At 70.0% G+C, this 54,424-nt stretch carries 55 protein-coding genes and 1 pseudogene; 40 read left to right on the forward strand and 16 right to left on the reverse strand.

Annotation, left to right across the window (positions count from 1 at the left end; genetic code table 11):
- From WH07_RS05500 to WH07_RS05615, 24 genes are all read left to right on the forward strand, one after another.
- Positions 1-246: DALR anticodon-binding domain-containing protein (locus tag WH07_RS05500; protein ID WP_046496017.1), on the forward strand; the 246-nt coding region annotated here is incomplete at its 5' end.
- Positions 247-276: 30 nt separating this feature from the next.
- Positions 277-1,671, forward strand: coding sequence for a diaminopimelate decarboxylase (lysA, locus tag WH07_RS05505; protein WP_046496019.1), 1,395 nt, complete (start codon positions 277-279; stop codon positions 1,669-1,671).
- A 108-nt stretch (positions 1,672-1,779) separates the two neighbouring features.
- Positions 1,780-3,081: a homoserine dehydrogenase gene (locus tag WH07_RS05510; protein ID WP_198533729.1), complete on the forward strand. Its 1,302-nt coding sequence runs from the start codon at positions 1,780-1,782 to the stop codon at positions 3,079-3,081.
- Positions 3,082-3,088: 7 nt separating this feature from the next.
- A complete protein-coding gene (thrC, locus tag WH07_RS05515) occupies positions 3,089-4,183 on the forward strand; it encodes a threonine synthase (RefSeq protein ID WP_046496021.1) in 1,095 nt (364 codons plus the stop codon).
- 356 nt (positions 4,184-4,539) lie between these two features.
- Positions 4,540-5,457: a homoserine kinase gene (gene thrB, locus WH07_RS05520; RefSeq protein WP_046496023.1), complete on the forward strand. Its 918-nt coding sequence runs from the start codon at positions 4,540-4,542 to the stop codon at positions 5,455-5,457.
- Between the two features lie 390 nt (positions 5,458-5,847).
- Complete coding sequence (gene rho / locus WH07_RS05525) at positions 5,848-7,878, forward strand: transcription termination factor Rho (protein ID WP_046496106.1); 2,031 nt, start codon at positions 5,848-5,850, stop codon at positions 7,876-7,878.
- Positions 7,879-8,205: 327 nt separating this feature from the next.
- On the forward strand, positions 8,206-9,318 hold the full coding sequence (locus WH07_RS05530) for an LCP family protein (RefSeq protein WP_046496025.1): 1,113 nt from the start codon (positions 8,206-8,208) through the stop codon (positions 9,316-9,318).
- Between the two features lie 213 nt (positions 9,319-9,531).
- The gene (rpmE, locus tag WH07_RS05535; protein WP_046496027.1) at positions 9,532-9,756 is read left to right on the forward strand and encodes a 50S ribosomal protein L31; all 225 of its coding nucleotides are present in this window, start codon (positions 9,532-9,534) and stop codon (positions 9,754-9,756) included.
- A 97-nt stretch (positions 9,757-9,853) separates the two neighbouring features.
- The gene (gene prfA / locus WH07_RS05540) at positions 9,854-10,933 is read left to right on the forward strand and encodes a peptide chain release factor 1 (protein ID WP_046496029.1); all 1,080 of its coding nucleotides are present in this window, start codon (positions 9,854-9,856) and stop codon (positions 10,931-10,933) included.
- A 105-nt stretch (positions 10,934-11,038) separates the two neighbouring features.
- A complete protein-coding gene (gene prmC, locus WH07_RS05545; RefSeq protein WP_046496031.1) occupies positions 11,039-11,920 on the forward strand; it encodes a peptide chain release factor N(5)-glutamine methyltransferase in 882 nt (293 codons plus the stop codon).
- 214 nt (positions 11,921-12,134) lie between these two features.
- Positions 12,135-12,782: an L-threonylcarbamoyladenylate synthase gene (locus tag WH07_RS05550; RefSeq protein WP_046496108.1), complete on the forward strand. Its 648-nt coding sequence runs from the start codon at positions 12,135-12,137 to the stop codon at positions 12,780-12,782.
- Positions 12,779-13,429, forward strand: a complete 651-nt coding sequence (locus WH07_RS05555) for an arsenate reductase/protein-tyrosine-phosphatase family protein (RefSeq protein WP_046496033.1) — start codon at positions 12,779-12,781, stop codon at positions 13,427-13,429. Before WH07_RS05550 ends, WH07_RS05555 begins: the two co-directional genes overlap by 4 nt.
- 393 nt (positions 13,430-13,822) lie before the next feature.
- Positions 13,823-15,079, forward strand: a complete 1,257-nt coding sequence (locus tag WH07_RS05560) for a serine hydroxymethyltransferase (protein ID WP_046496035.1) — start codon at positions 13,823-13,825, stop codon at positions 15,077-15,079.
- A 145-nt stretch (positions 15,080-15,224) separates the two neighbouring features.
- Positions 15,225-16,595, forward strand: a complete 1,371-nt coding sequence (locus tag WH07_RS05565) for an MraY family glycosyltransferase (RefSeq protein ID WP_046496037.1) — start codon at positions 15,225-15,227, stop codon at positions 16,593-16,595.
- A gap of 274 nt (positions 16,596-16,869) precedes the next feature.
- On the forward strand, positions 16,870-17,295 hold the full coding sequence (locus WH07_RS05570) for a hypothetical protein (RefSeq protein WP_046496039.1): 426 nt from the start codon (positions 16,870-16,872) through the stop codon (positions 17,293-17,295).
- Positions 17,296-17,508: 213 nt separating this feature from the next.
- Complete coding sequence (gene atpB / locus WH07_RS05575) at positions 17,509-18,345, forward strand: F0F1 ATP synthase subunit A (RefSeq protein WP_046496110.1); 837 nt, start codon at positions 17,509-17,511, stop codon at positions 18,343-18,345.
- 79 nt (positions 18,346-18,424) lie between these two features.
- Positions 18,425-18,655, forward strand: a complete 231-nt coding sequence (atpE, locus tag WH07_RS05580; protein ID WP_046496041.1) for an ATP synthase F0 subunit C — start codon at positions 18,425-18,427, stop codon at positions 18,653-18,655.
- Positions 18,656-18,696: 41 nt separating this feature from the next.
- A complete protein-coding gene (locus WH07_RS05585; RefSeq protein ID WP_046496042.1) occupies positions 18,697-19,254 on the forward strand; it encodes a F0F1 ATP synthase subunit B in 558 nt (185 codons plus the stop codon).
- A complete protein-coding gene (locus WH07_RS05590; RefSeq protein WP_046496044.1) occupies positions 19,251-20,066 on the forward strand; it encodes a F0F1 ATP synthase subunit delta in 816 nt (271 codons plus the stop codon). Before WH07_RS05585 ends, WH07_RS05590 begins: the two co-directional genes overlap by 4 nt.
- A 167-nt stretch (positions 20,067-20,233) precedes the next feature.
- The gene (gene atpA / locus WH07_RS05595; RefSeq protein ID WP_046496046.1) at positions 20,234-21,829 is read left to right on the forward strand and encodes a F0F1 ATP synthase subunit alpha; all 1,596 of its coding nucleotides are present in this window, start codon (positions 20,234-20,236) and stop codon (positions 21,827-21,829) included.
- Positions 21,830-21,849: 20 nt separating this feature from the next.
- Entirely contained in the window at positions 21,850-22,767 is a 918-nt protein-coding gene (locus tag WH07_RS05600) for a F0F1 ATP synthase subunit gamma (RefSeq protein ID WP_046496049.1), read from the forward strand.
- Positions 22,768-24,219 (forward strand): F0F1 ATP synthase subunit beta, encoded by a 1,452-nt coding sequence (gene atpD, locus WH07_RS05605; protein ID WP_046496051.1) that lies wholly within the window; start codon positions 22,768-22,770, stop codon positions 24,217-24,219.
- Positions 24,220-24,341: 122 nt separating this feature from the next.
- On the forward strand, positions 24,342-24,716 hold the full coding sequence (locus WH07_RS05610) for a F0F1 ATP synthase subunit epsilon (protein ID WP_046496053.1): 375 nt from the start codon (positions 24,342-24,344) through the stop codon (positions 24,714-24,716).
- 127 nt (positions 24,717-24,843) lie between these two features.
- The gene (locus tag WH07_RS05615) at positions 24,844-25,290 is read left to right on the forward strand and encodes a DUF2550 domain-containing protein (protein ID WP_046496055.1); all 447 of its coding nucleotides are present in this window, start codon (positions 24,844-24,846) and stop codon (positions 25,288-25,290) included.
- Between the two features lie 140 nt (positions 25,291-25,430).
- On the opposite strand, the gene WH07_RS05620 is transcribed toward WH07_RS05615, so the two are convergent.
- From WH07_RS05620 to WH07_RS40855, 3 genes are all read right to left on the reverse strand, one after another.
- Positions 25,431-27,284: a glycoside hydrolase family 18 chitinase gene (locus WH07_RS05620; RefSeq protein ID WP_046496057.1), complete on the reverse strand. Its 1,854-nt coding sequence runs from the start codon at positions 27,282-27,284 to the stop codon at positions 25,431-25,433.
- 270 nt (positions 27,285-27,554) lie between these two features.
- Positions 27,555-28,232, reverse strand: a complete 678-nt coding sequence (locus WH07_RS05625; RefSeq protein ID WP_046496059.1) for a response regulator — start codon at positions 28,230-28,232, stop codon at positions 27,555-27,557.
- Between the two features lie 16 nt (positions 28,233-28,248).
- Entirely contained in the window at positions 28,249-29,568 is a 1,320-nt protein-coding gene (locus WH07_RS40855; protein WP_046496112.1) for a sensor histidine kinase, read from the reverse strand.
- Positions 29,569-29,827: 259 nt separating this feature from the next.
- On the opposite strand from WH07_RS40855, the gene WH07_RS05635 reads away from it, so the two are divergent.
- The 3 genes from WH07_RS05635 (at position 29,828) to WH07_RS37140 (ending at position 31,392) form a co-directional block, all read left to right on the forward strand.
- Positions 29,828-30,412, forward strand: a complete 585-nt coding sequence (locus WH07_RS05635; RefSeq protein ID WP_046496061.1) for a hypothetical protein — start codon at positions 29,828-29,830, stop codon at positions 30,410-30,412.
- 85 nt (positions 30,413-30,497) lie between these two features.
- Positions 30,498-30,950, forward strand: a complete 453-nt coding sequence (locus WH07_RS05640) for a helix-turn-helix domain-containing protein (RefSeq protein ID WP_232788730.1) — start codon at positions 30,498-30,500, stop codon at positions 30,948-30,950.
- 58 nt (positions 30,951-31,008) lie between these two features.
- Positions 31,009-31,392 (forward strand): DUF4180 domain-containing protein, encoded by a 384-nt coding sequence (locus WH07_RS37140; protein WP_408645805.1) that lies wholly within the window; start codon positions 31,009-31,011, stop codon positions 31,390-31,392.
- 21 nt (positions 31,393-31,413) lie between these two features.
- Here WH07_RS37140 and WH07_RS05645 read toward each other — a convergent pair.
- Together WH07_RS05645 and WH07_RS05650 are read right to left on the reverse strand one after the other, a co-directional pair.
- Positions 31,414-33,534, reverse strand: a pseudogene (locus WH07_RS05645) (SpoIIE family protein phosphatase); the annotation flags it as partial.
- A 411-nt stretch (positions 33,535-33,945) separates the two neighbouring features.
- Entirely contained in the window at positions 33,946-35,220 is a 1,275-nt protein-coding gene (locus WH07_RS05650; protein ID WP_046496063.1) for an erythromycin esterase family protein, read from the reverse strand.
- A gap of 139 nt (positions 35,221-35,359) precedes the next feature.
- Here WH07_RS05650 and WH07_RS05655 point away from each other — a divergent pair, with 139 nt between their 5' ends.
- The 4 genes from WH07_RS05655 to WH07_RS05670 all read left to right on the forward strand — a co-directional run bounded on the left by WH07_RS05655 (position 35,360) and on the right by WH07_RS05670 (position 40,374).
- Positions 35,360-36,151, forward strand: a complete 792-nt coding sequence (locus WH07_RS05655; RefSeq protein WP_046496117.1) for a TioE family transcriptional regulator — start codon at positions 35,360-35,362, stop codon at positions 36,149-36,151.
- A gap of 251 nt (positions 36,152-36,402) precedes the next feature.
- The gene (locus tag WH07_RS05660; RefSeq protein ID WP_046496065.1) at positions 36,403-37,755 is read left to right on the forward strand and encodes a Clp protease N-terminal domain-containing protein; all 1,353 of its coding nucleotides are present in this window, start codon (positions 36,403-36,405) and stop codon (positions 37,753-37,755) included.
- A 287-nt stretch (positions 37,756-38,042) separates the two neighbouring features.
- Positions 38,043-39,668 (forward strand): sensor histidine kinase, encoded by a 1,626-nt coding sequence (locus tag WH07_RS05665; RefSeq protein ID WP_232788731.1) that lies wholly within the window; start codon positions 38,043-38,045, stop codon positions 39,666-39,668.
- A gap of 52 nt (positions 39,669-39,720) precedes the next feature.
- Positions 39,721-40,374, forward strand: a complete 654-nt coding sequence (locus WH07_RS05670; protein WP_046496067.1) for a response regulator — start codon at positions 39,721-39,723, stop codon at positions 40,372-40,374.
- 79 nt (positions 40,375-40,453) lie between these two features.
- Here WH07_RS05670 and WH07_RS05675 read toward each other — a convergent pair whose 3' ends face one another.
- Positions 40,454-41,023: a DinB family protein gene (locus tag WH07_RS05675; protein ID WP_063775736.1), complete on the reverse strand. Its 570-nt coding sequence runs from the start codon at positions 41,021-41,023 to the stop codon at positions 40,454-40,456.
- Positions 41,024-41,100: 77 nt separating this feature from the next.
- On the reverse strand, positions 41,101-41,673 hold the full coding sequence (locus tag WH07_RS05680) for a hypothetical protein (RefSeq protein ID WP_052744263.1): 573 nt from the start codon (positions 41,671-41,673) through the stop codon (positions 41,101-41,103).
- On the opposite strand from WH07_RS05680, the gene WH07_RS42095 reads away from it, so the two are divergent.
- Complete coding sequence (locus WH07_RS42095) at positions 41,616-42,140, forward strand: class I SAM-dependent methyltransferase (protein ID WP_157877246.1); 525 nt, start codon at positions 41,616-41,618, stop codon at positions 42,138-42,140. The genes WH07_RS05680 and WH07_RS42095 overlap by 58 nt on opposite strands.
- Before the next feature lie 8 nt (positions 42,141-42,148).
- Positions 42,149-43,153: an NAD(P)H-dependent glycerol-3-phosphate dehydrogenase gene (locus tag WH07_RS05690; protein ID WP_046496073.1), complete on the forward strand. Its 1,005-nt coding sequence runs from the start codon at positions 42,149-42,151 to the stop codon at positions 43,151-43,153.
- A 262-nt stretch (positions 43,154-43,415) separates the two neighbouring features.
- Here WH07_RS05690 and tgmC read toward each other — a convergent pair whose 3' ends face one another.
- From tgmC to WH07_RS05705, 3 genes are read right to left on the reverse strand one after another with little or no spacing between them, the layout of a single operon-like run.
- Positions 43,416-44,615, reverse strand: a complete 1,200-nt coding sequence (gene tgmC, locus WH07_RS05695; protein ID WP_046496076.1) for an ATP-grasp peptide maturase system methyltransferase — start codon at positions 44,613-44,615, stop codon at positions 43,416-43,418.
- The gene (tgmB, locus tag WH07_RS05700) at positions 44,593-45,591 is read right to left on the reverse strand and encodes an ATP-grasp ribosomal peptide maturase (protein ID WP_046496077.1); all 999 of its coding nucleotides are present in this window, start codon (positions 45,589-45,591) and stop codon (positions 44,593-44,595) included. The genes tgmC and tgmB overlap by 23 nt, the downstream gene beginning before the upstream one ends.
- A 3-nt stretch (positions 45,592-45,594) precedes the next feature.
- Positions 45,595-45,861, reverse strand: coding sequence for a putative ATP-grasp-modified RiPP (locus WH07_RS05705; protein ID WP_232788732.1), 267 nt, complete (start codon positions 45,859-45,861; stop codon positions 45,595-45,597).
- 159 nt (positions 45,862-46,020) lie between these two features.
- On the opposite strand from WH07_RS05705, the gene WH07_RS05710 reads away from it, so the two are divergent.
- Positions 46,021-47,388, forward strand: coding sequence for a hypothetical protein (locus WH07_RS05710; protein WP_046496079.1), 1,368 nt, complete (start codon positions 46,021-46,023; stop codon positions 47,386-47,388).
- 13 nt (positions 47,389-47,401) lie between these two features.
- Positions 47,402-47,689: a DUF6087 family protein gene (locus WH07_RS37145; protein ID WP_079022968.1), complete on the forward strand. Its 288-nt coding sequence runs from the start codon at positions 47,402-47,404 to the stop codon at positions 47,687-47,689.
- Positions 47,690-47,714: 25 nt separating this feature from the next.
- Here the strand turns inward: WH07_RS37145 and WH07_RS05715 are convergent, their stop codons facing one another.
- From WH07_RS05715 to WH07_RS05725, 3 genes are all read right to left on the reverse strand, one after another.
- Complete coding sequence (locus WH07_RS05715) at positions 47,715-47,948, reverse strand: DUF397 domain-containing protein (RefSeq protein WP_046496081.1); 234 nt, start codon at positions 47,946-47,948, stop codon at positions 47,715-47,717.
- A 70-nt stretch (positions 47,949-48,018) separates the two neighbouring features.
- Positions 48,019-48,234 carry a DUF397 domain-containing protein gene (locus WH07_RS05720; protein ID WP_332836345.1) on the reverse strand — a complete coding sequence of 72 codons (216 nt, stop codon included), beginning with the start codon at positions 48,232-48,234 and terminating at the stop codon, positions 48,019-48,021.
- 4 nt (positions 48,235-48,238) lie between these two features.
- Complete coding sequence (locus WH07_RS05725; RefSeq protein ID WP_232788733.1) at positions 48,239-49,066, reverse strand: DUF5753 domain-containing protein; 828 nt, start codon at positions 49,064-49,066, stop codon at positions 48,239-48,241.
- Between the two features lie 295 nt (positions 49,067-49,361).
- Between WH07_RS05725 and WH07_RS05730 the strand changes: the two genes are divergently transcribed.
- Complete coding sequence (locus WH07_RS05730; protein WP_157877247.1) at positions 49,362-50,000, forward strand: ATP-binding protein; 639 nt, start codon at positions 49,362-49,364, stop codon at positions 49,998-50,000.
- Positions 49,997-50,671: a hypothetical protein gene (locus WH07_RS05735; protein ID WP_046496088.1), complete on the forward strand. Its 675-nt coding sequence runs from the start codon at positions 49,997-49,999 to the stop codon at positions 50,669-50,671. The genes WH07_RS05730 and WH07_RS05735 overlap by 4 nt, the downstream gene beginning before the upstream one ends.
- A gap of 51 nt (positions 50,672-50,722) precedes the next feature.
- On the opposite strand, the gene WH07_RS05740 is transcribed toward WH07_RS05735, so the two are convergent.
- The 3 genes from WH07_RS05740 to WH07_RS40865 form a co-directional block, all read right to left on the reverse strand.
- A complete protein-coding gene (locus WH07_RS05740) occupies positions 50,723-51,295 on the reverse strand; it encodes a cob(I)yrinic acid a,c-diamide adenosyltransferase (protein WP_046496090.1) in 573 nt (190 codons plus the stop codon).
- Positions 51,296-51,438: 143 nt separating this feature from the next.
- Positions 51,439-51,942: an SRPBCC family protein gene (locus tag WH07_RS40860; protein WP_046496093.1), complete on the reverse strand. Its 504-nt coding sequence runs from the start codon at positions 51,940-51,942 to the stop codon at positions 51,439-51,441.
- Complete coding sequence (locus WH07_RS40865; RefSeq protein ID WP_046496095.1) at positions 51,939-52,259, reverse strand: ArsR/SmtB family transcription factor; 321 nt, start codon at positions 52,257-52,259, stop codon at positions 51,939-51,941. Before WH07_RS40865 ends, WH07_RS40860 begins: the two co-directional genes overlap by 4 nt.
- Before the next feature lie 284 nt (positions 52,260-52,543).
- Between WH07_RS40865 and WH07_RS05755 the strand changes: the two genes are divergently transcribed.
- The 3 genes from WH07_RS05755 to WH07_RS05765 form a co-directional block, all read left to right on the forward strand.
- Positions 52,544-53,392 (forward strand): 3-hydroxyacyl-CoA dehydrogenase family protein, encoded by an 849-nt coding sequence (locus WH07_RS05755; protein ID WP_046496097.1) that lies wholly within the window; start codon positions 52,544-52,546, stop codon positions 53,390-53,392.
- Between the two features lie 188 nt (positions 53,393-53,580).
- The gene (locus WH07_RS05760; protein WP_046496099.1) at positions 53,581-53,904 is read left to right on the forward strand and encodes an STAS domain-containing protein; all 324 of its coding nucleotides are present in this window, start codon (positions 53,581-53,583) and stop codon (positions 53,902-53,904) included.
- A 301-nt stretch (positions 53,905-54,205) separates the two neighbouring features.
- On the forward strand, positions 54,206-54,424 hold a 219-nt coding region (locus WH07_RS05765; RefSeq protein ID WP_046496101.1), incomplete at its 3' end, for a hypothetical protein.

Genomic DNA, 54,424 nt, shown 5'->3' on the forward strand with positions numbered 1-54,424 from the left:
CTCCGCGACCACCCCGACGTCCTGGAGGCCGCCGCCCGGCTGCGCGCGCCCGACCGGCTGGCCCGCAATCTCGAACTCACCGCGGAAGCGTTCCTGCGTTTCCAGGAGACCTGCCGCCCGCTGCCCCTCGGCGACGAGAAACCCTCGGCCGCCCACCGCTCTTGGACCGCGCTCGCCGAAGCCGCCGGGGCCGTGCTGGCCGGCGGCCTGTCCCTGCTCGGCGTCGACGCACCAGAACACCTCTGAACCACTCAAGAGAGCCAAGAGAGCCACGAGATGAGCCGTTCCGCACACCCCGCAGGCCCCCGTCACGCGGATGTACTCCCCGAGGGGCACTACACCGCCCCCGCCGCCGACCTCAATGTCCTGGACGAGAAGGTCTGGTCCCGCACCGTCCGCAGGAACGGGGACGGCGTGGCCACCGTCGCGGGGATCGAAGTGACCCGGCTCGCCGAGGAGTTCGGCACCCCGGCGTACATCCTCGACGAGGCCGACTTCCGCGCCCGCTGCCGCGCCTGGTCCGACGCCTTCGGCAGCGACGCGGACGTCTACTACGCGGGCAAGGCCTTCCTCTCCCGCGCCGTCGTCCGCTGGCTGCACGAGGAGGGGCTCAACCTCGACGTCTGCTCCGGCGGCGAACTCGCCACCGCCCTCGCCGCCGGAATGCCCGCCGAACGCATCGCCTTCCACGGCAACAACAAGTCCGCCCAGGAGATCGAGCGGGCCGTCGAGGCCGGGGTCGGCCGGATCGTCCTCGACTCCTTCCAGGAGATCGTCCGGGTCGCGCACACCGCGCGCCGCCTCGGCACCCGCCAGCGCGTCCAGATCCGGGTCACCGTCGGAGTCGAGGCCCACACGCACGAATTCATCGCCACCGCCCACGAGGATCAGAAGTTCGGTATCGCGCTGGCCGGCGGACAGGCCGCCGAGGCGGTACGGCGGGCCCTCGCCCTCGACAGCCTCGAACTGACCGGTATCCACTCGCACATCGGCTCGCAGATCTTCGACATGGCCGGCTTCGAGGTCTCCGCCCGCCGGGTGGTGCAGCTGCTGGCGCAGATCCGCGACGAGCACGGCGTCGAGCTGCCGGAGATCGACCTCGGCGGCGGCCTCGGTATCGCGTACACCTCCGAGGACGACCCGCGCGAACCGCACGACATCGCGAAGGCCCTCACCGACATCGTCACCCGTGAGTGTGAGTCCGCCGGGCTCGCCACCCCCCGGATCTCCGTCGAGCCGGGCCGCGCCATCGTGGGCCCCACGGCCTTCACGCTCTACGAGGTCGGCACCATCAAGCCGCTCGAAGGTCTGCGCACATATGTCAGTGTGGACGGCGGCATGTCCGACAACATCCGTACGGCCCTGTACGACGCCGAGTACAGCGTGGCGCTCGTCTCGCGCCGCTCCGACGCCGAAGCGATGCTCACACGCGTCGTCGGCAAGCACTGCGAGAGCGGCGACATCGTCGTACGGGACGCGTTCCTGCCCGCCGATCTGGCCCCCGGGGACCTGATCGCCGTGCCCGCCACCGGCGCGTACTGCCGCTCGATGGCGAGCAACTACAACCATGCGCTCCGGCCGCCCGTCGTCGCCGTACGGGACGGCGCGGCCCGGGTGATCGTCCGGCGCGAGACGGAGGAAGATCTTCTGCGACTCGACGTCGGCGAGTGAAATACATGTCTCGCAATCTGGACAGAGGGCAGAAACCCCCGTCCAGTGAGTGAGACTGGTTCGGATTCCCGCGGTAATCGGCTGTGATGGATGAAAGGCGTAGGTCGGATGATGCGTACGCGTCCGCTGAAGGTGGCACTGCTGGGCTGCGGTGTGGTCGGCTCAGAGGTGGCGCGCATCATGACGACGCACGCCGGGGACCTCGCGGCGCGGATCGGCGCCCCGGTCGAGCTGGCCGGGGTCGCGGTCCGGCGCCCCTCCAAGGTGCGCGCGGGCATCGACCCCGCGCTGATCACCACCGACGCCATGGCCCTGGTCAAACGGGGCGACATCGATGTGGTCGTGGAGGTCATCGGCGGCATCGAGCCCGCCCGTACGCTCATCACCACCGCGTTCGAACACGGCGCCTCCGTCGTCTCCGCGAACAAGGCGCTGCTCGCCGAGGACGGCACGACGCTGTACGAGGCCGCCGAGCGGCACGGCCGGGACCTGTACTTCGAGGCGGCCGTCGCCGGAGCCATACCACTGGTACGGCCGCTGCGCGAGTCCCTCGCCGGCGACAAGGTCAACCGGGTCCTCGGCATCGTCAACGGCACGACCAACTTCATCCTCGACCGGATGGACACCGCGGGTTCCGGCTACTCGGAGGCGCTGGACGAGGCCACCGCCCTCGGATACGCCGAGGCCGACCCGACCGCGGACGTCGAGGGCTTCGACGCCGCCGCCAAGGCCGCCATCCTCGCCGGCATCGCCTTCCACACCCGGGTCCGGCTGGACGACGTCCACCGCGAGGGCATCACCGAGGTCACCTCGGCCGATCTGGCCTCGGCGCAGAAGATGGGCTGTACGGTCAAGCTCCTCGCGATCTGCGAGCGCGCCGCCGACGGGCTGTCCGTCACCGCCCGGGTGCACCCCGCGATGATCCCGCTCAGCCATCCGCTCGCCTCGGTGCGCGAGGCGTACAACGCGGTCTTCGTCGAGGCCGAGGCGGCCGGACGGCTAATGTTCTACGGTCCCGGCGCGGGCGGCGCGCCCACCGCCTCCGCCGTCCTCGGCGACCTGGTCGCGGTCTGCCGCAACAAGCTGGCAGACGCCACGGGCCCCGGCGAGTCCGCGTACACCCAGCTTCCCGTCAGCGCCATGGGCGAGGTCGTGACGCGCTACCACATCAGCCTCGACGTGGCCGACAAACCGGGCGTGCTCGCCCAGGTCGCGACAGTCTTCGCCGAGCACGGCGTATCGATCGACACGGTGCGCCAGAAAGGCCGCCAGGACGGCGACGGCGAGGCCGCCCTCGTCGTCGTCACCCACCGCGCGCCCGACGCCGCCCTCTCCGGGACCGTCGAGGCGCTGCGCAAGCTCGACACCGTGCGCGGTGTCGCCAGCATCATGCGTGTTGAAGGGGAGTAAGGGACCCATGACCAGCATCGGCATCCACCAGGGCACCCACCGGACCACTCACCAGTGGCGCGGCATCATCGAGGAGTACCGGGACCGCCTCCCGGTGACGGACACCACCCCCGTGGTCACACTCCGTGAGGGTGGTACGCCGCTCGTCCCCGCGCAGGTGCTGTCCGAGCGGACCGGGTGTGACGTTCATCTCAAGGTCGAGGGTGCCAACCCCACCGGGTCCTTCAAGGACCGTGGCATGACCATGGCCATCACCCGGGCCAAGGCGGAGGGCGCCCAGGCGGTCATCTGCGCCTCCACCGGCAACACCTCGGCCTCCGCCGCGGCCTACGCGGTACGGGCCGGCATGGTCTGCGCCGTCCTCGTACCCCAGGGCAAGATCGCCCTCGGCAAGATGGGCCAGGCCCTGGTGCACGGCGCCAGGATCCTCCAGGTCGACGGCAACTTCGACGACTGCCTGACCCTGGCGCGCGCGCTCTCCGACAACTACCCGGTGGCGCTGGTCAATTCGGTCAACCCGGTCAGGATCGAGGGCCAGAAGACCGCCGCCTTCGAGATCGTCGACGCGCTCGGCGACGCCCCCGACATCCATGTGCTGCCCGTCGGCAACGCCGGCAACATCACGGCCTACTGGAGGGGCTACCGCGAGTACGCCGCCGACGGCATCGCGGCCCGCACCCCCCGTATGTGGGGCTTCCAGGCCTCCGGATCGGCGCCCATCGTGCGCGGCGAGGTCGTCAAGGACCCGCACACCGTCGCCACCGCGATCCGGATCGGCAACCCGGCGTCCTGGCAGTACGCGCTGGCCGCCCGTGACGAGTCCGGCGGCTTCATCGACTCCGTGACGGACCGGCAGATCCTGTCCGCGTACCGGCTGTTGGCCGCCCAGGAGGGAGTCTTCGTCGAGCCCGCCTCGGCCGCCTCCGTCGCCGGACTCCTCAAGGCCGCAGAGGAGGGCAAGGTCGACCCCGGCCAGCGCATCGTCTGCACGGTCACCGGCAACGGCCTCAAGGACCCGGACTGGGCGGTCGCCGGAGCGCCGCAGCCGGTCACCGTACCGGTCGACGCCACCGTCGCGGCCCAGCGCCTCGGCCTGAGCTGAGCCTGCCCGCCGGGGCCGGAACCGGCCGCCGGCCGCGAACCGACGCGGGACGGCGCCCCCGGCGGCCCCCAAGCGCGGCAAGAGCGACAAAGGCGCACAGGAGGCACGCGACACGCATCGTGCGCCTCCTGTGCGCCCTATGTCGCCACACAACCTTCCTTCGATAGGCTGTACCCAATCCGCCCCGCCGCATATGCCGCGGCGCTGTCGCCCCCGTGGCCCCCGGGCGTTCCGCATGTCCGCGTATATTCCGTACATCTCGAACATCCCGCACCGCCACACGATCATCCAGTCACGCCGTCACACCCACGTAAACAGGCCACAGGTCCCACACGCCAAGGAGAGTCGTCAGAGCGATGGCCGGTCCCGCGTTCCGCGCCGCCGCCGTACGGGTGCGCACCCCCGCCACCAGCGCCAATCTCGGTCCTGGCTTCGATTCCCTGGGCCTGTCGCTGGGGCTCTACGACGATGTGGTCGTCCGTGTCGCCGACTCCGGCCTGCACGTCGACATCGCCGGTGAGGGCGCGGAAACACTTCCCCGCGACGAGAGCCATCTGCTCGTACGCTCCCTGCGCACCGCCTTCGACCTGCTCGGCGGGCAGCCGCGCGGCCTGGAGGTCGTCTGCGCCAACCGCATCCCGCACGGCCGCGGCCTCGGCTCCTCCTCGGCGGCGATCTGCGCCGGGATCGTCGCGGCCCGCGCCGTGACCATAGGCGGGGACGCCCGGCTCGACGACACGGCGCTGCTGGAGCTGGCCGGCGAGATCGAGGGACACCCGGACAATGTCGCCGCCTGTCTGCTCGGCGGATTCACGCTGGCCTGGACGGACGGCGGCGCGGCCCGGGCCATCAGGATGGATCCCGCCGATTCCATCGTTCCGGTGGTTTTCGTCCCCGGCGGCCCGGTGCTCACGGAGACGGCCCGCGCGCTGCTGCCGCGTACCGTTCCGCATGTTGACGCGGCCGTCAACGCGAGCCGCGCGGCCCTGCTCGTCGAGGCGCTGACCAGGCGGCCCGAGCTGCTGCTGCCGGCCACCGAGGACCGGATCCACCAGGACTACCGGACTCCGGCGATGCCCCAGAGCGTCGCCCTTGTCAACCGACTGCGCGCGGACGGCGTCCCAGCAGTCATCTCCGGCGCGGGCCCCACGGTCCTGGCGCTGGTCGAGGACGGTGCGGCCGACAAGGTCGCACGGCTCGCGGGCGAGGGGTGGGCGGCCAACCGGCTCTCACTCGACACCGCGGGCGCCAGTGTTCTGCCGCTCGGCGCATAGCCGCTCGGGATTGCCGGTGAGGGAGAGGGGGAATGTTTGTTGGAGCCGGTAGTGTTAACCTCAAGTCTGCAACCGACGTCTTTGAGGCGCGGTGCTTCGTGTCCCGCTTCGGGGCCAACCTTCTTCCGGGAGCCTCCCCAACTGCCTGAGCAGCCTGCCTGAGCAGTTTTGAGCACGCACCGGAACCGGCACGACACCCCCCGTTTTTCCCAGCGGAGGGCCGAGCAGGGGGACCTCGGGCCGGACCCATCGCACGTATGCATTTTTCTCCGCCATATCCGGCGGGACCACCGCCCCGGGGCGGTGGTCCCGCAGGATGGGACCGCCGTCGGACAGCACAACCGGTCGCCGAGCCAGAAGGCCGACGTCCGCTCCAGGGAAGGACCCTTCGTGAGCGACACCACCGATCTGATGGGCGTGACTGCCGACAACAGTGTCGACGCCACCGCGCCCGCCGCAGGTGCTGCCACTGGCACCACCGCACGGCGCCGCCGCTCCGGCACCGGCCTCGAGGGCATGGTCCTGGCCGAGCTGCAGCAGGTCGCGTCCGGCCTCGGCATCAGGGGCACCGCGCGGATGCGCAAGAGCCAGTTGATCGAGGTCATCAAGGAAGCGCAGGCCGGAGGCCCGTCCACGGCCAAGAGCGCCGAGGCGGGCGGTGACGACACCGCCGCCAAGCCGAAGCGGCGCGCCACCTCCAAGGCACGCACGGGCGAGGCCGCCGCGGCCGAGGACAGCGCGGACACCGCCGAGAAGGCCGTGGCCACGCAGCAGATCGACATCCCCGGCCAGCCCGCCAGCGACGACCAGCCGGTGGGCGAGCGGCGCCGCCGCCGGGCCACCGCGCAGGCCGGCAGCCCCGAGGTCTCGGGCGAGGCCGCGGCCGACGGCAAGGCCGAGGCGGGGGCCGACAGCAGGGCCGAGGCCGCCGTGGCGGTGTCCGGCACGGGCGCGGCGCAGGGTGACGCGGAAGGACGGCGCGGCGAGCGCCAGGACCGCGGCCAGCGCGGGGACCGGGACCGCGGCGAGCGCCGCGACCGGCAGCGCGACCGCCGGGGCAAGGCCGACGAACAGCAGGGCGGCCAGGGCGGCGGCCAGCAGCAGAGCGGCGGCCAGCGCCAGCAGCGGGACAACCGCGGCGGACAGAACGCGGGACCGCAGGACGACTTCGACGACGAGGCGGGCGGCCGGCGCGGCCGGCGCGGCCGGTACCGCGACCGCCGGGGGCGCCGCGGCCGTGACGAGTTCGGTCCGGGCGAGCCGCAGGTCGCCGACGACGATGTGCTGATCCCCGTCGCGGGCATCCTCGACATCCTCGACAACTACGCGTTCATCAGGACCTCCGGCTATCTGCCGGGCCCGAACGACGTGTACGTCTCGCTCGCCCAGGTCCGCAAGAACGGTCTGCGCAAGGGCGACCATGTCACCGGCGCCGTGCGCCAGCCCAAGGAGGGCGAGCGCCGCGAGAAGTTCAACGCGCTGGTGCGGCTGGACTCCGTCAACGGCATGGCGCCCGAAACGGGCCGTGGCCGCCCCGAGTTCCAGAAGCTCACCCCGCTCTACCCGCAGGACCGGCTCCGGCTGGAGACCGACCCGGGCGTGCTGACCACGCGGATCATCGATCTGGTCGCCCCCATCGGCAAGGGCCAGCGCGGTCTGATCGTGGCCCCGCCGAAGACCGGTAAGACCATGATCCTCCAGGCCATCGCCAACGCGATCACGGTCAACAGCCCCGAGTGCCATCTGATGGTCGTCCTCGTCGACGAGCGCCCCGAAGAGGTCACCGACATGCAGCGGTCGGTCAAGGGCGAGGTCATCTCCTCGACCTTCGACCGCCCGGCCGAGGACCACACCACCGTCGCCGAGCTGGCCATCGAGCGCGCCAAGCGCCTGGTCGAGCTGGGCCACGACGTGGTCGTGCTGCTGGACTCGATCACCCGTCTGGGCCGTGCGTACAACCTCGCGGCGCCTGCCTCCGGCCGCATCCTGTCCGGTGGTGTCGACTCGACCGCGCTCTACCCGCCGAAGCGCTTCTTCGGCGCGGCGCGCAACATCGAGGACGGCGGCTCGCTGACCATCCTGGCCACCGCGCTGGTCGAGACCGGCTCGCGGATGGACGAGGTGATCTTCGAGGAGTTCAAGGGCACCGGCAACATGGAGCTGAAGCTCGACAGGAAGCTCTCGGACAAGCGCATCTTCCCGGCGGTGGACGTGGACGCGTCCAGCACCCGCAAGGAGGAGATCCTGCTCGGCGGCGAGGAGCTGGCGGTGGTCTGGAAGCTGCGCCGGGTGCTGCACGCGCTCGACCAGCAGCAGGCGATCGAGCTGCTCCTGGACAAGATGAAGCAGACGAAGTCGAACGCCGAGTTCCTGCTCCAGATCCAGAAGACGACGCCCGGCCCCGGCAACGGGAACGACTGACCCGGCCCGCCGTCTCCTGATCTCCATCGAGTATTTCCGTCGAACCGCCCCGGTGCCCGTGCGCCGGGGCGGTTCGCCGTACGGGGCCCCGTGGAAGCGCCCGGACGGCCCGCCGGCGTCTCCGTAACCCGGCCCCTCGCCCCTCCCGTCACCGGACGCCCGGCACAGGCTCACAGGGCCCCGCAGACCCCTCCTGCCGCGTCTCTCCGTGCCTCTCCCACGCCCCCGGTTCGCTCAGCGGGTGCCGGGCTCTGCTCCGGATGCTTCACTGACTGGACAAGTACGGCATATCGCACAGGGTGCGGGCGGTACGGACTGAGGGAGGCCATGACGGACGGGAGCAGCCGGATACCCGGCCGGACACCGGGCCGCCGTCGGGGCCGCGGCGCCAAGAACAGGCGCCGCCGCAGGGCGGCCAGAGCCGTCGCATGGTCGGCCGCGGTACTGGTTCTGCTCGGCGGTTCCGGGCTCGGATATGTGTACGTCAAGCTCGACGGCAATCTCCGGGGGATCGACATCGACCGCATCCTCGGCAGGGACCGCCCGGCCGACACCGGCGGCGGTTCCCAGGACATCCTGGTCCTCGGCTCCGACTCCCGCTCCGGAGCCAATGGCGAGTACGGCAGCGACGGCGGCGGCGCCCGCTCGGACACGGCGATGATCGTCCATATCTATCCGGGCCGGAAGGCGGCGAGCATCGTCTCCGTACCGCGCGACACCCTGATCGACCGCCCCGCGTGCGCCACCGGCGACGGCAGGACCGTACCGGGGCAGCGGCTGGCCATGTTCAACACGGCGTACGAGGTCGGGGGCGCGGCCTGCGCGGTGAAGACCGTCGAGACGATGTCCGGGATCCGTATGGACCACTACATCGAGGTCGACTTCACCGGATTCAAGGAGCTCGTGGACCAACTGGGCGGCGTCAAGGTCACCACCACCCGCCCGATAGAGGACGCCAGGAGCCGGCTCACCCTGGCACCCGGCACCCATGTCCTGAACGGCGAGCAGGCCCTCGGGCTCGTACGGACCCGCGAGAGCGTCGGCGACGGCAGCGACCTGGGCCGGATCCAGCTTCAGCAGGGCTTCGTCAAGGCGCTGATCGAGCAGGTCAGAACCATGGACCTGGCCGGCAGCCCGAAGAAGCTGTACGGCCTCGCCGACACCGCCACCCGGTCCGTCACCACCGATTCCCGGCTGGACTCGGTCGGCGCGCTGATCGGCTTCGCCGACGGCCTCAAGGACCTGGACGCCGCACACGTACGGATGATCACGCTCCCGGTGAGCTACGACCCGGCCGACCCCAACCGTGTCCTGCCGATCCCCTCGGGCGCGGAACAGGTCTGGACCGCGCTCAAGCAGGACAAGCCGATACCGGCCTCGGCGACCAAGGACTCCGAGGGGGACGGCGGCGACGCGCACGGCACGGTCAAGGAGGACTGACCGGGACCGACGCCCACAGGGCTTCCTCGGGCGGACGGGGGCCGATGCCCACAGGCCTTCCCCAGGCGGGCGGCCCGGGATCAAGGAATATCTCCGCCCGGCCCCCGGTTTTGGGAGATGCGGCCGGTCCTGGCAGACTGGTACGTCGGCTCCGGTTCACGTACGAGCAATCCGCGCGTGCGACCCGGCGCCCTCCCGATCTAGGAGAGACCCTTGAAGCGCGACATCCACCCCACGTACGTCGAGACCCAGGTGAGCTGCACCTGCGGCGCGTCGTTCACCACCCGCAGCACCATCGAGTCGGGCACCATCCGTGCCGACCTGTGCTCCGAGTGCCACCCGTTCTACACGGGCAAGCAGAAGATCCTCGACACCGGTGGCCGCGTGGCCCGCTTCGAGGCCCGCTTCGGCAAGGGCGCCGCCTCCGCCAAGAAGTAGCGAGCCGTCTGCGCCGGTTCTCGGTGCCCCTCTCCGGGGTGTCGAGACCGGCGCTTTGGCGTCCCGAAGCACGTTCGTACACACCCAGGAGCATCCGATGTTCGAGGCGGTCGAGGAACTGATCGGCGAGCACGCCGATCTGGAGAAGAAGCTCGCCGACCCGTCGGTCCACACGGACCAGGCCAACGCGCGCAAGCTCAACAAGCGTTACGCCGAGCTGACCCCGATCGTCGGCACGTACCGCTCCTGGAAGCAGACCGGTGAGGACATCGTCACCGCCCGCGAACTGGCGGCCGACGACCCGGACTTCGCCGCCGAGGTCAAGGACCTGGAGCAGCAGCGCGAGGAACTGACCGAACGGCTGCGGCTGCTGCTCGTACCGCGCGACCCCAGCGACGACAAGGACGTCATCCTGGAGGTCAAGGCCGGCGCGGGCGGCGACGAGTCCGCGCTCTTCGCCGGCGACCTGCTGCGGATGTATCTGCGGTACGCGGAGCGCGTCGGCTGGAAGACCGAGATCATCGACGCCACCGAGTCGGAGCTGGGCGGCTACAAGGACGTCCAGGTCGCGGTGAAGACCAAGGGCGGCAACGGGGCCACCGAACCCGGGCAGGGCGTCTGGGCGCGGCTGAAGTACGAGGGCGGGGTGCACCGGGTGCAGCGGGTGCCCGCGACCGAGTCCCAGGGCCGTATCCACACCTCCGCCGCCGGTGTCCTGGTGACGCCCGAGGCCGAGGAGATCGACGTGGAGATCAACCCCAACGATCTGCGCATCGACGTCTACCGCTCCTCGGGCCCCGGCGGCCAGTCCGTCAACACGACGGACTCCGCCGTCCGCATCACGCATCTGCCCACCGGAGTGGTCGCCTCCTGCCAGAACGAGAAGAGCCAGCTCCAGAACAAGGAGCAGGCGATGCGTATCCTGCGCTCGCGGCTGCTCGCCGCCGCGCAGGAGGAGGCGGAGAAGGAGGCCGCCGACGCGCGCCGCAGCCAGGTGCGTACCGTCGACAGGTCCGAGAAGATCCGTACGTACAACTTCCCGGAAAACCGGATCTCGGACCACCGTGTCGGATTCAAGGCGTACAACTTGGACCAGGTGCTCGACGGGGAACTGGACGCCGTCATCCAGGCCTGTGTCGACGCCGACTCGGCCGCGAAGCTCGCGGCCGCGCAGTAAGCAGACAAGCAGTAAGCAGACAGGCAGTAGGCAGTGAGCGGGACGGCCGCGTCCCGCGCAGGACTTGTGAGAAACAACCGTACGACTCCAGCCCGGAGGACCAGCGTGCAGCTACCCCCCGGGGGGCGACCCCCGCACCCCCGATCCGTGCTGCTCGCGGAGGTGGCACAGGCCACCCGCCGGCTGGCCGACGCGGGCGTCCCGTCACCGCGCTTCGACGCGGAGGAACTCGCCGCGTATGTGCACGGCGTGAAGCGGGGCGAGCTGCACCGCGTCGAGGACGCGGAATTCGACGCCCGTTACTGGGAGGCGGTGGCCCGCCGTGAGGCCAGGGAACCCCTCCAGCACATCACCGGGCGCGCCTTCTTCCGCTATCTGGAACTCCAGGTCGGGCCGGGGGTGTTCGTACCGCGTCCGGAGACCGAGTCGGTCGTCGGCTGGGCCATAGACGCCGTACGGGCGATGGATGTGGTCGAGCCGCTGATCGTCGACCTCTGCTCGGGCTCCGGCGCGATCGCGCTCGCGATGGCCCAGGAGGTGCCGCGGTCGCGGGTGCACGCCGTGGAGCTGTCCGAGGACGCCCTGGCGTGGACGCGGAAGAACGCCGAGGGGTCCAGGGTCACCGTGCACCAGGGAGACGCCCTGACGGCCCTTCCCGAGCTGGACGGCCAGGTCGATCTGGTGATCTCCAACCCGCCGTACATCCCGCTCACCGAGTGGGAGTACGTGGCGCCCGAGGCCCGCGACCACGACCCCGGGATGGCGCTGTTCTCCGGCGAGGACGGACTCGACACGATCCGGGGCATCGAGCGCACCGCGCACCGGCTGCTGCGGCCCGGCGGCCTGGTCGTCGTCGAGCACGCGGACACCCAGGGCGGACAGGTCCCGTGGATCTTCAGCGAGGAGTCCGGCTGGGCGGACGCCGCGGACCACCCGGACCTGAACAAGCGCCCCCGCTTCGCCACGGCACGCAAGGCGTTGCCGTGACCGCCCCGGTGAACCCTCTCGCCCCGGCCCGTCCGCCGCGGACCGCCACGCCCCCCGACCACCCGGCGAGTGAGCCGAAGGGGCGCGCCGCCGTCGTAAGGGAGACCGCGCGCAGGTTCGCGAGGAACGAGGGAACCGAGCACGATCGACCGTCGACGGTGGCAAGAGCGCCCCGGAGGCGAACCGAGCCCCAAAAGAAATGGGAGTCAGGCTGATGGCACGGCGATACGACTGCAACGACGCGACTGACCGTTCGACGGGTCTGCGCGAGGCCGCGTCGGCCGTACGCCGTAGTGAGCTGGTCGTGCTGCCCACCGACACCGTGTACGGCATCGGCGCGGACGCCTTCAGCACGGAGGCGGTCGCCGATCTGCTGGACGCCAAGGGCCGCGGGCGCAATATGCCCACGCCCGTGCTGATCGGCTCCCCGAACACCCTGCACGGCCTGGTCACCGACTTCTCCGAGCAGGCGTGGGAACTGGTCGACGCGTTCTGGCCGGGCGCGCTCACCCTTGTCGCCAAGCACCAGCCGTCCCTCCAGTGGGACCTGGGCGACACCCGGGGCACGGTCGCGATCCGGATGCCGCTGCACCCCGTCGCCATCGAGCTGCTCACCGAGGTCGGCCCGATGGCCGTCTCCAGCGCCAATCTCTCGGGACACCCGTCGCCCGAGGACTGCGACGCGGCGCAGGAGATGCTGGGCGACTCCGTCTCGGTCTACCTCGACGGCGGTCCGACGCCGGGCATCGTGCCCTCCTCGATCGTCGATGTCACAGGCCCGGTCCCGGTGCTGCTGCGGGCCGGCGCCCTCGACGCGGATGAGCTGCGCAAGGTGGTACCCGACCTCGAGGTGGCCAATTGACCGCCCCTGAGGGGCGTGGCATAGCGGAGACCGCACACACCGGCAGCACCTTCCGCATCCTCCACGTCAGCACCGGCAATGTCTGCCGCTCGCCGATCACCGAGCGGCTGCACCGGCATGCCCTGACGGTCCGCCTCGGCGAGCGGCTCACCGGCGGCCTGATCGTGGAGAGCGCGGGCACCTGGGGGCACGAGGGCGCCCCGATGGAGGCCAATGCCGAGGCCGTTCTGGCCGACTTCGGCGCGGACGCGTCCGGTTTCGTCGGGCGTGAGCTGCTCGACGAGCACGTGATCCGCGCGGACCTGGTCCTCACCGCGACCCGCGACCACCGTGCGCAGGTGATCTCCATGGGGCACTCGGCGGGTCTGCGCACCTTCACGCTCAAGGAGTTCACCCGGCTGGTACGGGCGATAGACCCGGCGACGCTGCCGGACCCGGTGGACGAGGGCGTGGTCGAACGCGCCCGCGCGCTGGTCCGGGCGGCGGCGGCGCTGCGGGGGTGGCTGCTGGCGCCGACGGCGGAGGCGGACGAGGTGTACGACCCGTACGGGGCGCCGATCACGTTCTTCCGCTCGATCGGCGAGGAGATCCACCAGGCGCTGGACCCGGTGGTCACGGCGCTGACGGGCGTCACCCCGCCGAGGTAGGGTGCGGGCCAATTCCAGCCCGTCCGGCGTTTGAGGACGGAACCCTTCGCCCCGGTGCGGGGTGCCCGATGCACCTGGCGGTACGGGGTGTGCGCCCATGCACAGATCGCCGCGTTCGTGCGGGGCCGGTCCGTCCTCAAACGCCGGACGGGCTCGCTGTGCCGTGTCCTCAATGGCCGGACGGGCTCGATTTTGCGCACCCGGCGCCGGGGCGGCGGTTCCGTCCTCAAACGCCGGACGGGCTGGGTTTGCCGGGCCGGCAGGGATTGTCCGACGGGCTGGGTTGCCCGACGGGCTGGGGCGCCGGGCGGACCGGGATTGCTGGCCCGCGCCGTCACACGCATCGTGTCTAGCATGGGAGGGCGCACGCACCCCCGAGGTCCGGAGTCCGTCATGCCGGTCGTCAACTCTTCCGCTCAGGCCGAGGCCGGCGTCCTGCTGCGGCAGGATCCAGAGATGGCCGAGGTGATCCTCGGGGAGGCGCGGCGGCAGGCGGACAGTCTCCAGCTCATCGCCGCCGAGAACTTCACCTCGCCCGCCGTCCTCGCCGCCCTCGGCTCGCCCCTCGCCAACAAGTACGCCGAGGGCTACCCCGGCCGCCGCCATCACGGCGGCTGCGAGCTGGTCGACGCCGCCGAGCGGATCGCGGTCGCACGGGCCAAGGCCCTCTTCGGCGCCGGGCACGCCAATGTGCAGGCGCACTCGGGCTCCTCCGCCGTCCTCGCCGCGTATGCCGCCCTGCTGCGCCCCGGGGACACCGTGCTGGCGATGGGACTCGCGTACGGCGGACACCTCACCCATGGCTCGCCGGCCAACTTCTCGGGCCGCTGGTTCGACTTCGTGGGGTACGGGGTCGACGAGGAGACGGGCCTCATCGACTACGCGCAGGTCCGCGCCCTGGCCCGCGAGCACCGGCCCAAGGCCGTCGTCTGCGGCTCCATCTCGTATCCGCGCCATATCGACTACGCCGTGTTCCGCGAGATCGCCGACGACGTCGGGGCGTATCTGATCGCGGACGCCGCGCATCCGATCGGCCTGGTCGCCGGGGGCGCGGCGCCCAACCCGGTGCCGTACGCCGATGTGGTGTGCGCCACCACCCACAAGGTGCTGCGCGGCCCCCGCGGCGGGATGATCCTCTGCGGGGAGAACCTCGCCGAGCGCGTCGACCGCGCGGTGTTCCCGTTCACCCAGGGCGGCGCCCAGATGCACACGATCGCCGCCAAGGCCGTCGCGTTCGGCGAGGCGGCCACCCCGGCGTTCACGGCGTACGCGCACCAGGTCGTGGCCAACGCCCGCGCGCTCGCGGACGCGTTGGCAGCGGAGGGTCTCCGTATCACCACGGACGGTACGGACACCCATCTGATCACCGCCGATCCCGGGCCCCTCGGCCTGGACGGCAAGGCGGCCCGGGGCCGGCTGGCCGCCGCGGGTGTGGTTCTCGACACATGCGCACTGCCGTACCCGGACGCCCGGGGCATCCGGCTGGGCACCGCCGCCGTGACCACCCAGGGCATGGCAGAGGCCGAAATGGCGCGCATCGCGGCTCTCTTCACCTCGGCGCTGCGCGGGGGCGCGGAGACGGCCCGCAGGGTCCGTACCGAAGTACGGGACCTGGTCGGGCGGTTCCCTCCGTATGGGAAGCTTTCCTGACGGGAACACGGTGCGGCGTACAGTCGTGCAACCATCCCGCTCGGCAGCCCGTCCTGGCTCATATGGCGACGCGGTATCCACCGGTGGGTCCGGCGAGGGCTAGGGTGTGGGGCTGAGATGGCCAGCGATTCCTGTGGGGCAGCCCGTGCGTGATTACCTGCTGACGCTCTGTGTGACGGCTGCGGTGACCTATCTGCTGACCGGCCCGGTGCGGAAGTTCGCCATCGCGACCGGGGCGATGCCGGAGATCCGCGCCCGTGACGTGCACCGCGAACCGACACCGAGACTCGGCGGTATCGCCATGTTCTTCGGGCTGTGCGCCGGGCTGCTCGTCGCGGACAACCTGCAGAACCTCAACGGCGTCTTCGAACTGTCCAACGAGCCGCGCGCGCTGCTCTCCGGCGCCGCCCTGATCTGGCTGATCGGTGTCCTGGACGACAAGTTCGAGATCGACGCCCTGATCAAGCTCGGCGCGCAGATGATCGCCGCCGGCGTCATGGTCATGCAGGGTCTGACGATTCTGTGGATCCCGGTGCCCGGCGTCGGCATGGTCTCGCTGACCTCCTGGCAGGGCACACTCCTGACCGTCGCGCTGGTCGTGATCACGATCAACGCCGTCAACTTCGTGGACGGTCTGGACGGTCTCGCGGCCGGCATGGTGTGCATCGCCGCCGCGGCCTTCTTCCTGTACACCTACCGCCTCTGGTACGGGTACGGCATCGAGGCCGCCGCCCCCGCCACGCTCTTCGCGGCGATCCTGATGGGGATGTGCGTGGGCTTCCTGCCGCACAACATGCATCCCGCGCGGATCTTCATGGGCGACTCGGGCTCGATGCTGATCGGCCTGGTGCTCGCGGCGGGTGCGATCTCGGTGACCGGGCAGGTCGACCTCGACGTACTGAAGATCTTCGAGGGCTCCACCCGCGAGGCCACACATGCCGCGCTGCCCGTCTTCATCCCGCTGCTGCTGCCCCTGACGATCATCGCGATCCCCTTCGCCGACCTGGTGCTGGCGATCGTGCGCCGTACCTGGAACGGGCAGTCGCCGTTCGCCGCCGACCGCGGCCATCTCCACCACCGGCTGCTGGAGATCGGGCACTCGCACAGCCGCTCGGTGCTGATCATGTACTTCTGGTCCGCGCTGATCGCGTTCGGAGTGGTGGCGTACTCCGTGCACTCGGCGTCGATGTGGATCCTGCTGGTGGTCGTCGCGCTGAGCGCGGTGGGTCTGGTGCTTCTGCTGCTGCCGCGGTTCACGCCGAGGGCTCCGCTCTGGGCGGAATCGTTCGTACCGCCGCGCTACCGGCGCAGGCAGCGACCCCCGCACGCCTCCGAGACCGCCGGGGCCGAGGAGATCGCTCCCGTACCGGCACTGGCGGTGGCGCAGGAGGCGCAGACCGCGCCGCGGCCGGTGGCGGAGGAGCGTACGCCTGTTCCCGCCGGCGTCAACGGGGCGACCGCGCTGGGCGCTCGTTCGCGTTTTCCCGACCGTCGGAAGGCCGGTTCGAGGAACTGACGGCAGGTCCATTACCCTCAACAGGGGCCAATACCAGACAACATGCACCGGTGTCTTGCACACACGCGCGGGGTAACTCTCATGTGTGACAGTGAGCACACTACGTTGGTAAAGCTCTCATCAAATAGTTTGTGATACTGTTCACGAGACCCGGCGACAGAGCCGAAGGACCGGAGTGCGACGGTTCGTTGGCCCGAGAAACCTTCTCTCGGACCGGGCCTACGCTCGTCCATGACGACACCATCTGCCCCACCCAGCAAGCGGAGCTGCCGCCATGCCGTCCAACGACGTCCGGATCCTGCTGCACACCGCCGTCCCCACAGCCGCCGCCGGCGTGATCGCCACGGTGGTCGCAGGTGTGGCCGCGGGCGGCAAGGGCGCTCTGGGAGCCGGGGTCGGGACGCTGGTGGTCGTGCTGTTCATGGGTATCGGGCTGGTGGTCCTCCAGCGCACGGCGGCGTCACTGCCGCATCTGTTCCAGGCGATGGGGCTGTTGCTGTACACGGCCCAGCTCCTGCTGCTGTTCATCTTCGTGGCCGCCTTCAAGGACACGACCCTGTTCAACCCGAAGGCCTTCGCCATCACGCTCGTCGCGGCGACTCTCGTCTGGGTCGCCGCGCAGGCCCGCGCCCATATGAAGGCCAAGATCCTTTACGTCGACCCCGCCGCCTCGTCCGAGAAGTCGGGGTCGTCGGCGTGAGGAGTAGGGCCGGGATAAGTGCCCGTTCGAAATCCTGCTATCGTCCGGTGCCAACTGCGGCATTGCGGGCGCGGGCATCCGAGCTGACGCCTGTTCTCACGCGAGGCTCACCGCCCGACCGCCGTCCCCACATCCGTACCACCCCCAGTCCAGTGCCGAACCGCGGCTCCGCGCCGCGCCGACACAACGAGGTTGCCGTACCTATGCGCCATGCTGAAGGAGCCCGCGGTGAGTGCTGACCCGACGCAGGTGCTCGCCTTCGAGACCGACTGCCACATCTTCGACGGATGTGGCTTCCCGGCACCCGGCCTGCACTCGTTCCTGTTCGAGCCCCTGGTGGGCAACCCGGACAGCAACCTGTACTTCAACAAGACGATGCTGCTGGCGCTGCTCGGTTCCCTCATCATCGTGGTCTTCTTCTGGGCTGCTTTCCGTAAGCCGAAGGTTGTCCCGGGCAAGCTTCAGATGGTGGCCGAGGCCGGTTACGACTTCGTACGCCGCGGGGTCGTCTACGAGATCATCGGCAAGAAGGAGGGCGAGAAGTACGTACCGATCGTCGTCTCCCTCTTCTTCTTCGTCTGGATGATGAACATCTGGTCGATCATCCCGGTCGCCCAGTTCCCGGTGACGGCGATCATCTCGTACCCGGCGGTGCTCGCGCTCATCGTCTATGTCATGTGGGTGTCGCTCACCTTCAAGCGGCACGGCTTCGTCGGCGCCTTCAAGAACTTCAGCGGTTACGACAAGTCGCTCGGCGCGGTCCTGCCGCTCTCGATGACCATCGAGCTGTTCTCGAACCTGCTGGTCCGCCCGTTCACCCACGCGGTGCGACTGTTCGCGAACATGTTCGCGGGCCACACGCTGCTGCTGCTCTTCACGATCGCGAGCTGGTACCTGCTCAACGGCATCGGTATCGCCTACGCCGGCGTCTCGTTCGTGATGGTCATCGTCATGACCGTCTTCGAGCTCTTCATCCAGGCCCTTCAGGCGTATGTCTTCGTGCTTCTGACGTGCAGCTTCATTCAGGGCGCACTCGCCGAGCACCACTGACCGCCCCCCTCCGTCCCAGATCCCGCAGTCGTCCGGTGGCCAACCCCCACCGGTCCGTGAAAGAGAAGGAAGAACTGGCATGTCCCAGACTCTTGCCGCCGTATCCGGCTCGCTCGGCTCCATCGGTTACGGCCTGGCCGCCATCGGTCCCGGCGTCGGCGTCGGCATCATCTTCGGTAACGGCACCCAGGCCCTCGCCCGCCAGCCCGAGGCGGCCGGTCTGATCCGTACCAACCAGATTCTCGGTTTCGCGTTCTGTGAGGCGCTCGCCCTCATCGGTCTGGTCATGCCGTTCGTCTACGGCACGTGATCGCGGACTCACGACCAGCCCACTAGACGAAAGGCACTGATGTGAGCCCACTGCTCAATATCGCCGCTGCTGGCGAGATGGAGAACCCTCTCGTCCCGCCGGTTCCCGAGCTTGTCATCGGTCTGCTCGCCTTCGTCATCGTCTTCGGCTTCCTCGCCAAGAAGCTCCTCCCGAACATCAACAAGGTTCTGGAAGAGCGCCGAGAGGCCATCGAGGGTGGCATCGAGAAGGCGGAGGAGGCCAAGACCGAGGCCCAGAGCGTGCTGGAGCAGTACAAGGCCCAGCTCGCCGAAGCCCGCCACGAGGCCGCGCGTCTCCGCCAGGAGGCCACCGAGCAGGGCGCCGTCATCATCCAGGAGATGAAGGCGGAGGGGCAGCGGCAGCGTGAGGAGATCATCGCCGCCGGTCACGCCCAGATCGAGGCCGACCGCAAGGCCGCGGCCAGCGCGCTCCGCCAGGACGTGGGCAAGCTCGCCACGGAGCTGGCCGGCAAGCTGGTCGGTGAGTCCCTGGAGGACCACGCCCGGCAGAGCCGCACCATCGACCGCTTCCTCGACGAGCTCGAGGACGGCGCCGAGAAGGCCGAGGCCAGGCGATGAACGGAGCGAGCCGCGAGGCACTGGCAGCCGCACGCGAGCGTCTCGACGCGCTGACCGACAGCACGTCGGCCGACGCCGCGAAGCTCGCCGGGGAACTGGCCGCCGTAACCGCGCTGCTCGACCGCGAGGTGTCGCTGCGCCGGGTCCTGACCGACCCGGCGCAGCCCGGCGAGGCAAAAGCCGAGCTGGCCGGACGGCTGCTGGGCGGCCAGGTGAGCGGCCCGACCGCCGATCTGGTCTCCGGCATGGTCCGCTCCCGCTGGTCGCAGCCGCGCGATCTGGTCGACTCCGTCGAGGAGCTGGCCGCCGTCGCCGAGCTGACCGCCGCCCAGCGGAACGGGACGCTCGACGACGTGGAGGACGAGCTGTTCCGGTTCGGCCGGATCGTGGAGTCCAGCACCGAGCTGCGCGCCGCGCTGACCGACCGGTCCGCCACGGTCTCCGCCAGGACCGCGCTGCTCAGCGGCCTGCTCGGCGGTCGTGCCGATCCGGCCACGGAACGCCTGGTTGTGCGCCTTGTGACGCAGCCCCGTGGACGTAGCCTGGAATCGGGTCTCCAGACCCTGTCCCGGCTCGCCGCGGCGCGCCGGGACCGGATGGTCGCGGTCGTCACCTCGGCGGTACCGCTCACTGACGGACAGAAGCGGCGCCTCGGCGCGGCACTGGCGAAGCTGTACGGCCACCCGATGCATCTGAATCTGGACGTGGACCCCGAGGTCCTCGGCGGGATCTCGGTGCGGGTCGGCGACGAGATCATCAACGGCACGGTCGCGGACCGTCTCGAAGAGGCGGAACGGCGGCTCGCCGGCTGACTCGCGAAGCGCCGGGCAGCAATGCCGGGCAACAGAACAGAGCAGCACCAGCGGCCCGGTTGGGCCGTGCAGAGATTGCAGAAGATTCCTGGGGGTCGCCCCCAGACCCCGAGATACGCAGACCCCCAAAGAAACTTCGGGCCCAACAAGGAGAGCAGGGAACCCAGATGGCGGAGCTCACGATCCGGCCGGAGGAGATCCGGGACGCGCTGGAGAACTTTGTCCAGTCGTACAAGCCGGACGCGGCCTCGCGCGAGGAGGTCGGTACGGTCAGCGTGGCCGGCGACGGTATCGCGAAGGTCGAGGGCCTTCCCTCGGCCATGGCGAACGAGCTGCTGAAGTTCGAGGACGGCACCCTCGGTCTCGCCCTCAACCTCGAGGAGCGCGAGATCGGTTCGATCATCCTCGGTGAGTTCAGCGGTATCGAGGAGGGGCAGTCGGTCACCCGTACCGGCGAGGTCCTCTCCGTCGCTGTCGGCGAGGGCTACCTGGGTCGCGTCGTCGACCCGCTCGGCAACCCGATCGACGGCCTCGGCGAGATCGAGACCGAAGGCCGCCGCGCCCTTGAGCTTCAGGCTCCGGGCGTCATGGTCCGCAAGTCCGTCCACGAGCCGATGCAGACCGGCTACAAGGCCGTCGACGCCATGGTGCCGATCGGCCGCGGCCAGCGTCAGCTCATCATCGGCGACCGCCAGACCGGCAAGACCGCGCTGGCCGTCGACACGATCATCAACCAGCGCGACAACTGGCGCTCGGGCGACAGCAACAAGCAGGTCCGCTGCATCTACGTCGCCATCGGCCAGAAGGGCTCCACCATCGCGTCCGTACGCGGTGCGCTGGAGGAGGCGGGCGCGCTCGAGTACACGACGATCGTCGCCGCCCCCGCGTCCGACCCGGCCGGCTTCAAGTACCTGGCGCCGTACACCGGCTCGGCCATCGGCCAGCACTGGATGTACCAGGGCAAGCACGTCCTGATCATCTTCGACGACCTCTCGAAGCAGGCCGACGCCTACCGCGCGGTGTCCCTGCTGCTGCGCCGTCCGCCGGGCCGTGAGGCCTACCCGGGCGACGTCTTCTACCTGCACTCGCGTCTGCTGGAGCGCTGCGCCAAGCTCTCCGACGACCTGGGCGCCGGTTCGATGACGGGTCTCCCGATCGTCGAGACGAAGGCCAACGACGTGTCGGCCTTCATCCCGACCAATGTGATCTCCATCACCGACGGCCAGTGCTTCCTGGAGTCCGACCTGTTCAACGCCGGGCAGCGGCCCGCGCTGAACGTCGGTATCTCGGTCTCCCGAGTCGGCGGTTCCGCCCAGCACAAGGCCATGAAGCAGGTTTCCGGTCGACTCCGTGTGGACCTCGCCCAGTACCGCGAGCTGGAGGCGTTCGCGTCCTTCGGCTCCGACCTGGACGCGGCCTCCAAGGCGGCCCTGGAGCGCGGCAAGCGCATGGTCGAGCTGCTGAAGCAGCCGCAGTACTCGCCGTACCCGGTCGAGGAGCAGGTCGTCTCTGTCTGGGCCGGCACCACCGGCAAGATGGACGACGTACCGGTCCTGGACATCCGCCGCTTCGAGAGCGAGCTGCTGGAGTACCTGCGCCGTGAGCGCAAGGAACTGCTGACCAGCATCGCCGAGGGCGGCAAGATGTCCGACGACACGCTCCAGTCCATCGCGGACGCGATCGCGACCTTCAAGCGGCAGTTCGAGACCTCGGACGGCAAGCTCCTGGGCGAGGACGCGCCGGCCGTCAACGTCTCCAAGTGACGACGGAAGGGACCTGACTCATGGGAGCCCAGCTCCGGGTCTACAAGCGTCGCATCCGATCCGTCACCGCGACCAAGAAGATCACCAAGGCGATGGAGATGATCGCCGCCTCGCGCATCGTCAAGGCGCAGCGCCACGTGGCGGCCTCCACGCCGTACGCGACCGAGCTGACCCGCGCGGTCACAGCGGTGGCGACGGGGTCGACGACCAAGCACCCGCTGACCACCGAGGTGGAGGCGCCGGTCCGCGCCGCGGTCCTGCTCATCACGAGCGACCGCGGTCTGGCCGGCGGCTACTCCTCGAACGCCATCAAGGCGGCGGACCGGCTCACCGAGCGGCTCCGTGGCGAGGGCAAGGAGGTCGACTCGTACATCGTCGGCCGCAAGGGTGTCGCCTACTACACCTTCCGTGAGCGCAAGATCGCGGACTCGTGGACCGGCTTCACCGACAACCCGACGTACGCGGACGCCAAGCGGATCGCGACGCCGCTGATCGAGGCCGTACAGCAGGACACGGCCGAGGGCGGTGTCGACGAGCTGCACATCGTCTTCACCGAGTTCATCTCGATGCTGACGCAGACGCCGGTGGAGCACCGGCTGCTGCCGCTCAGCCTCGAAGGCGCGGCCGAGGAAGCCGGCACCAAGGGCGAGATCCTGCCGCTGTACGACTTCGAGCCCTCCGCGGAGGACGTCCTCGACGCCCTGCTGCCGCGGTACGTCGAGAGCCGTATCTACAACGCGCTGTTGCAGGCCGCCGCCTCCAAGCACGCCGCCACCCGGCGCGCGATGAAGTCGGCGACCGACAACGCGGGAGAGCTGATCAAGAGCCTCTCCCGGCTTGCCAACGCGGCCCGCCAGGCCGAAATCACCCAGGAAATCAGCGAGATCGTCGGAGGCGCGAGCGCCCTGTCCGACGCCACCGCGGGGAGTGACAGGTAAATGACGACGACTACCGAGAATGCTGTGACGGCCGCGGCCACGGGCCGCGTCGCCCGGGTCATCGGCCCGGTCGTCGACGTGGAGTTCCCCGTCGACGCGATGCCGGACATCTACAACGCGCTGCACGTCGAGGTCGCCGACCCGGCCGAGGCCGGCAAGCTGAAGACGCTGACCCTCGAAGTCGCCCAGCACCTGGGCGACGGCCTGGTACGCGCCATCTCGATGCAGCCCACCGACGGTCTGGTCCGCCAGGCCGTGGTGAGCGACACGGGCACCGGGATCACCGTCCCGGTCGGCGATGTGACCAAGGGCAAGGTGTTCAACACCCTCGGTCAGATCCTGAACGAGCCCGACGCCGAGTCCCAGATCACGGAGCGCTGGCCGATCCACCGCAAGGCCCCGGCCTTCGACCAGCTCGAGTCCAAGACCGAGATGTTCGAGACCGGCCTGAAGGTCGTCGACCTGCTGACCCCGTACGTCAAGGGCGGCAAGATCGGTCTGTTCGGTGGTGCGGGCGTCGGCAAGACGGTCCTCATCCAGGAAATGATCATGCGTGTGGCGAATCTGCACGATGGTGTTTCCGTGTTCGCCGGTGTCGGCGAGCGCACCCGTGAGGGCAACGACCTGATCGACGAGATGGCCGAGTCGGGCGTGCTCGACAAGACCGCGCTGGTCTTCGGTCAGATGGACGAGCCGCCGGGCACCCGTCTCCGGGTGGCGCTCTCCGCGCTGACCATGGCGGAGTACTTCCGCGATGTGCAGAAGCAGGACGTGCTGCTCTTCATCGACAACATCTTCCGCTTCACCCAGGCCGGTTCCGAGGTTTCCACGCTGCTCGGGCGCATGCCCTCCGCGGTGGGTTACCAGCCGACCCTGGCGGACGAGATGGGTGTGCTCCAGGAGCGCATCACCTCGACCCGTGGTCACTCGATCACCTCGATGCAGGCGATCTACGTCCCCGCGGACGACCTGACCGACCCGGCCCCGGCCACGACCTTCGCGCACCTCGACGCGACGACCGTGCTGTCGCGTCCGATCTCGGAGAAGGGCATCTACCCGGCGGTGGACCCGCTGGACTCGACGTCCCGCATCCTGGACCCCCGTTACATCTCGCAGGACCACTACGACGCGGCCAGCCGGGTCAAGGGAATCCTGCAGAAGTACAAGGACCTCCAGGACATCATCGCGATCCTCGGTATCGACGAGCTGGGCGAGGAGGACAAGCTCGTCGTCCACCGTGCCCGCCGCGTCGAGCGCTTCCTGTCGCAGAACACCCACGCCGCCAAGCAGTTCACCGGTGTGGACGGTTCCGACGTACCGCTCGACGAGTCGATCACCGCGTTCAACGCGATCTGCGACGGGGACTACGACCACTTCCCCGAGCAGGCGTTCTTCATGTGCGGTGGCATCGAGGACCTCAAGGCCAACGCCAAGGAGCTGGGCGTCTCCTGAGTCATCGGCTCATCGAGGGGGGCGGGTTCGTCCCGCCCCCCTCCGACGCTCTCTCCGACACCCCATAGAATCAAGACCGACACCCGGCGGAAACCGTCGGGTGGTGACCCGAGGAGCCACCCTTGGCCGCTGAGCTGCATGTCGAGCTGGTCGCCGCGGACCGCAGTGTCTGGTCCGGCGAGGCCACCCTGGTCGTCGCGCGCACCACGTCCGGCGACATCGGCGTCATGCCCGGTCACCAGCCGCTGCTCGGTGTGCTGGAATCGGGCCCGGTGACCATCCGTACGAGTGATGGTGGAACGGTGGTGGCCGCGGTGCACGGCGGCTTCCTCTCGTTCGCCGACAACAAGCTTTCGCTGCTGGCGGAGATCGCCGAGCTGGCGGACGAGATCGACACCCAGCGCGCGGAGCAGGCGCTGGAGCGTGCGAAGTCGGACGAGGACGATGCCGCCCAGCGGCGCGCCGACGTCCGGCTGCGTGCGGTGGCGGGGCGCTGAGCCCCACCACCACTGGTTCTACCCTCAGCCGCGGCCCTGGCTGGACTTCTCCAGACCGGGTCGCGGCTGAGGCGATGCAGGTGCGGTTTGTGTTCCGGTACTGAACGAGGCGAGGAGGTCGGTGGTGATGGTCCTCGCTCTGCTCGTCTGCGGACTGGTGGTCGTACTGGTCGCGGTGGGACTCTTCGTCTTCGGACTGCGCCGGCGGCTGATCCAGCGCTCCGGCGGGACATTCGACTGCAGTCTGCGCTGGAACGTGCCGGAGGAGCCCGATCTCTCCGGCAAGGGCTGGGTGTACGGGGTGGCCCGTTACAACAGCGACCGCATCAACTGGTTCCGGGTCTTCTCCTACGCCCCGCGCCCGCGCCGTACCCTGGAGCGCTCCGCGATCGAGGTGCTGGCGCGCCGGGCGCCGGAGGGCGAGGAGGAGCTGGCGCTGCTCTCGGACGCGGTGATCCTGGGCTGTGTGCACAAAGGCGTACGGCTGGAACTCGCGATGAGCGATGACGCGCTGACGGGCTTTCTGGCGTGGCTGGAGGCGGCGCCGCCGGGACAGCGGGTGAACGTGGCCTGAGGCCCGGGGTTTCCGGCCGCCTTCCCGGTCACCGAACTGAGGTTCTCGCGGCATGTGAAAGCTTGTGGCATGCGAAGGCTTGTGGCATGCGAAAGGGGGCGGCGCTCGGGCGCCGCCCCCTCACTGCTGTGCCGCCGGTGTTATCCGATGCCGTTCTTGACCGCGGTCACCAGCTCGCCGTTCGAGGTGTCTCCCGTGAAGTCCCAGAAGAAGGCACCTCCCAGGCCCTGCTGCTTCGCCCAGGCCGTCTTGGTCGCGATGGTGGCCGGGGTGTCGTAGCTCCACCAGTTGCTGCCGCACTTGGCGTACGCGGTGCCCGCGATGGTGCCGGTGGGCGGGCAGGTGTTCTTGAGGACCTTGTAGTCCTCGATACCCGCCTCGTACGTTCCGGGAGCCGCGCCCGTCGCGCTGCCGCCCGGGGCGTCCTGAGTCACTCCGGTCCAGCCGCGCCCGTAGAAGCCGATCCCGAGCAGCAGCTTGTTCGCCGGCACGCCCTGCGCCTTGAACTTGGCGATCGCGTCGGCGGAGTTGAAGCCCTGCTGCGGGATGCCCGGGTACGAGGTGAGCGGAGAGTGCGGGGCCGTCGGGCCCTGTGCGGCGAAGGCGCCGAAGAAGTCGTACGTCATGACGTTGAACCAGTCCATGTACTGGGCCGCGCCCGCGTAGTCCGCCTTCTCGATCTTGCCGCCGGTCGAGGCGTCCGCCGTGACGGCCGCGGTGACCAGGTTGTTCGAACCGAACTTGGCGCGCATGGCCTGCATCATGTTCTTGAACGCCGCCGGACCGCTGGTGTCACAGGTCAGACCGCACGCGTTCGGGTACTCCCAGTCCAGGTCGATGCCGTCGAAGACATCGGCCCAGCGCGGGTCCTCCACCAGGTCGTAGCAGGACTGCGCGAAGGCCGTCGGGTTCTGTACGGCCTGGCCGAAGCCGCCGGACCAGGTCCAGCCGCCGAAGGACCAGAGGACCTTGATGTGCGGGTACTTGGCCTTCAGCTTGCGGAGCTGGTTGAAGCTGCCGCGCAGGGGCTGGTCCCAGGTGTCGGCGACGCCGTCGACGCTCTGGTCGGCCGTGTACGCCTTCTCGTAGTCGGCGTACGAGTCACCGATCGTGCACTTGCCGCCGGTGACATTGCCGAAGGCGTAGTTGATGTGCGTGATCTTGGCCGCGGAACCCGAGGTGTCCAGGTTCTTGACGTGGTAGTTGCGGCCGTAGACGCCCCACTCGGTGAAGTAGCCGAGCTTGACCTTGCCGCCGGGGCCCGGGTCCGTACCGCCGCCGCCGGTGGTGCGGACCGCGCGGGCGCCGCTGACCGGGCCCGTCTGGTCGGCGCTGTCACGGGCCTGGACGGTGTACGAGTAGTCGGTGCCCGCGGTCAGACCCGAGTCGGTGTACGCCGTACCGGTGACCGTGGCGACCTTCGTGCCGCCGCGCAGGACGTCGTAGTTCTTGATGCCCTTGTCATCGGTGGCCGCGGCCCAGCTCAGCGTCACCGAGTTGTTGGTGATGTTGCTCGCGGTGGGGGTGCCGGGCGCCGAGGGCGGGTTGTCGCCGGGGACGGTCGGACCGCCGTCACAGGACGCGCCGTTGAGCTTGCAGCCCGAAGGGGCGCCGGAGCCGGTGCCGTTGAAGCCGAAGCTCACCGAGGCGCCGGGGGCGAGGGTGCCGTTCCAGGACTTGTTCTTGGCGGTCCAGTGGTTGGCCGAACCGGTGATGTCGGCGTCCCAGCCGGAGGTGACGGCGGTGCCGGAGGGGAAGTCCCACTCCACCGTCCAGGAGCTGAGGGTGGTGGTACCGGTGTTCTTCACCGTCCACTTGCCCTCGAAGCCCGTGCCCCAGTCGGAGGTCTTGGCGTACGTGGCGGTCGCTGAGGCGGCCGCCTCGGCCGGGCTGGCGAGGCCGACCAGGGCCGCGAGCGGGAGCAGCAGCGCGGTCAGGCCGGCGACTGCCTTCGATCTGAATCGCGTTCTGTGGAGGGCGGGTTGGATGTTCAAGCGTGCTCCTCAGGTGAGTACCGGAGTACCGGAGTACCGGACTAAGCGGGGGTGGGTCCGTGCACTGCTCACCCTGCGTCGGCTCACCGCAGCGTGTGCGGTGAGAGTAGGAAGGTCTGGACCACTCGTCAATAGGTCCAGACCAAAGGCGAGGTGGGGCGCGGCCGGGGAGCGGCGCATGCTTCGTGCGGGCGCGCCCGTGGGCGGCCTCGCGCACCGCCCGGCGGTCCGGCCCCGCGCGGGCTGTCGCCGTCCGGTGAAAGCCGCAGTTCAGGGGGCTCGGTAAGGCCTTTCCTGCCGGATCCCCAACTCCTGTGCCAGCACTGCCGCTTGGACCCGGCTGCGCAGTTCGAGCTTGCCGAGCAGCCTGCTCACATGCGTCTTCACCGTAGCCTCCGCCATCATCAGACGTACGGCGATCTGCGCGTTCGACAGCCCCTCGCCGAGACAGCCGAGCACCTCGCGCTCCCTGCGCGTCAGGACGTTCAGCATCTCGGGATCCGGGCTGTCGGCCTGCCGTACGGGCGCGGGCGCGGCGAACTCGGCGATCAGCCGACGGGTCACGGCCGGGGCGATCAGACCCTCGCCGCGGGCCACCGTCCGTACCGCCGCGAGGAGTTCGGCGGCCTCGGCGCTCTTCAGCAGAAAGCCGGACGCGCCGGCGCGCAGCGCCCCGAAGACATACTCGTCCAGATCGAAGGTCGTCAGCACCAGAACGTCCGCGAGCCCCTCGCCGACCACCGCCCGGGTCGCCGACACCCCGTCGAGCCGGGGCATCTGCACGTCCATCAGCACCAGATCGGGGCGGAGTTCGCGGGCCATCGCGACCGCCTCCTCGCCGTCCGCGGCCTGCCCGACGACCTCGATACCGGGCTCGCTGCGCAGGATGAGCACCAGGCCCGCGCGTACCGCCGACTGGTCCTCGGCGACCAGAACCCGGATCGTCATGCCCTACCGCTTCTCGTCATGCCGCGACGCTTCCTTCCACGACGGGCAGCTCGGCCCGCACCCGCCAGATCGTGCCGGTCCCGTCGCCGGTGACGGCCGGGCCCGCCTCGAACTCCCCGTCCAGCAGCGCCACCCGCTCCCGCATCCCGACCAGACCGGCTCCCGACCCGGGTGCGCGCGGTCCCGGCGCCGCGCCGAACGGGCTGCTGACGCAGACGGTCAACGCCCGCTTGGTGCGGGTCAGTTCGACGGTGACGGTACCGGGCGCGGCGTGCTTGAGCGCGTTGGTGAGGGACTCCTGGACGATGCGGTACGCGGCCAGCTCGACGGGGGCGGGCAGGCCGGGGGTACGGCCGTCGGTGCCGGCCTCGGGGGCGTCTTGCCGGTCCTGGCGCTCTTGCCGGTCCTGCCGGTCCTGCCGGTCCTGCCGGTCCTGCCGGTCCTGGTCGTCCCGGGGGTCCTGGTGGCCGTACGGCCGGCCGGTGTGGCGGTCGTACGGCCGGCCCTCGCGCCGGTCGTCCAGGGTGAAGGAGAGACCGCTGGAGGCGCCGTTCGTACGGGCCTGCTCCAGCAGCGTGTCCAGTGCGCGCAGGGTCGGCGCGGCGGCCGGTTCGCCGTCCCCGCTGCTTTCCCGCAGCAGCCCGATCAGCCTGCGCATCTCGGCCAGCCCCTCGACGCTGTTCTCCCGGATGACGGAGAGCGCGTCCCGGGTCGTCCGCTCGTCGCCCAGGGAGAGCGCCGCCGTCGAGTGGATCGCGATCGCCGAGAGATGGTTGGCGACCATGTCGTGCAGCTCGCGGGCCATCCGGGCGCGCTCCGCCCGTACCGCCTGGTCGCGGTCGATCTCGGCCAGCAGCGCGGTCTGCTCGGCCCGCAGTCGCGCGGCCTCGGCGGCGTCGCGGTGGTTGCGCACCACGGCGCCGGTGGTGGCGGGGGCGAAGCTGAGCAGCCCGGTGACCACGCCCAGCAGCAGGGCGGCCACATCGTGGAGCCAGGCGGCCAGCCCGATCGTCACGGTGATCGTGATCAGCGCGGTGGTCCAGGGGATACGGCGGGCCGCGGCCGGTGTCCCGTACAGCACCGCCGCGTACATCAGGTCCGTGAACATCACGACCGTCGCCAGGCTGCCGGTGGTGAACTGGTCGGCGACCAGGGCGAGTGTGCCGACGAGCACGGTCAGCCGCGGGGTGGTCCTGCGCAGGGTCTCAAGACCGGCCATGACGGTCAGGGGGAGGAGCACCCAGGCCCCGGAGAGGGGCCGGGTGTCCTGAATGGTGTGCAGCCCGACGAACCACAGCACCAGCCCGCCGAGCAGCCCGCCCGCGGCGATCAGCAGATCGTCGCGGTGCGGACGGCCGCGGACGGCACGGCCGTCACGGTACGGGCGCCGGAAGCCGGGCCATGGACGCCGGAGCGGGAGCAGGGCGGAAGCGCTTGCACTCACCCGCCCATCAAACACGCTCCACGCGGCTTCCGGCGTCCCCATCCCGGGGGAGCGACCGGTACATCGAAGGATGCAGCCGCGGTTCGTCACTGACGACGACGTACCGCGGCGGCACGGCCGGGAGCCTGGAGGGGACCGGAAGGAGAGGTCCTTGATCGTCACGCTGATCATCGTCTGTGAGGTCGGCTTCTGGGTGCTGCTGGCCGCCGGACTGGCCCTGCGCTATCCGGCGGGGATGCCGCGGCTGGGCGCGGCGGTCCTGCTGCTGGAGCCGCTGCTGGAGATCGTCCTGCTGGCCGTCACGGCCGTCGACCTCAAGAACGGCGCCGAGCCCGACTGGAAACACGGTCTGGCCGCGCTCTACATCGGCTACACCGTCGCCTACGGCCACTACACCGTGAAGTGGATCGACGGCCACGCCGCCCACCGCCTGGCCGGCGCCCCGCCCCCGCCCAAACCCCCGCGCCACGGCACCGCCAGAGCGCGCCACGAGGCCGGACTCTGGCTCCGTACGGTCTTGGCCGCGGCGGTCGCCGTGGCCCTGCTCCAACTGGCGATCTGGTACGTGGACGACGCCTCCAGCACGGGCCCCCTCACCGACTGGCAGCTCAGCGCCCTCCGGCTCGTGGGCATCCATGGAGTGATCGCCCTGACGTACACGATCTGGCCGAAGAAGCCACCGGCGGCGGGGGCTGCCGCGGGCACGGAGCGGTCATCGTCGATGACGAAGAACTGAGCACCTCCACTCTCTGCCCCTTCTGCTCCCTTCCTTCCCTGTTCTCGCTCATTGAATGGTACTTTGGGGAAGGAAAGGGAGTTGTGTGCTCGGAGGGCAGGCCGCGGTGCGGGAGTTCTATTCGGTGGAGCAGGTGGCCGGGCTGCTGGATCTGCATGTCAAGACCGTGCGGGGTTATGTACGGGACGGGCGGCTCAGGGCGACGCGGGTGGGGAAGCAGTACCGGATCGCCCGCGAGGACCTGGAGGCGTTCACCGGGAGTGCGGCGCCCCCGCCCGTGCGGCGGACGCGGTATGCCGAGGTGTCCGGCATCGTGCAGATCGACGCCATCAGCCCCGAGGCGATGACCCGGCTGACCAACACCGTCATGGCCCTCGCCCTGAGCCGGGACGGCAGTCAGGGCAGCGGCGACCGTCTGCGGGTCGAGACCGTGTACGACGAGGAGCGGGCCACCCTCAAGATCATTGTCCTGGGCGCCCTCGACACCACCGCCGACCTGCTGAAGGTCATCAACACCCTGCTCGCGCAGCCGGAATGAGAAAGGGACACCGCCCATGCCCGACGTACTCCAGCACCTCGACGGCACCCCCGTCCTCATGTGCGCGCCCGACGGGCCTCCGCTCGGTGACGAACGTGCCGCGACCGATGTGATCGGCGAGGGGCTGTACCTGGGCGCCGTGTGGGCCGTGGTGCCGGTCGCCCGGTTCACGGACGACTTCTTCCGGCTGCGCACCCGGCTCGCCGGCGACATCGTCCAGAAGTTCGCCAACTACCGCCTGAAGCTTGCCGTCGTGGGCGACATCACCTCGTACACCGAAGCCAGTACCGCGCTGCGAGACTTCGTCCGCGAGAGCAATCGCGGCACCCAGCTCTGGTTCGTTCCCGACACCGAAGCCCTGCGCACACGCCTCGCCGAGCCCGGCGGACCGGCCGCATCCCCGGCCTCGGCCGCGCACGCTTCCACGGACGAGGCCGTGTAATCGGGTTGATCGGGCGATCTTCATCAGCAGCAGCGCGATGTCGTCGCCGCCCCGGGGGGCCTGCCCGGACCGGCCCGCACAGCGGACAAGTGCTTTCGCGAGCGCGTCCAGTGGCTCCGGATCCTCTTCCGCCAGTCTGGAGGCGAGTTCCTCGATGGCCGTCTCCAGGTCCGTGCCGGGCGTCTCGACGAGGCCGTCGGTGTAGAGCGCGAGTACGGCGCCCGGGGGCAGCGGGACATCGGCGGTCCGGTACTCGGCCTCCGGCTCGATGCCGAGGAGAAGCCCGTTGGGTACGTCCAGGATCTCCGTACGTCCGTCGGGACGGCGCAGTACGGGCGGCAGGTGGCCGGCGGTCGCGATACGGGCCCGGTTGTGCCGCAGGTCGAGATGGGCGTACAGGCAGCTTGTGAACAGATTCGAACTCAGGTCGATCAGCAGGCGGTTGGTGCGCGCAAGCACCTCGTCCGGTGGCGCGCCCGCGCTGGCGTGGGTGTGGACGGCCGTGCGGACCTGCCCCATGAGGGCGGCGGCGTTCACATTGTGGCCCTGTACGTCACCGATGACGGCCGCGGCCGAGGTGTCGTCCAGTCTGATCAGGTCGTAGAAGTCGCCGCCGATGTCCATGCCGCGGGTCGCCGGGAGATAGCGGGCGGCGACTTCGAGGCCGGGGATCCGCGGCAGGTCGTGCGGCAGCAGAGCGGCCTGGAGACCTCGTGCGACCTGGTTCTCGGTGTCGAAGAGACGGGCCCGCTCCAGCGCCTGCGCCATCACCCCGCCCAGCGAGGTGAGACCGGCGCGCTCCTGCGGCGAGAAGGGGTGCGGCTGGTCGTAACCCAGGACGCAGCAGCCAATCGTACGGCCGGAGGCGAACAGCGGCAGATAGGCGAAAGCGGCCATTTTCCGGTACAGCTCGATCTGCGGGTAGGTGCGGCGGAGTTCCTCGTTGTTCGCGTAGAACGCGGGAGTGCCGGTCTCGATGGCCCGCAGGCTCGCGCCTTCCGCGGTCAGGGGGAGCCCGTCGAAGTACTCCGCGACCCCCGGCGGGAAGCCGCGGGAGGCGACGACCCGGATCCTTCCCTCGTCGGCGCTGAGCACCGCCAGCCCCTGGACGTTGATGACGGGCATGATCTGGCGGGTGACGGCCTCGGCCACGTCCTTGACCCCGACGGCCTCGGTCAGGGCCGTGGACAGGTGCAGCAGATGGAAGAGGGCGCCCGGGCGGGCCTGGGCCGTGACCGGCGGGGTCAGGAACGGTTCGCGGTCGTGGCCGGGCGGATCGGTGGGCGTGATGCGGACGCTGATGCCGGTGGCGTCGGGGTAGAGGGTGAAGGCCAGCCAGCGGTCGGGGGGTCGCAGGGCGACGAAGGGGGTGGGGAGCCGGCTGAACATCGCCGCCAGGTAGGAGTTCTCGTACACCGGGTCGTTCAGCCAGGGCAGGGCTTCCCAGGGCCTGGCCCCCAGCAGATCGTGGTGGCCGCGGCCCAGCAGTTCGGCGGCCTTGCCGTTGAGGAACGTCATACGGCCTTCGAGATCCAGCTCGCAGATCCCTTCCGGAAAGCGCTCCGTCAGCTCGGCTCCGGGCTGTTCGTGCCGGGTGGGCGGCGGGCCCACGATACGCAGATCCGTGGGCCGCATCGGATGCCCGTCGTCCGCGGCCAGCCGCAGGAGGCGGCTGATCCGGTGGCGGGCGTCGTTGGTGGCCATGGCTTCCCGGCGGGACAGCTCGGGAGCGTGCGTACCGGGCCATATCTGGAGCATGGCGCCCCAGCGGGTGTCGCCGGAGGTCAGGGGTACGACGCTCAGGGCTACGTGGTACGGCAGCGCGAGCGCGGTACGGGGAAACCGGTGCGCCAGCTCCGTATGGCTCGCGACCCATACCGGCCGGCCCTCGCGCACCGCCTCGGCCACCGGGACGGGCGCGGCCAGTGCCACCCGGGTCCATGGGCCGGCCACGTGCCGCGACACACCGGTCACCACGACCATGCGCAGCACCTGGTCCTGCGGGATCAGCAGATACACGGCGCCGATGTGCGCACCGGTTTCCCGTACCAACCCCGCCAGGACGCGCTCCACCTCTTCCGCGGTGCGGTCGTCTCCGTACGGGCTGTCACCGTGTGCTCCGAGCCCTCCCGGCTCTCCCACGTCTATGCCACCGCGGGCGACGCGGAGGGAGCCGGGCCCGATCGTCGACGGGGACGCTGTCCGGCGGCGGTCCGGGGGGTCCGGACGCATCGAACATCGTGCATATGTGGACGATAGCGTTCAAATGGGCTATTTACACCCCCCGGTCGCGGATGGGGCGCTCGCTGGTTACGGATGGTGACGGGCGGGTGGTGACGGGGCCGGATGAGGTCAGACGCGGGCTGGCTCCTGTCCTCCGTCGGACAGGGCCTAGGGTCTTTCGTTTGGATCTGGCTGGGTCAGGGAGCGGGGTCTGGTGCCGTGGATCGCAAGGCGGAGGAGGGAGCCCACGCGGAGCGTAGGCGACTGACGACAACGCCGCGAGGCGCGGTGCCGGGGCCCGCGAGCCCAGCAAGATCCAAACGAGAGGCCCTAGGTCTGCGGGACGTCCTTGATGAACACGAGGCCGTCGTACGCGGGCAAGTGGGCCGGGTCGAGCGGCGCGTAGCCGTAGTACGGGGACACACGGGGCGCGGGAAGCATGTCGCCGAGGGCGGTGGCCAGCCGCGGTGCGTCGATGAGGCAGCGGTCCTCCGGGAGCGCGTACAGGAGTCCTTCGAGCGTGTCCGGCGGCGGCGTTCCCACCCCCTGGTGCCGGATCGTGCCGAGGGCCGTGGCGAGGAAGGCGTACTCCTCGCCGAGGTGGGCGCTCACGATCGCGCCGGCGCTCCACCACTCCACCGGCGGCTGGTCCCACATACGCATCGTGCTCTTCTCCCGCTGGAGGTGGGAGTTGTGGGCATGGACGAGCGCCGGGCCCCGCGCGGCGACGGCGAGGAGGTTGTCGGCCATCATCCGGTCCCGCAGGCCCACCAGCCGGGTCATACGGGCCGGTGAGGTGTCGGCCATCCAGTGGTGGTAGCGCAGCAGCCCGGCGGCGGTACGCCCGTACAGGCGCGCCCGGTCCCAGTCGTCCCGCGAGGTGGCCGTGATCAGGTGCGGCGTCTGCGTTTCGAGCAGCGCCACCAGATCGTCGGCGAGCAGCCGCAGTTTCCCGGCCTCGGCCGACTGTCCCACGGACTGCGACGGGTCCGTCATCGCGGCCGGATCGGTCCACCGGTCGTCGGGGCCGAGCAGGCGGTCGAGCGTTTCCGCGGTGCAGGGGAGCAGGCCCGTGTCCACCCGGGCCGCGACCGCGAGGTACTCGTGGAGCGCGGTGAGGGCCTGCCGGGGGCTCGCGGCGCCGGTGATCTCCAGCGGGCCGTCGAAACCGGCGAAGCGGAGCTGCTCGGACGGGGGCCGTCCGTCGTTGTACGCGCGTATCCAGCGGACGAGTTCACGGTTGGCGGCGGAGGCGCCCCAGCCGTGGCTGAATCCGCGCGCCATGACCTCGTCGAGAGTGCCCTTGCCCGAGGTGACGTAGTCGTCCACGACCAGGCCCATCATGCAGTCGCTCTCGATCGCGATCGTCCGCCGGCCGTCCTGGATCTTCTGGGGGTCCTCCTGTACGTGGCGGTCCCCCTGCTCGTGGTGGTCCGCCTGCTCGACGAGCTGCCGGAAGAGTTCGTTGCGCAGGTCGAGCAGCGTGTCCTCGCCGTGGGTGGGTTCGCCCAGGGCGAGCAGCCGAGGCCGGGCCGGGAGCAGCTTCATGACGGCGGCGGCCTCGACGGCATGGGCGATGTCCTTGATGTCAGTGCCTGTGACCATGCCTTCAACGCTATCGTTGAACCTTCGGTTGAGACTTTTTTTCGCGATCAGCCTGACAGCAGTCGTGACAACAGCGGTGACAACAGCCGTAATAGCAGCCTTACCAGCATCCCCCAACGGCCGCGATATGGTCAGGATCGTGGGACAGGACCTTCAAACCGACGGGCAGCTCAGGCTCAGGCCGATCGATCTGGCGCGCGGGCACGGGCTGTCCACGCAGGCGGTCAGGAACTACGAAGAGGCCGGGATCCTTCCGGCGGCCGGTCGCACACCCCACGGCTACCGCACCTATACGCCGCTGCACGCACGGGCCCTGGACGCGTTCCTCGCCCTGGTGCCCGGCCACGGCCACCGGACGGCGACGGCGGTCATGCGGGCCGTGAACCGGGGCGAGGACGACGAGGCGTTCCGGCTCGTCGACGAGAGCCATGCCCAGCTACTCGACGACCGGCGGACACTCCAGGCCGTGGAGCGCGCGCTCCGCGACCTGGCGTCCACCGAGGTGTCCGGGCCCGGTGCGGAGCCCGAGTCCGGTGCGGGTTCCGGGCCCGGTGCGGGTTCCGGGTCGGCCGTGGTGTCCGGGCACGGCGGTACGTTCATCGGACCGCTGGCGGGGAAGCTCGGGATCCGGCCCGCGACGCTGCGCAAATGGGAGCGTGCCGGGCTGGTGCGTCCGCGCCGCGACCCGTTGACCGGGTATCGGGTGTACGACGAGGCGGACGTACGGGACGCCCGGCTGGCCCACCAGCTCAGACGGGGCGGCTACCTGCTGGAGCAGATCGCCCCGCTGATCGCCCAGGTACGGGCCGCCGGCGGGCTGGAGCCGCTGGAGGCCGCGCTGAGCGACTGGCGTGGCCGGCTGTCCGCCCGGGGGCGGGCGATGCTGACCGGGGCCGCCGAACTGGACGCGTATCTCCGCGAGCGCGGATGACCGTCGGCTGTCGGACGTCCCCCGTCGGCTGGTCTGTCGGACGTCGCCCGTCGGCCGTCGATCCGGCTGAAGTGGCCGCTGTGGAGGGCCCGTTGCCGGGCGCCAAGCGGGGAGGCCGTGTCCGAGTCCGGCTGTGGCCGATCGGACTGTGGGCATGACCGGTCGGCCGATGCGGCGGTACGGGACGTGCGCCTAGCGTCAGTTGTGGATCAGGCCACCGCCACCACCCACCCCGAACCCGAGGGATTCCGATGGAAATCCGACCTCCGCTCACAGCACGCACCGACGCCGATACAGCCGACACAGCCGATACAACGGAGTTTGAGTCCGACGTCATCGACCTTCTCGCCGAGATGCTGCTCCGCGCGCACAAGCGCGAGCTCCCGAATGTCGGTACGGAGGATCTGCTGGCCGCACTGGTCATGGGTGACTCGGCAGCCGGCGAGGCGATCGCTCCCGGTATGCGGCGAGCCGGCTCGCTGAGCGGGATGATCGCGGGCAAGGCGGGGCTCGGATGGGTGAGCGACGACGGCACCGTCGCCGACGACAACACTGGCGATGACCACAGTGACGACGGCAGCGTTGTCGACGGCAATGCCCGCGACGGCGGTGACAGCACCGGCGCCGGAAATGGCGGCGGCACCTCGGCCGTACCCGCAGCGGCCGTACCCGCCGACGAGCACGAGGTCGACGCCGCCTGGCGGCTGGCCCAGTGGCACACCGCGCGGCGCTTCCGGGGAGAAGACGCGCCGGGCGACCGGCCGTGGCCCGAGCCGTCCGGCGCGTTGCGCGCCTGCCTGCTCCATGCCTTCCGGCTCGCTCGCGCGGAGGGACGCCTCGGTGTGTACTCCCGCCATGTGGCCCGCGCCCTGCTGGACCTCCCCGGCACCAGGGCGCGGGAAGCGTGCGTACTGAGGCGGCTCGACCTGACCGCCGCCTCCGCCGCGCTGGACACGCTCGACGACAAGGCCGCGGCGGCGGCCGAAGGGCCGGGAGGCGGCGGGCCGGGCGCCGAAGGACCGGGGACGGAGCGGCCGCAGTCCCCGGCCGTCACCGTTCTGCGCCGGGCCGGGCTGCTGGAGGACCGGAGCAACTGGCTGGCGCGCAAAGTGATGTCGTGGACGTCCGGCAGCCTCGACGACGGTACGCCCGTCCTGTTCGCAGTGTCCGTGGAGGCCAAACGTCAGGCCGTACGATGCGGACGGAGCACGGCGGAACCGGTCGATCTGCTCCTGGCCGTCCTGGGCCTGGACCGGGCGCTGTCCGTCGCCCGACGGTCGCTGCCCGAGGCGCTGGTCCCCGCCAACGAGGCCGCCGCTCTGCTGCGTACGCACGGAGTGCGCCCGGTGTCACTGGCACGGTCGGCTCGCGCCGTCGATCCGCTCGTCGTGTCCGGCGACGTACCGTTCTCCGCCGCGGCCGAGCGGACCCTCGCCGTGGCACGGCTCACCGCCGCCGAGCACGGTGCTCCCGGCGTCGGTACGGTGCACCTCGTGGCCGCGCTCCTCAACGAGGCCGAGGGACCGGCTTCGGAGCAACTGCGCGCACAGGGTGTGGACTTGGCCGCGCTGAAGGCGGACCTGAGTCTCCGACTGAGCGCGTGAGGGGCCGGCCCCACGATGACCGGACCGGTTCAGCCGACGCTACCGTTGCCGCGCGGACACACCGGGGACGGACCTCAGGGGCGAGGGCAGGGATGACGGTGAGGCGCGTGCTCGTACGTACGCGGCGGGCATGGGCACGCGCGAGGTCCGGGACGCCCCGCGCCACCGCGGAGTCCGGGACGGCGCGTACGAGCGGCGGGTCCGGGACGGCACGTACGACCGGGGAGTCCGGGAAGGCAGGTACGACCGGCGGGTCCGGGACAGCGCGGGCGACCAGGGGGCCCGGAATGGCGCGTACCACCGCAGGGCCCGGGACGGCGCACGCCGTACGGCCGGTGCCGTCGGCGCACACGATGCCGCCGGAGTCGCGCCGCGCCCGGTCGGCGCGCGCCGTGCGGTCGGTACGGTCCATCCGGCCGGCACACGCCGTGCGGTCGCTGCTGCACGAGACGACAGAGGGCTGGGCCGCCGTGCGCCGCGCCCCGCGCCGTACCGTCGCCGCCGAGGCGCTGGGCTGTCTGCTGACGGCGGCCCTCGGGCTGATCCCCCTGCTGCTGGTGCTCCCGGACCGGCCGGTCCTGGCCGTGCTGGAAGCGCTGTACGCGGCGTGCCTGATGCCCCTGCGGCGCGGTCGGCCGTTCCTGGCGGTGGTGGGTACGGCGCCACTGCTCGTCGGTCCGAACGTCTGGGTGCTGGCGGTCGCGCCGCTGATCGTGCTGCCCGCCACCCGCCGGATCGCGCCCCCGCGCCGCGCGTGGCACGCCGTGTGGGCGGCCTGCGCGCTGGCAGCGGTGCTGACGATCGCGGAGCGGCTGTTCCGGCCGGGCGCCTTGGCGGAGGAACTGGCCGGGAACGGCCTCTCCGCCGTTCTCCTTGTGCTGCTCCCCGCGCTTTCCGGGGTACTGCTTGGGCGGCGCCGGCCTCTGGTCAGTCTGCTGCGGGAACGCAACGCCTATCTGGAACAGGCCCGTTCACTGACCGCCGCCGCGGCGCGGCTGGAGGAACGTACCCGTATCGCAGGTGAGATGCACGATCTCCTCGGCCATCGGCTGAGCCTGATATCGGTGCACGCCGGGGCGCTGGAACTGGCCGCCGCACGCCAGGCACCGCCATTGGCGGGGCAGGCCGAGCTGCTGCGTACGACCGCCGGTACGGCGATGGAGGAACTGCGCGACATCCTGGGCCTGTTGCGCCGCGAGGACACGGCGGTGCCGGTGCCCGAGCCCGACGCGAACCGGGGGACACGCGAGGACATCGCCGCTCTGGTGGCGGAGTCCCGGCAGGCGGGTGTTGCTGTCGAACTCGACTGGTCGCTCCCCGACACGGCCGAACCGGGCCCGCGCACCCGCCAGTCGCTGCACCGCGTGGTCCGCGAGGGGCTGACGAACGTGCTCAAGCACGCGTCCGGGGCGCCCACGCGCGTGGAGGTCGGGATCGGCCCCGGTGGCCGAGGCGCCTCCGGCGGCAAGGGCGCTCCCGGCGGCAGGGGTGCTCCCGGTGGCAGGGGTGCTCCCGGTGGCAGCGGCAGCGACTCCGTCCGGATCGAAGTCTCCGTCACCAACGAGCCGCCGCGCGCGGGACGTCACCAGGGGACCGGAAGCCGCAGCGGGCTGGCCGGTCTGGAGGAGCGGATCGCACTGCTCGGGGGTTCGTTCGTGGCGGGCCCCCTGCCGAACGGCGGGTTCCGCCTGGCCGCCGTACTGCCGTGCCGTCCGGACGGCACCACCCTGGCCGTACCCCTGCCGGGGGCCGTCCCCCCGACGGGCACCCCGCTCACCGGAACCAGCCCTCCACTGTCGGACGAGGTCCTCACCTGGCCACGGGTGCTGGGTGCGGGCTGCGCGGCCACGCTCGTGATCCTGCCCACGGCGACCTTTCTGATCATGCTCCTGGCGATGGCCGCTCTGAGATGAAGTCGCCCTGGGACAAGGCCGCTCGGGGATGAAGCCGCCCTAGGATGAAGCGGTGATCCGAGTCCTCATAGCCGACGACGAGGCGTTGATGCGCGCCGGTATCAAGCTGATCCTGGAGAACGCCGAGGACATCGAAGTGGTGGCCGAGGCGGGTGACGGCCATGAAGCCGCCGCGGCCTGCCGCGACCGGACGATCGACGTGGCGCTGCTCGACATCCAGATGCCGAACCGGGACGGAATCGCCGCCGCCGAGGACATCGCCCGCACCTCCCCGGCCACCCACGTGGTGATGCTCACGGCATTCGGCGAGGAGCAGAGCGTGACGCGGGCCCTGCGCGTCGGCGCGAGCGGCTTCCTCCTCAAGGACACGGGCCCCACCGAACTGATCCACGCGGTACGCCTCGCCGCGAGCGGCGAACCGGTGCTGGCCCCCCGGATCACCCGGCAGTTGATGGAACGGCACGTACGCTCCGCCCAGGACACCCAGGCCGCCCGGAGCAAGGTCGAGTCCCTGACCGCCGCCGAGCGGAACGTCCTACGGCTGCTGGGCACCGGCCTGTCGAACGCCGAGATCGCCGACGAGCTCTACCTGAGCGCGAGCACGGTCAAAGCCCACATCAGCCGAATCCTCACCCGCACGGGCTGCGCCAACCGCGTCCAGGCCGCCGTCCTGGCCCACGACGCGGAACTGCTCACCGACCACTGAAGCCGTTGCCTCTACGGCGTCCAGCCCGTCGGACCTGCCGGACACGCTGACGGTCCGCGCCCGCACCCCGGCCCAGAGGTCACTGGCCCACGCGTCCGTCGATGCGCTCGCGCAGCAGATCGGCGTGTCCGCAGTGACGGGCGTACTCCTCGATCCTGTGCACCATCAGCTCCCGGACCGCGATCCCGTCCTTCCCCACACGCTCACCCAGGTCCGGATGCTCGGCCAACGCGGCGTCGGTCGCGGCCTGTTCGCGCTCCAGAGCGGCGTACGCGGCGTCGACCTCGGCCTGGTCGGCGACAGCTCCGTCGAAGTCCGCGTCACGCTCGCCGTACAGCTTCGGCAGCGGATCTCCGTCGCTGATCCAGTTGCGCCAGTCCCGTTCCACCTCGACGAGGTGCCGGAGCAGACCGAGCAGCGACATCGTCGACGGCGGAACCGACCGACGGGCCAATTGCTCCGCGTCCAGACCCTCGCACTTCATCCGCAGTGTCGTCCGGTAGTCCGCGAGGAAGTCCAGCAACGTCGCAAGCTCGCCGTCGGGACTGGCTCCATCCCGGTTACGGGGGTCGTCGTCCGGGTCGGCCCACATGTCGGGGTAGACGGTCGCCTGGCTCCATCGTGCTGGCTGGTCGCTCATGCGGTCCATGGTCGGCCGTGGGGGCCGACGTCCGCCAGTGCATTACGTTTGATGTGCTCTTCACGGGACTACCGTGTGCTGCCTGGTCAGGTGCTTTCCAAGAAGTCCCTCACGAGGGGGGTCGGATGGAGGGCGAGCTTTTTCCTCAGGCCGGTGAGGAGGCTGGTTCCGCGAGCGGAGGTGACGCCCCCGAGCGCCTGTACCGCCCGAGTGGCGGTGTGTACGGCGGCGTCGAGGTTGCCGAGCGCGAGGTGAGCGTCGGCTTCGCGGGTCAGGCGCAGCGCGGCGGTGCGCGGGTGGGACTGGTCGTGTGTGCCGGTCCGGTGGGCGGCTGTGACGGCGGCGTGGTGGGTGAGGGCACGGCGGGGGTCGCGGAGGTCGAGGGCGTTGGTGGCTGCCCAGCCGTGGAGTTCGTCGCGGTTGATCCAGTAGACACAGGCGGGTTCGTTGTCCGGGAGGCCGGCGCGGTCGTAGGCGTCGAACATGGCCTGTTCGGCGCGCCGACTGGCCAGGTTGTTTCCGGCGCGTGCGTGGGCACGGGAGGCGCGGGCGTGGAGCACGGCGGCCATCCGGGGGGATCCGGTCCGGGCGGCCTGGCGGTGTGCGGCGTCCACGAGTTGGAGCGCGCCTGCGGGGTCGCCGGTGCTGTAGCGCAGCATGGCCCAGAAGCCGAGGGTGTTGGCACGCCGACGGCATCGTCTGCGTCGACGCCTTCGGGTTCGCCCCCGATCCGAAGGGCGTACTGCGGGAGATGCGCAGAATACTGCGTCCCGGCGGCAGGGCCGTCCTGACCTCCGGCAGTCTCCGCAGCCGCCCGGTGGCCCCGCCGTGGCCGGAGCGGGCCGCAGCGGCGGGCCTGGAGCTGGAGTGGGAGGAGGAACGGCCGCACGAACCGGCGATGTGGAGCCGCCTCTACCGGCTGTGGACAGAACACGAGGCGGACCTGCGGCTTCACCTCGGCGACGACCAGGCCGAGAGCATGCTCACCGAAGCACGCACAAGATCACGGACCGTCGGTGACCGACGGTCCGTCACCGTTACGCTGAAGCGGCCCGGTTGCAAGGACGAACCCTCACGACCACGGCCCGACAGAGCCGTCCAAGGGCACGGAACGAAAGGCAGGTAAGCCGGCCGATGCCAACTCGTGTGGCCGTCTACGGGGCTGGGTCCTGGGGCACAGCGTTCTCCATGGTCCTCGCCGACGCCGGGTGTGAAGTTGCGCTGTGGGGGCGCCGTCCCGAACTGGTCGATGCCATCAACATCACCCGCACCAACCCCGACTACCTGCCGGACGTGCTCCTGCCGGACCGGATCACCGCGACCGCTGACGCGGCCGAGGCAGCCAAGGGCGCCGACATCGCGGTGCTCGCAGTCGCTGCGCAGACCCTGCGTACCAACCTTGTTGCATTGGCCCCGCTTCTCTCGGACGACACCGTTCTCGTCTCCCTGATGAAGGGCGTCGAACTGGGCACGGCGAAGCTGATGAGTGAGGTGATCGCGGAGGTCACGGATGCCGGGCCCGAGCGGATCGCGGCTCTCTCCGGACCCAATCTCGCCGGCGAGATCACCCGCCGGCAGCCTGCTGCGAGTGTCGTGGCCTGCTTGGACACGGACGTCGCCGAGCGACTGCAAGCCGCCTGCCACACCCCGTACTTCCGTCCGTACACCAGCACCGATGTCATCGGCTGCGAACTCGGCGGAGCCGTCAAGAACGTCATTGCCCTGGCCGTGGGCATCGCCGACGGACACGGCCTCGGCGACAACACCAAGGCGGCGCTCATCACCCGAGGTCTCGCGGAGACCACCCGGCTTGCCCAGGCCATGGGCGCCGACCCACGGACCCTCGCGGGACTCGCCGGTATGGGCGACCTCGTCGCCACCTGCTCCTCACCCCTGTCCCGCAACCACACCTTCGGAACCAACCTCGGCCGCGGCCTCACGGTGTCCGAGACGGTCGCGGTCACCCAGCAGACAGCCGAAGGTGTCACCTCTTGTAAGTCCGTGCTGGATCTGGCACGGCGCCATCATGTCGACATGCCGATCACTGAGACCGTTGTCGGCATTGTCCATGGCGGTAAGTCGCCGCAGGAGGCCATCAGGGAGCTGATGTCCCGCTCGGCGAAACCCGAACTTCGCTGACTGGGCAGCTTGGACCACGTCGAGCAGTGTTGTCCCGACGGGCGGGTGGTTCAGTCGGTGGCCACGCCGGAGCGGATCACGGCGACGAAGTGGGCACATGCGGTGGCAGGGACGAGGAGTGCCGGTCCGGTCCGGTTCTTGGCGGCCTCCGCACCATGGGGAAAGCCGCCACTTCGGTGGGCCCAGCAAGGGGCCTTGTCCAGTTGTGTCCGGACCGTACGTACTCGATGCAGGCGGTCCGGACTTCCGAGTTGGTTGGTCGTCAGGGCCGGGGCAGGGACAGCATCGGCATCCGTGGATGGTGCACGTGCTGCTCGTTCCCGTGAACATGCAGCCGAAAGGTCTCCGGCCCTGGACGGCCTGCGGTGTCGTAGGCGGTCAGGACGGTCTCGACGCGGTCCCAAAGGCGGAACGGGCCGCTCTCGCGTACCTGCCACCTGCCGTCGCGTGCGGTGAGCGAGGCGGCGGAGCCAGTGACGACGTCGACTAGGTGCACGACCTCGTCGACAGTGACCATCTGCACGTCCGGCACGGCGCACTGGGTGAGGAACCGCAGATGGAATGCTTCCTCGGTGGCGGCCGTGATCCGCTCCGGGCTATGCAGGGCTGGACGCGCGGTCGTGGGGAGGCCGGCGGCCCAGTGGGCAGGATTGCCGAATGCGGGGGCCGCCTGAGTGCGGGCGGACATGAATGAGACGGTGCCGCCCAGCAACGGTCCCTCGGCGGTGCCGTCGCCGTTGACGGTCAGCAGAACGCGCGCGTATCCGTAGAGCCAGCCGCTCAGAGTGAGCAGGATTTTCCCGCCGGGCCTGGTCTGCGCGGTCAGGGCCGGAGGTACGGCGCGGAAGGAACAGGCGGCCACGATCCGGTCGACCGGTGCTTCGGGCCAGTAGCCGTACAGTCCGTCTGCCACGGCCAAGGTGGGCGTATAGCCGCAGTCGTACAGCGCCGCTGCGGCCGTCTCCAACCGACGGCCGTCGACCTCGATGGAGGTGACGGCGTCGGAACCGAGGCGTTCACATGCGAGAGCAGTGGAGTAGCCGCTGCCGGTGCCGAGTTCAAGCACTGTGTGCCCCTCGGTGATGTCTGCGTCCGCCCACATCCGCACCACCAGGGACGGCAGCGTGGATGAGGATGTCGGGGCCCCGCCGTGTCTTGCCGCGGGTTGCTTCCAGTCCGGCTCGTCACCGTCGAACTGCGTGATCAGCGTGGCGTCCGAGTACGCGGCGGCGAGCCACCGGCTGTGGTCGAGTTCGGCGGTGACCGGTTCCCACACCGTCAGCCCGCGGTCGTCCCGCTGGTCGGCGGGCAGATAGAAGCCGGGCACGAAACGATGCCGGGGCACCGTTCGCACCGCCTGTCGCCAGGCCGGGTCGGCCAGGGAACCAGCCTCGGTGAGGGACCTGGCCAGAGACTCGCGCAGGCGGGCCGCCTCGGTCTCAGACTCGGCGGGCACGGTCATGAACCGCTGCCTCCTTCCTGCTCAAGATGTCGGCGAACGCCTCGGTGATGGCTTCCGCGTCGGGAAGCCAGCCCCATTGGCCGTTCGGATTGCACTCGATCCAGGTCCAGTGTCGTGGGTCGTCCCCGTCGTCGGTGAGGGCGAAGTCGAAGCAGCCGAAGAGCAGGTCGAAGGCGGCCAGGTAGCTGTGCATGGCCGCCTCGATCGGGGCTGGCACGGTGATGGGAGCGTGCAGCAGCTCGTCCCAGTTGCCACGACGCCAGTCCAGAGAGCCGTCCGGCGCGGCGATCTGCTGAGCGAACACTTGGCGGCCGACGACAGTCACCCGTACATCCCCGGTCTTCGGTACCTCGGCCTGGAACAGGTGCGCGGTCACTGCGAGCGCGTCGTCAAAGGTCTCCGGAGCGACGCGCTGGGTCCAGAGCGCCCCGGTGTGGCCACCTTCGTCGGGAGGCAGGCCGCGGAAGGACTTGTAGACGACCGGGCCGTTGTCGGAGGCGAACTTCCTTGCGGCTTCGGCGTCGTTGGTGACCAGGGTCGGCGGGATGGTGAACCCGAGCCGGGCGGCCATCCGGAGCTGGGCGGGTTTGAAATCGGCGCGGGCGACGGCTGCGGGGTGGTTGATGTACCGGGCGCCGTCCAGGCTGCTCAAGATTCCGCCGAGGCCGTGCCGGGCTTCGGCGGAAGCGAAGTCGCGCTGCTGCGTCGGCAGATGCGCGAACCGGGCGGTGTACGGGGTGGGGCGGCGGTAGTACACCGCCGCCACCTCCCTCAGCTCCACCTCGCGGCTTGCTGTACGCAGTCGCCCGCTCCACGCCGGTGCCCCGACACCGATGCGGGCGCTGAAAGTCAGGCCCGCCCCGATGTCGGCGGGGTCGACGCGTGCGACAGGCACCCCGCGCTTGTTCAGCGCATCGATGACCAGATCGGCGGTGGTGTCTTCCAGGGACGTGACGACCAGAACGAGGGGAGCCACCGGTCAGTCCGACTCGTAGTCGGTGGTGTTGTCGTCCTGGGTCTGCGGCTGCGGGTTCTGCCCGTCGCCGCCGCCGGACACCGAGGCGGTGCCCTTGGTCTTGGATGTGCCGTGTTTGCCCATCTCCACCACCTGGCCGACGGCGTCGGTGTAACGGGCGGTCTGCGTGGCCTCGTTCAGCGTCACCGCCGTGTACGGCGGGGCGCCGACCGGCAGCCGGTCGGTCACCAGCCGCATCGCCCATGGAGCCTGGGGCACAAGCGTCGCCATGCGAGATCTCCTTTTCTCTTCTGGTCCGGGGGCAGCCGGTCGACTGTCCGCGTCAGCAGAATCCGCCCACCCGCCGGGCCCTGGCCAGTACCGTATAGGTCGCGAACCGTGGCGAATTCATTGCACTGCGTAATTGCGTGTCCAGGGAGGCGAATGCCAATGGCGGGCGGGACTGGCAATTCGCATCTTGCGCTGTGGATCGGCGCGACCGGTCTGTCCCAGGGTGAGATCGCCCGCCGGATCGCTGCCGAAGCGGTGCGCCAAGGTCACCGGCAGATTGCTCCGGACGCCACCCGCGTCCGTCGCTGGATCGACGGCGAACGCCCCCGTCCGCCGGTCCCCGTCCTGCTCGCCGCCGTGCTCTCCAAAGTGGTCGGGCAGCCGCTCACTCCGGGTGATCTCGGCCTGTCCCCAGCCGGAGCGGTGCTGGATACGATCCAGGTACCGCTGTTGACCGAGGCAGCCGCCCAGACCCTGGCCGGATGGACGCAGATGGACCTGTTCATGGACCGCCGTGAAACCCTCAGGCTTGCCATCGGCGCTCCGCTGATCCTGGCAGCCGAACGGATGCTCGGTGGCATTGCCCGGCCCCTGAACCGCGCTCGTCAGGGCTTCGACGCCGATACCGTCACCGCGCTGGAACAGGTCACCGACTTCTTCACCCACGCCGACGCCACAAAGGGGGGTGGCCTCTATCGGTCGGCGATCGTCGCCCAACTCGCTGAGGTCGCCCGTCGCATCCAAGCCGGCGTCCCGGCTGGTCTGAAGACCCGGATCTTTGCTGCGACTGCCGATTTGGCTGCGCTTGCGGGATGGGTGAGTCATGACTCCGGCCGTTATGCGACCGCTCAGCGCTATTGGAGCTACGGCATCTATGCGGCCGGCGAAGCCGGACAACGCGATCGCGGAGTGGAGATTGTGACCCGCATGTCTCACCAGATGATCTATCTCGGTCGGCCGGAGGACGCCCTCGGGCTCCTTGGTGTCGCCGCGGCCAAGGCCGAGCAGCCCGTCATAAGAGCTCTGGTCGCTTCACAGACCGGGCGGGTGCACGCGGCTCTTGGCGATGAGCGCCAGGCCGATACACATCTCGGCGCCGCCGACGAATTCTTGGCCGACGGCTTCGGGGACCTGCCCGATTGGGTCGCTTACTTCGACGCTGCCGAGCACGCCGGGGCCCGCGCCGTCTCCGCTCGCGATCTTGCCGCGCTCGGCCGCCCTCATCGGCCCGCAAGTACTCACTTCCTCGAAGCGCTGAAGCTGCGGGCGCCCGGTTTTGACCGTGTCCGTGTCATGGACCGAGTCGGACTCGCCGCCGCGTTCTTCGACGAAGGTGACCCTGAGCGGGCCGCAGAGGCGGCCCGGCGCGCACTCGACGACGCCGCCCGTGTCGACTCCACGCTTGTGGCCTCCCGACTGAACACTTTGTTGGAGGCTGCCCGCCCCTACCACACCTCCGCCACCGATGAGGTACGCACTCGGGCAAAGGATCTCGCGGCTGCCCGGCCGACGGTGGTCGCGGCCTGAGAGCATGGGAGCCATGGGCAAGCACCGCCGACCTGGCCCACCGAACCAGCCGCCCCGCGCCGTCCCGGCCGTTGACCCCGGTGATCCGGTCGCCGCATACGAGAAGCGCCGCCGTGCGCCGCTGGACGGCCCGCGCCGTCATCGCCCCGTGCGTGGCGGCGCGCGCCATCTCGATCCGCACGCTCCGAGGATCTTGGAGGAGTGGACCGGTTTCGCGTACGCACCTGTCGGCACCGCCCTCGGTCTCGCTGCGGCGCAGGCATGGGTGGATGAATTCGACCCTGGCGCGACGGAGGGGTGAGGAGCCGTGACGCGGTGGCCGGCCTCTACAGCCCGTTCAGGCGTGCATCCGTAGCGACCGCGTCGGAGCGGACGAGGTCGATGAATGTGGCCCATGCGGTGGCGGGGACCAGGAGGGTGGGGCCGGGCCTGTTCTTGGAGTCGCGGATGCCGACTCCGGGCGCCAGGCGTGCGACCTCTACGCAGTTATTTCCGGTGCCGTCGCTGTATGACGACTTGACCCAGGCCGCGTCCTCGGGCTTGTGCTGTCGGCTCGTCACACCTCAGACCGTACGAGCGTGGCGGCTCTCCGCGTCAGGGGGAAAGCCGCCACTTCGTTGGGAGTTGGGCTCAGTTGTGTGTGGCGCGCACGAACTCGATGAAGGAGGTCCAGCCCTGGGGGGTGGCGGTCAGGGCCGGGCCGCGCTTGTCCTTGGAGTCGCGGATGCCGACGCGGTTGGTCAGGTCGGCGATCTCCACGCAGCTATCACCAGTGCCGCCGCTGTACGACGACTTGAACCACGCGTCTTCCGGAGCCAGCTCTGCGGCTGTGATGTGAGTGTTAATGGCCCTACAACTCTCGCGCTAGTCGATGCATGAACTCTGGTGTGTCCTCAAGCGGAAGCGCCGAGGCGATCATGGTGTTGAACCGTCGGGTGAACCGCGCCACCTCCTTGGGCTTGTCCGAGGTCGAGACGGCACCCCAAGCGTTGTCGACCTGCACCATGGGCGGCAATCCATCCACCAGGTCAAGGATGGCGAGGTCACTTCTCGCCCGGTACCCCCGGCTGTTGAAAGGAAGCACCTGGATCTTGACATGGTCGAGCTGGGACAGCCGTGTGATTTCTTCGTACTGGTCCAGCATCACCTGTGGGCTGCCGATCGCATAGCGCAGGGCTGCCTCACCCAGGATCACCCAGAGCTTGACCGGATGCGGTTCACGGTCCAAGACCCGCTTCTTGCGCTCCATACGGAGTGCCACGTTGTGGCGGACGAACTCGCTGGTAGTTTCCTCGACGGGTTTCTCGATCTCGAAGATCGCCTTGGCGTAGTCCTCGGTCTGGAGCAGGCCATGGACTACCGCTGGGTGGTAGATCCGGATCTCCTGGGCCTCCGCCTCGATTCCGACGAAGCCCTGCATGGCGGGCTGCATATGACTGCGGTACCGCGTCACCCAATCCTGGCTGGTCGCGTCGCGGTTCAGCTCGACGAGCTGATCGATGACATCCGGATCGTCAACGCCGTACTTGTCCAGCAGCTTGCGCAGGTCGCCGGTGTTGCGGAAGCTCAGACTTCCGGTCTCGATCCGCTGGAGAGCGGCCTCGGAGAGCTTTGTTCCCTGGACGGCCACCTTGCGGGGCATCGGCTTGCCGTTGTCCATGAAGATGCTCTCGCGCATCTGCCGCATCTGTAGGCCCAGTTCGAGGCGCCTTCCGGTTGCCCCACGCTTTGCTGCCACTGTGACCCCTCGCTGTGTCTCTGTGCTGATCAGGTGTTGCCGTGTGCAGAGTGTTACACCTCGTGTACGTCCCCCGCAGCCCCTCTTGCAGGTTTGGGCATAGTCCAATTCGATCTGCTTTGAATTTTCGAAGCAGATTCGATTGCAGGTGAATGGACTTGCCCGACAGGCTAGTTGAGCAGCGCCGATGGCGTGCTGACGAACCGTCAGTAGGACTATCCGTGGAGGACCAACCATGACCCTCAGAGCACGCGTACACGCATACGAAGACCTCACCCGGACGAGGTCCGGTTCGGACGGGCTTGCGGGGTGGCAGCTCAGCATCGAGCGGGCCCTGCGGGCGGGTCGGCGCGGGATGGCCGAAGGAGACGAGCGGTGGCCCGGGCAGGTGCGGCGGGGCGGGGTCGCGCGGGTTCGAGCGTGGGGGCTCGGGGAACTCGCCGACGACATCGGGCTGTTGCTCAGCGAACTGGTCACCAACGCACTGCGGTACGGGCGCGGGGATCAGGTCGGGGTAACGCTCCGGCTCACCGGGCTCGGGATGCTCCGGGTCGAGGTGGACGACGGGTCGCCCGTACCTGCCCGTATCCGTACCGCCCGCCCGGGGGACGAGAGCGGGCGCGGGCTGCTCGTCGTGGACGCGGTCGTCGCCGAACGCGGTGGGGAGTGGGGCGTCAGCCCCGACGGGACCAAGACCTGGTGCTCGCTCCCGGTCGGTACGTCGCGGGCCGCCGCCACGACCCGTACGACCGGCACCCTGGCCGCGCACACGGCGGCCCCCGCCCCGACGGCACGTACGGCCCTGGTCGTGCGCACGGCCCCGGCCGCGTACCCCGCCCCGGCCGTGCACACGTCGGCGGGGGAGCGCCGGTGAAGCCGACCGCCGCGCAAGGCCCGTCGACGCCACGCCCGTCGACCCCACGCCCGCCAGGAGTCGTCCCGTACATCACCGCCTGGGGCGCGGAATGGCCCCTGTACCCGCCGCCGGTGACGGGCCGGTCCGGTGGCCGGGGCATCGCGTACGTCGACGAGCACAGCATCGACCGCGACGAGGAGGGCGTGCTGTGGGCCCGGGCGACGTACCGGCCGGGGCAGGGGCGGCCCGAGTTCGGCAACGTGCACCCCCTGCGGCAGCGCCGGGCCATGCAGCGAATGCTGTGCCAGGTCTGCGGCGGGCCCGCCGACCGCAACGAGCGCGGCGTGCTCTGGCTGCTCGCCGATCACCGCCGCGACTGGCCCGGCTGGCCGGAGACGATGGCCGCGACACACCCGCCGGTCTGCCTCCCCTGCGCCGCGGACTCGACCCGCGCCTGTCCGCACCTGCGCCGTGGATTCGTCGCCGTACGGGTACGGGAACCGCGGATCAGCGGGGTGTACGGGGCGCGCTACTACCCGCCGAACCCGTTCATCGGACCCGTCGAGCACGTCGTCAAGGCATACGGCGACCTTGGGATCCGCTGGGTGATCGCCTCGCAGCTCGCCATGGAACTGCGCGGCTGCGCGCTCGTCGATCTCGCAACCGAACTCGCCGCCGCCGACCGGTGAGACGGGCTCCGGCCGGTGAGATGGGCAGCAGCCGGTGAGACGGGCGGTACGTCAGCGCTCGCCGCCCGGCACCCAGAGCACGTCCCCGACCTCCTTGTTCGCCATGCGGGCGAGAATGAAGAGCAGGTCGGAGAGCCGGTTGAGATAGGTCGCCGTCAGGGCGTTCATGGTCTCGCCGTGCACCTCCAGCGCCGCCCAGGTCGAGCGCTCCGCGCGGCGTACGACCGTGCATGCCTGGTGCAGCAGGGCCGCGCCCGGGGTGCCGCCGGGGAGGATGAAGCTGCGGAGCTTGTCGAGCCGCTCCAGGAAGCGGTCGCAGTCCGCCTCCAGCTTGTCGATGTACGGCTGCTCGACGCGCAGCGGCGGGTACTCGGGCTTCTCCACCACCGGCGTCGACAGGTCCGCGCCCACGTCGAAGAGGTCGTTCTGGACCCGGACGAGGACCTTCACCAGCTCCTCGGGGAGCGCGCCGAGCGCGATCGCGGTGCCGATGACGGCGTTGGCCTCGTTGGCGTCGGCGTACGCGGCGATCCGCAGATCGGTCTTGGCGGTACGGCTCATGTCGCCGAGAGCGGTCGTGCCCTTGTCGCCGGTGCGGGTGTAGATGCGCGTCAGATTGACCATATGGCCAGCCTAGGCCGTGTCTGCCACATGGCGTCGTCCGCCCGCCAGGCGTCGCGCGCTGCACGGGATGTGGCGCACACGGCCCGGGCCGTGTGCGAAGGGGCCGGCGCCCCGGAAGACACCGGCCCCGGCCCCCGTGGTGCTCAGCCCGCCATCGGCTTGCCCGTCTCCAGCAGCGACTTGAGGTCGCTGAGCACCATCGCCCAGCCGCCGCCCGCCTCCTTGATCCTGCCCGCGACCTGGGCCGCGTGCGCCGGCGCGTCGGTGACGTCGTGCGTCACGGTGAGCTTCACGACGCCTCCGTACGGCTCCTCCTCGATCTCGTACGTCAGGCGCGTGTACGGTTCGGCCGCCAGCTCGGGCGTGAAGAGCATCCGGTACGTCTGGACGAGCCGGTGCGGCGCCTCGGCCTCCACGACCTCGCCCTCGATGATCTGCTCCGGCGCGCCGTGCGCCCGCATCTCGTCGCTGGACAGCGAGCGGTACGCACCGCCCGGGCGCAGGTCGAACTCGCTGGCGCAGCCGTAGCCGTACTTCCCGTTCCAGTCGGGACTCGTGATCGCGTCCCAGACCGCCTGCGCCGTCGCCTTGATGTAGATCCGGTGGACCTGGACCGTACTGGTCGACTCGGCCGTGGCAGTGCTCATGTGTTCCCCTCCAGCTTGTGCTTCAGCTCGGTGAGCGCCGACACCTGGCGCTCGGTGTACTTGTCGATCCATCTGTCGTGGATCAGCCGGATCGGCACCGGGTTCAGGAAGTGGTGCTTCTCCCGGCCCGATCTGCGTGTGATGACTAGCCCCGCCTCCTCAAGCACCTTCAGGTGCTTCATCGCTCCGTACCGCGTCATCTCCAGCTCGGACTCCAGCTCGCTCAGCGTGCGTCCGTCGCGCGCGAACAGCAGGTCGAGCAGGAAACGGCGGGTCGGATCGGCCAGCGCCTTGAAGACCCGGTCGTCGTCGCTCACGCATCGAGAATAGGTGACCAGATGGTCACATGTAAAGCCTGGCGCAGCCTGGCGTAACGCGGTCCGAGCCGCCCCGCGGCCCCCGCCGCGGTCCTCAAGTGCGCTGCGTGCGGCCTCCGGTGGACCGTCCCGGTGTGATGTCCGTCATCCGGGGCGTGACGCGCATCTCTTCGCTGTCACATGCGCCTGCACGCCCGCTAACCTCCGCAGAGCGCGCAATGTAAACACGCGTTAAAGCCGCACCAGAGCCGAACCGGATCCGAAGAAGAATCGTGGGGTGTGACGTGGCCAGGAAGCTCGCCGTCATCGGGGCCGGACTCATGGGGTCCGGGATCGCGCAGGTCTCGGCCCAGGCAGGCTGGGACGTCGTGCTGCGCGATGTCACCGACGCGGCGCTGGCCCGGGGGATCGACAGCGTCAAGGCGTCGTACGCGCGGTTCGTCGCCAAGGGCGCGCTCGAAGAGGCCGACGCGGACGCGGCCCTGGCCCGGATCACCACGACCACCGATCTGGACGCCGTCGCCGACGCGGACGTCGTCGTCGAGGCCGTCTTCGAGAAGCTGGACGTCAAGCACGAGATCTTCCGCGCGCTCGACAAGCTCGTACGGGACGACGCCGTCCTCGCCTCCAACACCTCGGCCATCCCGATCACCAAGATCGCGGCGGTGACCGGGCGTCCGGAGCGCGTCGTCGGTACGCACTTCTTCTCGCCCGTACCGATGATGCGGCTCTGCGAGCTGGTGCGCGGCTACAAGACGAGCGACGAAACCCTCGCCACGGCACGGGAGTTCGCCGAGTCCGTGGGCAAGACCTGCATCGTCGTCAACCGCGATGTGGCCGGCTTCGTGACCACGCGGCTGATCTCCGCGCTCGTCGTCGAGGCCGCGAAGCTGTACGAGTCGGGCGTCGCGTCCGCCGAGGACATCGACATCGCCTGCAAGCTGGGGTTCGGCCATGCCATGGGGCCGCTCGCCACCGCCGATCTGACCGGAGTCGACATCCTTCTCCACGCGACCGACAACATCTACGCCGAGTCGCAGGACGAGAAGTTCGCCCCGCCGGAGCTGATGCGCCGGATGGTGGACGCGGGTGACATCGGCCGCAAGAGCGGGCAGGGGTTCTACAAGCACTGAGCGGGCATCCGAGAGTCGGGCGCTGAGTCGCGTCACACCGCTCCGGTATCACCCCACGGGGTGATTTTGGTATCGGTTCGCTTACAGACGGCAACTTCTCCGCCCTTGCGGCAGTCAGTTGTTGGAATACATAGAAAACACAGCAGACAGAACACAACGGAACGCGGAAGCACTCTCGGGGAGCGCATATGCACATCAGGGGCGACCACGCCGAGCTGGTCGTCGGGGGCCGCCTCGACGTTCGCAGCGCGGCGGACGCCCGTACGGTCCTGCACTCGGCCGTCGACGACGGAGTCGGCGATCTCGTGCTCGACCTGACCGAACTGGACTCCTGGGACGCCACCGGACTCGGCGTCATCATGGGAGCCCACCGACGCGCGGGGCGGTGTGGTCGGAGGCTTGTGCTGCGCGGCGTTCCGCCGCAGATGCAGCGCCTGCTCGTGGCCACGCGGCTGCACCGCATTCTTGCCATCGAGGGCGGGATCGCCGCGGAATCACTGCCGCGGGTCTGACCCGGCCGCGCCTGTCCGTGCCGCGCCTGTCGGCGCCGCGCTTGTCCGCGTCCCGGCGGCCCGCGTCCTTCCCGCCAGATCTGCTGGAAACCAGCCACATCGCACAATCCTCATAAGACCGTGATGTCTTGGACGCGGCGGTACCCCGGCTGTTCACGGATAATGGCCTCAGGTCTAGGGTCGGCGCGTCTGCCGACGACCGACCCATGGAGCAGGCACCGGACCGGAAGCGACAGATGGGCGTGCGAGGCCGGGGGGCAGCGGCACGCCACGATCTGGGGGGCTTTTCACCATGGACCCGATGAGCCGGGGACCGAAAGATTTCGGCCACGACGACCAGCGCCACGACGACCAGCGCGACGACGAGCGGCACGAGGAGCAGCGGTACGAGAGCGAGGACGCCGAAGCGCCGCGCCCGCCCCGTGTCGAGATCACCCCCGCCATCACCGCGGCCCTCGCGCCCACACGCACCCCTCCTCCGGCGGTCACCCCCGCCCTGGCCCATCTCAAGGGCGCGGGG

This window comes from Streptomyces odonnellii (assembly GCF_000981895.1).
GTDB classification, from domain to species: domain Bacteria; phylum Actinomycetota; class Actinomycetes; order Streptomycetales; family Streptomycetaceae; genus Streptomyces; species Streptomyces odonnellii.

Coding starts and splice junctions, on each gene's coding strand:
- WH07_RS40860 (WP_046496093.1), bottom strand. CDS start 51,942: ATGAGCACTGCCACGGCCGAGTCGACCAGTACGGTCCAGGTCCACCGG.
- WH07_RS05510 (WP_198533729.1), top strand. CDS start 1,780: ATGATGCGTACGCGTCCGCTGAAGGTGGCACTGCTGGGCTGCGGTGTG.
- thrC (WP_046496021.1), top strand. CDS start 3,089: ATGACCAGCATCGGCATCCACCAGGGCACCCACCGGACCACTCACCAG.
- WH07_RS05690 (WP_046496073.1), top strand. CDS start 42,149: ATGCCAACTCGTGTGGCCGTCTACGGGGCTGGGTCCTGGGGCACAGCG.
- WH07_RS05600 (WP_046496049.1), top strand. CDS start 21,850: ATGGGAGCCCAGCTCCGGGTCTACAAGCGTCGCATCCGATCCGTCACC.
- WH07_RS05760 (WP_046496099.1), top strand. CDS start 53,581: ATGCACATCAGGGGCGACCACGCCGAGCTGGTCGTCGGGGGCCGCCTC.
- WH07_RS05660 (WP_046496065.1), top strand. CDS start 36,403: ATGGAAATCCGACCTCCGCTCACAGCACGCACCGACGCCGATACAGCC.
- WH07_RS05530 (WP_046496025.1), top strand. CDS start 8,206: ATGACGGACGGGAGCAGCCGGATACCCGGCCGGACACCGGGCCGCCGT.
- WH07_RS05550 (WP_046496108.1), top strand. CDS start 12,135: ATGGCACGGCGATACGACTGCAACGACGCGACTGACCGTTCGACGGGT.
- WH07_RS37140 (WP_408645805.1), top strand. CDS start 31,009: ATGTGCGCGCCCGACGGGCCTCCGCTCGGTGACGAACGTGCCGCGACC.
- WH07_RS05665 (WP_232788731.1), top strand. CDS start 38,043: ATGGCGCGTACCACCGCAGGGCCCGGGACGGCGCACGCCGTACGGCCG.
- thrB (WP_046496023.1), top strand. CDS start 4,540: ATGGCCGGTCCCGCGTTCCGCGCCGCCGCCGTACGGGTGCGCACCCCC.
- WH07_RS05625 (WP_046496059.1), bottom strand. CDS start 28,232: ATGACGATCCGGGTTCTGGTCGCCGAGGACCAGTCGGCGGTACGCGCG.
- WH07_RS05705 (WP_232788732.1), bottom strand. CDS start 45,861: ATGGCGACGCTTGTGCCCCAGGCTCCATGGGCGATGCGGCTGGTGACC.
- atpD (WP_046496051.1), top strand. CDS start 22,768: ATGACGACGACTACCGAGAATGCTGTGACGGCCGCGGCCACGGGCCGC.
- WH07_RS37145 (WP_079022968.1), top strand. CDS start 47,402: ATGGGCAAGCACCGCCGACCTGGCCCACCGAACCAGCCGCCCCGCGCC.
- WH07_RS05650 (WP_046496063.1), bottom strand. CDS start 35,220: ATGGTCACAGGCACTGACATCAAGGACATCGCCCATGCCGTCGAGGCC.
- tgmC (WP_046496076.1), bottom strand. CDS start 44,615: ATGACCGTGCCCGCCGAGTCTGAGACCGAGGCGGCCCGCCTGCGCGAG.
- WH07_RS05590 (WP_046496044.1), top strand. CDS start 19,251: ATGAACGGAGCGAGCCGCGAGGCACTGGCAGCCGCACGCGAGCGTCTC.
- WH07_RS05560 (WP_046496035.1), top strand. CDS start 13,823: ATGCCGGTCGTCAACTCTTCCGCTCAGGCCGAGGCCGGCGTCCTGCTG.
- WH07_RS05710 (WP_046496079.1), top strand. CDS start 46,021: ATGGCGGGCGGGACTGGCAATTCGCATCTTGCGCTGTGGATCGGCGCG.
- WH07_RS05740 (WP_046496090.1), bottom strand. CDS start 51,295: ATGGTCAATCTGACGCGCATCTACACCCGCACCGGCGACAAGGGCACG.
- WH07_RS05725 (WP_232788733.1), bottom strand. CDS start 49,066: ATGCGCGAGAGCATCTTCATGGACAACGGCAAGCCGATGCCCCGCAAG.
- WH07_RS05675 (WP_063775736.1), bottom strand. CDS start 41,023: ATGGACCGCATGAGCGACCAGCCAGCACGATGGAGCCAGGCGACCGTC.
- WH07_RS05680 (WP_052744263.1), bottom strand. CDS start 41,673: ATGCTGCGCTACAGCACCGGCGACCCCGCAGGCGCGCTCCAACTCGTG.
- atpE (WP_046496041.1), top strand. CDS start 18,425: ATGTCCCAGACTCTTGCCGCCGTATCCGGCTCGCTCGGCTCCATCGGT.
- lysA (WP_046496019.1), top strand. CDS start 277: ATGAGCCGTTCCGCACACCCCGCAGGCCCCCGTCACGCGGATGTACTC.
- atpA (WP_046496046.1), top strand. CDS start 20,234: ATGGCGGAGCTCACGATCCGGCCGGAGGAGATCCGGGACGCGCTGGAG.
- prfA (WP_046496029.1), top strand. CDS start 9,854: ATGTTCGAGGCGGTCGAGGAACTGATCGGCGAGCACGCCGATCTGGAG.
- WH07_RS05570 (WP_046496039.1), top strand. CDS start 16,870: ATGCCGTCCAACGACGTCCGGATCCTGCTGCACACCGCCGTCCCCACA.
- WH07_RS05615 (WP_046496055.1), top strand. CDS start 24,844: ATGGTCCTCGCTCTGCTCGTCTGCGGACTGGTGGTCGTACTGGTCGCG.
- WH07_RS05730 (WP_157877247.1), top strand. CDS start 49,362: ATGACCCTCAGAGCACGCGTACACGCATACGAAGACCTCACCCGGACG.